Origin of the sequence: Paenibacillus sp. MY03 (assembly GCF_002165585.1) — a bacterium.
Taxonomy (GTDB): Bacteria; Bacillota; Bacilli; order Paenibacillales; family Paenibacillaceae; genus Pristimantibacillus; species Pristimantibacillus agaridevorans.
Map to the genome: position 1 here is coordinate 1 of NZ_MXQD01000054.1, position 57,671 is coordinate 57,671.

Annotated in this window: 58 protein-coding genes (1 of these 58 running past the window's edge); 41 read left to right on the forward strand and 17 right to left on the reverse strand. The window is 53.8% G+C overall.

Features of this window, described 5'->3' with window-relative positions; translation table 11 throughout:
- Positions 1-688 precede the first annotated feature (688 nt).
- The 3 genes from B1748_RS30035 to B1748_RS30045 form a co-directional block, all read right to left on the reverse strand.
- Positions 689-2,275 carry a DUF3502 domain-containing protein gene (locus B1748_RS30035; protein WP_087571655.1) on the reverse strand — a complete coding sequence of 529 codons (1,587 nt, stop codon included), beginning with the start codon at positions 2,273-2,275 and terminating at the stop codon, positions 689-691.
- Between the two features lie 87 nt (positions 2,276-2,362).
- Positions 2,363-3,259 carry a carbohydrate ABC transporter permease gene (locus tag B1748_RS30040; protein WP_087571656.1) on the reverse strand — a complete coding sequence of 299 codons (897 nt, stop codon included), beginning with the start codon at positions 3,257-3,259 and terminating at the stop codon, positions 2,363-2,365.
- A gap of 17 nt (positions 3,260-3,276) precedes the next feature.
- On the reverse strand, positions 3,277-4,221 hold the full coding sequence (locus B1748_RS30045) for an ABC transporter permease (RefSeq protein WP_218781670.1): 945 nt from the start codon (positions 4,219-4,221) through the stop codon (positions 3,277-3,279).
- Between the two features lie 515 nt (positions 4,222-4,736).
- On the opposite strand from B1748_RS30045, the gene B1748_RS30050 reads away from it, so the two are divergent.
- Entirely contained in the window at positions 4,737-5,705 is a 969-nt protein-coding gene (locus B1748_RS30050) for a LacI family DNA-binding transcriptional regulator (RefSeq protein ID WP_087571729.1), read from the forward strand.
- 804 nt (positions 5,706-6,509) lie between these two features.
- Here B1748_RS30050 and B1748_RS30055 read toward each other — a convergent pair.
- The 3 genes from B1748_RS30055 to B1748_RS30065 all read right to left on the reverse strand — a co-directional run bounded on the left by B1748_RS30055 (position 6,510) and on the right by B1748_RS30065 (position 8,148).
- Complete coding sequence (locus B1748_RS30055; RefSeq protein WP_087571657.1) at positions 6,510-6,908, reverse strand: hypothetical protein; 399 nt, start codon at positions 6,906-6,908, stop codon at positions 6,510-6,512.
- 135 nt (positions 6,909-7,043) lie between these two features.
- Positions 7,044-7,682, reverse strand: coding sequence for an ImmA/IrrE family metallo-endopeptidase (locus B1748_RS30060; RefSeq protein ID WP_087571658.1), 639 nt, complete (start codon positions 7,680-7,682; stop codon positions 7,044-7,046).
- An 88-nt stretch (positions 7,683-7,770) separates the two neighbouring features.
- Positions 7,771-8,148: a helix-turn-helix domain-containing protein gene (locus tag B1748_RS30065; RefSeq protein ID WP_179215898.1), complete on the reverse strand. Its 378-nt coding sequence runs from the start codon at positions 8,146-8,148 to the stop codon at positions 7,771-7,773.
- A gap of 215 nt (positions 8,149-8,363) precedes the next feature.
- Between B1748_RS30065 and B1748_RS30070 the strand changes: the two genes are divergently transcribed.
- From B1748_RS30070 to B1748_RS30190, 26 genes are all read left to right on the forward strand, one after another.
- A complete protein-coding gene (locus B1748_RS30070; RefSeq protein ID WP_087571660.1) occupies positions 8,364-8,849 on the forward strand; it encodes a hypothetical protein in 486 nt (161 codons plus the stop codon).
- Between the two features lie 61 nt (positions 8,850-8,910).
- Complete coding sequence (locus B1748_RS30075; RefSeq protein ID WP_087571661.1) at positions 8,911-9,900, forward strand: MraY family glycosyltransferase; 990 nt, start codon at positions 8,911-8,913, stop codon at positions 9,898-9,900.
- 251 nt (positions 9,901-10,151) lie between these two features.
- On the forward strand, positions 10,152-10,574 hold the full coding sequence (locus B1748_RS30080; RefSeq protein WP_087571662.1) for a phage tail terminator family protein: 423 nt from the start codon (positions 10,152-10,154) through the stop codon (positions 10,572-10,574).
- On the forward strand, positions 10,571-10,750 hold the full coding sequence (locus B1748_RS30085; protein ID WP_087571663.1) for a hypothetical protein: 180 nt from the start codon (positions 10,571-10,573) through the stop codon (positions 10,748-10,750). The genes B1748_RS30080 and B1748_RS30085 overlap by 4 nt, the downstream gene beginning before the upstream one ends.
- A gap of 1 nt (position 10,751) precedes the next feature.
- Positions 10,752-12,071, forward strand: coding sequence for a phage tail sheath family protein (locus B1748_RS30090; protein WP_087571664.1), 1,320 nt, complete (start codon positions 10,752-10,754; stop codon positions 12,069-12,071).
- 1 nt (position 12,072) lies between these two features.
- Entirely contained in the window at positions 12,073-12,531 is a 459-nt protein-coding gene (locus B1748_RS30095; RefSeq protein WP_087571665.1) for a phage tail tube protein, read from the forward strand.
- Positions 12,532-12,570: 39 nt separating this feature from the next.
- Positions 12,571-12,990, forward strand: a complete 420-nt coding sequence (locus B1748_RS30100) for a phage tail assembly chaperone (protein ID WP_087571666.1) — start codon at positions 12,571-12,573, stop codon at positions 12,988-12,990.
- A 44-nt stretch (positions 12,991-13,034) separates the two neighbouring features.
- Positions 13,035-13,157 (forward strand): hypothetical protein, encoded by a 123-nt coding sequence (locus B1748_RS37685; protein ID WP_256976036.1) that lies wholly within the window; start codon positions 13,035-13,037, stop codon positions 13,155-13,157.
- Positions 13,158-13,224: 67 nt separating this feature from the next.
- Positions 13,225-16,200: a hypothetical protein gene (locus B1748_RS30105; protein WP_087571667.1), complete on the forward strand. Its 2,976-nt coding sequence runs from the start codon at positions 13,225-13,227 to the stop codon at positions 16,198-16,200.
- A complete protein-coding gene (locus B1748_RS30110; RefSeq protein ID WP_087571668.1) occupies positions 16,197-16,895 on the forward strand; it encodes a LysM peptidoglycan-binding domain-containing protein in 699 nt (232 codons plus the stop codon). Before B1748_RS30105 ends, B1748_RS30110 begins: the two co-directional genes overlap by 4 nt.
- Complete coding sequence (locus tag B1748_RS30115) at positions 16,892-17,863, forward strand: XkdQ/YqbQ family protein (protein WP_087571669.1); 972 nt, start codon at positions 16,892-16,894, stop codon at positions 17,861-17,863. Before B1748_RS30110 ends, B1748_RS30115 begins: the two co-directional genes overlap by 4 nt.
- Positions 17,860-18,120 (forward strand): DUF2577 domain-containing protein, encoded by a 261-nt coding sequence (locus B1748_RS30120; RefSeq protein ID WP_179215899.1) that lies wholly within the window; start codon positions 17,860-17,862, stop codon positions 18,118-18,120. Before B1748_RS30115 ends, B1748_RS30120 begins: the two co-directional genes overlap by 4 nt.
- Positions 18,117-18,515, forward strand: a complete 399-nt coding sequence (locus B1748_RS30125; protein ID WP_087571670.1) for a DUF2634 domain-containing protein — start codon at positions 18,117-18,119, stop codon at positions 18,513-18,515. The genes B1748_RS30120 and B1748_RS30125 overlap by 4 nt, the downstream gene beginning before the upstream one ends.
- Positions 18,512-19,549 carry a baseplate J/gp47 family protein gene (locus tag B1748_RS30130; RefSeq protein ID WP_087571671.1) on the forward strand — a complete coding sequence of 346 codons (1,038 nt, stop codon included), beginning with the start codon at positions 18,512-18,514 and terminating at the stop codon, positions 19,547-19,549. The genes B1748_RS30125 and B1748_RS30130 overlap by 4 nt, the downstream gene beginning before the upstream one ends.
- A gap of 3 nt (positions 19,550-19,552) precedes the next feature.
- Positions 19,553-19,966, forward strand: a complete 414-nt coding sequence (locus tag B1748_RS30135) for a phosphoglucomutase (protein ID WP_087571672.1) — start codon at positions 19,553-19,555, stop codon at positions 19,964-19,966.
- Between the two features lie 3 nt (positions 19,967-19,969).
- A complete protein-coding gene (locus tag B1748_RS30140; RefSeq protein ID WP_087571673.1) occupies positions 19,970-20,992 on the forward strand; it encodes a DUF2793 domain-containing protein in 1,023 nt (340 codons plus the stop codon).
- Between the two features lie 12 nt (positions 20,993-21,004).
- The gene (locus tag B1748_RS30145) at positions 21,005-21,502 is read left to right on the forward strand and encodes a tail fiber protein (protein WP_087571674.1); all 498 of its coding nucleotides are present in this window, start codon (positions 21,005-21,007) and stop codon (positions 21,500-21,502) included.
- Positions 21,502-22,116, forward strand: coding sequence for a putative phage tail protein (locus tag B1748_RS30150; protein WP_087571675.1), 615 nt, complete (start codon positions 21,502-21,504; stop codon positions 22,114-22,116). The genes B1748_RS30145 and B1748_RS30150 overlap by 1 nt, the downstream gene beginning before the upstream one ends.
- A 6-nt stretch (positions 22,117-22,122) precedes the next feature.
- Positions 22,123-22,680, forward strand: coding sequence for a hypothetical protein (locus B1748_RS37690; protein WP_256976037.1), 558 nt, complete (start codon positions 22,123-22,125; stop codon positions 22,678-22,680).
- Positions 22,681-23,001 carry a hypothetical protein gene (locus B1748_RS30160; protein ID WP_087571676.1) on the forward strand — a complete coding sequence of 107 codons (321 nt, stop codon included), beginning with the start codon at positions 22,681-22,683 and terminating at the stop codon, positions 22,999-23,001.
- Between the two features lies 1 nt (position 23,002).
- Positions 23,003-24,739: a hypothetical protein gene (locus B1748_RS30165; RefSeq protein WP_087571677.1), complete on the forward strand. Its 1,737-nt coding sequence runs from the start codon at positions 23,003-23,005 to the stop codon at positions 24,737-24,739.
- Between the two features lie 42 nt (positions 24,740-24,781).
- Positions 24,782-25,069: a hypothetical protein gene (locus B1748_RS30170; protein ID WP_087571678.1), complete on the forward strand. Its 288-nt coding sequence runs from the start codon at positions 24,782-24,784 to the stop codon at positions 25,067-25,069.
- A 698-nt stretch (positions 25,070-25,767) separates the two neighbouring features.
- Complete coding sequence (locus B1748_RS30175; protein WP_087571679.1) at positions 25,768-26,076, forward strand: hypothetical protein; 309 nt, start codon at positions 25,768-25,770, stop codon at positions 26,074-26,076.
- A 114-nt stretch (positions 26,077-26,190) separates the two neighbouring features.
- A complete protein-coding gene (locus B1748_RS30180) occupies positions 26,191-26,994 on the forward strand; it encodes an N-acetylmuramoyl-L-alanine amidase (RefSeq protein WP_143810411.1) in 804 nt (267 codons plus the stop codon).
- The gene (locus B1748_RS30185; protein WP_218781671.1) at positions 26,991-27,245 is read left to right on the forward strand and encodes a phage holin family protein; all 255 of its coding nucleotides are present in this window, start codon (positions 26,991-26,993) and stop codon (positions 27,243-27,245) included. The genes B1748_RS30180 and B1748_RS30185 overlap by 4 nt, the downstream gene beginning before the upstream one ends.
- A 124-nt stretch (positions 27,246-27,369) precedes the next feature.
- Positions 27,370-28,068: a hypothetical protein gene (locus B1748_RS30190; protein ID WP_087571681.1), complete on the forward strand. Its 699-nt coding sequence runs from the start codon at positions 27,370-27,372 to the stop codon at positions 28,066-28,068.
- Positions 28,069-28,157: 89 nt separating this feature from the next.
- Here B1748_RS30190 and B1748_RS30195 read toward each other — a convergent pair whose 3' ends face one another.
- Positions 28,158-29,621, reverse strand: a complete 1,464-nt coding sequence (locus B1748_RS30195) for a protein adenylyltransferase SelO (RefSeq protein ID WP_373271313.1) — start codon at positions 29,619-29,621, stop codon at positions 28,158-28,160.
- 193 nt (positions 29,622-29,814) lie between these two features.
- Here B1748_RS30195 and B1748_RS30200 point away from each other — a divergent pair, with 193 nt between their 5' ends.
- Positions 29,815-30,369, forward strand: coding sequence for a GNAT family N-acetyltransferase (locus B1748_RS30200; RefSeq protein ID WP_087571683.1), 555 nt, complete (start codon positions 29,815-29,817; stop codon positions 30,367-30,369).
- A gap of 94 nt (positions 30,370-30,463) precedes the next feature.
- Here B1748_RS30200 and B1748_RS30205 read toward each other — a convergent pair whose 3' ends face one another.
- Complete coding sequence (locus B1748_RS30205; RefSeq protein WP_087571684.1) at positions 30,464-30,727, reverse strand: hypothetical protein; 264 nt, start codon at positions 30,725-30,727, stop codon at positions 30,464-30,466.
- 116 nt (positions 30,728-30,843) lie between these two features.
- Between B1748_RS30205 and B1748_RS30210 the strand changes: the two genes are divergently transcribed.
- Positions 30,844-31,074 carry a hypothetical protein gene (locus B1748_RS30210; RefSeq protein ID WP_087571685.1) on the forward strand — a complete coding sequence of 77 codons (231 nt, stop codon included), beginning with the start codon at positions 30,844-30,846 and terminating at the stop codon, positions 31,072-31,074.
- Positions 31,075-31,258: 184 nt separating this feature from the next.
- On the opposite strand, the gene B1748_RS37070 is transcribed toward B1748_RS30210, so the two are convergent.
- The 7 genes from B1748_RS37070 to B1748_RS30245 form a co-directional block, all read right to left on the reverse strand.
- On the reverse strand, positions 31,259-31,588 hold the full coding sequence (locus B1748_RS37070) for a hypothetical protein (RefSeq protein WP_087571686.1): 330 nt from the start codon (positions 31,586-31,588) through the stop codon (positions 31,259-31,261).
- A 221-nt stretch (positions 31,589-31,809) separates the two neighbouring features.
- Positions 31,810-32,157, reverse strand: coding sequence for a cytochrome o ubiquinol oxidase subunit IV (gene cyoD / locus B1748_RS30220; protein ID WP_087571687.1), 348 nt, complete (start codon positions 32,155-32,157; stop codon positions 31,810-31,812).
- A gap of 1 nt (position 32,158) precedes the next feature.
- A complete protein-coding gene (cyoC, locus tag B1748_RS30225; protein WP_087571688.1) occupies positions 32,159-32,836 on the reverse strand; it encodes a cytochrome o ubiquinol oxidase subunit III in 678 nt (225 codons plus the stop codon).
- Positions 32,836-34,824, reverse strand: coding sequence for a cbb3-type cytochrome c oxidase subunit I (locus tag B1748_RS30230; RefSeq protein ID WP_087571689.1), 1,989 nt, complete (start codon positions 34,822-34,824; stop codon positions 32,836-32,838). The genes cyoC and B1748_RS30230 overlap by 1 nt, the downstream gene beginning before the upstream one ends.
- Before the next feature lie 30 nt (positions 34,825-34,854).
- On the reverse strand, positions 34,855-35,757 hold the full coding sequence (gene cyoA, locus B1748_RS30235; RefSeq protein ID WP_087571690.1) for a ubiquinol oxidase subunit II: 903 nt from the start codon (positions 35,755-35,757) through the stop codon (positions 34,855-34,857).
- A 411-nt stretch (positions 35,758-36,168) separates the two neighbouring features.
- Entirely contained in the window at positions 36,169-36,456 is a 288-nt protein-coding gene (locus B1748_RS30240) for a hypothetical protein (RefSeq protein WP_087571691.1), read from the reverse strand.
- A gap of 342 nt (positions 36,457-36,798) precedes the next feature.
- Positions 36,799-38,940 (reverse strand): transglycosylase domain-containing protein, encoded by a 2,142-nt coding sequence (locus tag B1748_RS30245; protein ID WP_087571692.1) that lies wholly within the window; start codon positions 38,938-38,940, stop codon positions 36,799-36,801.
- 272 nt (positions 38,941-39,212) lie between these two features.
- Between B1748_RS30245 and speE the strand changes: the two genes are divergently transcribed.
- Positions 39,213-40,040: a polyamine aminopropyltransferase gene (gene speE / locus B1748_RS30250; RefSeq protein ID WP_087571693.1), complete on the forward strand. Its 828-nt coding sequence runs from the start codon at positions 39,213-39,215 to the stop codon at positions 40,038-40,040.
- Between the two features lie 794 nt (positions 40,041-40,834).
- Here the strand turns inward: speE and B1748_RS37695 are convergent.
- Entirely contained in the window at positions 40,835-40,963 is a 129-nt protein-coding gene (locus B1748_RS37695) for a hypothetical protein (RefSeq protein ID WP_256976039.1), read from the reverse strand.
- Between the two features lie 313 nt (positions 40,964-41,276).
- Here B1748_RS37695 and B1748_RS30255 point away from each other — a divergent pair, with 313 nt between their 5' ends.
- From B1748_RS30255 to B1748_RS30305, 11 genes are all read left to right on the forward strand, one after another.
- On the forward strand, positions 41,277-42,872 hold the full coding sequence (locus B1748_RS30255; RefSeq protein WP_087571694.1) for a response regulator transcription factor: 1,596 nt from the start codon (positions 41,277-41,279) through the stop codon (positions 42,870-42,872).
- Complete coding sequence (locus B1748_RS30260; protein ID WP_087571695.1) at positions 42,869-44,647, forward strand: sensor histidine kinase; 1,779 nt, start codon at positions 42,869-42,871, stop codon at positions 44,645-44,647. Before B1748_RS30255 ends, B1748_RS30260 begins: the two co-directional genes overlap by 4 nt.
- A 178-nt stretch (positions 44,648-44,825) precedes the next feature.
- The gene (locus B1748_RS30265) at positions 44,826-46,136 is read left to right on the forward strand and encodes an ABC transporter substrate-binding protein (protein WP_087571696.1); all 1,311 of its coding nucleotides are present in this window, start codon (positions 44,826-44,828) and stop codon (positions 46,134-46,136) included.
- Positions 46,137-46,244: 108 nt separating this feature from the next.
- The gene (locus tag B1748_RS30270; protein WP_087571697.1) at positions 46,245-47,120 is read left to right on the forward strand and encodes a carbohydrate ABC transporter permease; all 876 of its coding nucleotides are present in this window, start codon (positions 46,245-46,247) and stop codon (positions 47,118-47,120) included.
- A complete protein-coding gene (locus B1748_RS30275) occupies positions 47,113-47,937 on the forward strand; it encodes a carbohydrate ABC transporter permease (protein ID WP_087571698.1) in 825 nt (274 codons plus the stop codon). Before B1748_RS30270 ends, B1748_RS30275 begins: the two co-directional genes overlap by 8 nt.
- 24 nt (positions 47,938-47,961) lie before the next feature.
- Complete coding sequence (lacZ, locus tag B1748_RS30280; protein ID WP_087571699.1) at positions 47,962-51,261, forward strand: beta-galactosidase, LacZ type; 3,300 nt, start codon at positions 47,962-47,964, stop codon at positions 51,259-51,261.
- Between the two features lie 80 nt (positions 51,262-51,341).
- Positions 51,342-51,980 (forward strand): S-layer homology domain-containing protein, encoded by a 639-nt coding sequence (locus B1748_RS30285; protein WP_256976040.1) that lies wholly within the window; start codon positions 51,342-51,344, stop codon positions 51,978-51,980.
- A gap of 50 nt (positions 51,981-52,030) precedes the next feature.
- Entirely contained in the window at positions 52,031-52,621 is a 591-nt protein-coding gene (locus tag B1748_RS30290) for a DNA-deoxyinosine glycosylase (protein ID WP_087571700.1), read from the forward strand.
- A 66-nt stretch (positions 52,622-52,687) separates the two neighbouring features.
- Positions 52,688-53,128 carry a YwiB family protein gene (locus B1748_RS30295; protein ID WP_179215900.1) on the forward strand — a complete coding sequence of 147 codons (441 nt, stop codon included), beginning with the start codon at positions 52,688-52,690 and terminating at the stop codon, positions 53,126-53,128.
- Positions 53,128-54,813: an arginine--tRNA ligase gene (argS, locus tag B1748_RS30300; RefSeq protein ID WP_087571702.1), complete on the forward strand. Its 1,686-nt coding sequence runs from the start codon at positions 53,128-53,130 to the stop codon at positions 54,811-54,813. The genes B1748_RS30295 and argS overlap by 1 nt, the downstream gene beginning before the upstream one ends.
- A 380-nt stretch (positions 54,814-55,193) precedes the next feature.
- Complete coding sequence (locus tag B1748_RS30305; protein WP_087571703.1) at positions 55,194-56,414, forward strand: ROK family transcriptional regulator; 1,221 nt, start codon at positions 55,194-55,196, stop codon at positions 56,412-56,414.
- A gap of 53 nt (positions 56,415-56,467) precedes the next feature.
- Here B1748_RS30305 and B1748_RS30310 read toward each other — a convergent pair whose 3' ends face one another.
- Positions 56,468-57,671 carry the 3' portion of a hypothetical protein gene (locus B1748_RS30310; RefSeq protein ID WP_087571704.1) on the reverse strand. It continues 938 nt past the right edge of the window, so 1,204 of the gene's 2,142 nt are visible here — the last part of the coding sequence; its start codon lies beyond the right edge, outside the window — the gene reads right to left on this strand; the stop codon is at positions 56,468-56,470.

Here is a 57,671-nt window from a genome sequence, read left to right on the forward strand (position 1 = left end):
CGGTCTTGACAAGGTATTAGCTGGTTTTTTGAATTAAGGAGGAATATAAGTTTGCTATCGTGTCGGCTTGGTTATGGCGCTCTCAGATGCAGATTAGTTTGTGCTGTTTACGCAATAATTGAGCGAAAATACACAATGATGGTGAGGTAAGTGCCGTTCCTTCGTATATTTGTACATATATACATAAATATTGGTTCAGAGGGGGCCCGAACGACGATTTGAAGCGAGAATTTGTGTATTTTCGTACAAATCGCTGTACAGGGGCCCAATATGTTTCGGAAATTAGGGAGAAATGCACAAATGTGCAGAGATGCCGATGTTTGGGCCTTGCCATGTGCAAACGAATCCCTCTGAACGATATCCCATCGACTCAGACAAGATTGCATATTCATTTTCATGTATAGATTCATGTATAGATTCATGTATAGAGGGGCTAGAGGGGTTACTGATACACGCATGCAGGGATACTCCAAACGTATGCGAAAACCCCGTTATGTTCATGCTATTTGGCGACACATGAACGCAAAGCACCGTCAGGGATTTGTCCCTGACGGCTTTTCTTTCCACAATAGAATTTATAAGTTTCCGAGCATTCTGAAACCTAAATTCTATTTGGCGATAAAACCTGCCTCTAAACGCGGTCGCTCATCCTCGAAAGGCCTCGATAGAGGTTTTCTCATAGGAGTTATTATTGTATAGGATCGAAGTTCGCCAGCTGAGCCTCGACTTCGGCGATAACCTTGTCGATGCCGGCTTTCTTGAGGTCTGCTCTGTATTCTTCAACGGCAGTTTTCGGATCTTTGCTCGTTTTGCCGAGCATCAGCTGCATGCCGAGCTGCATGTTGACGTTCGAGATCGCCGCCAGCTCCGTCGTAACCTTGGACGGATCGAAGCTGAAGCCGACGTACGGATCGTTGATGGCCACTTTATCCCACTCTTCGTAGAGCGATTTGCGGACAGGGTTCTCGGAATCCATCGGCAGGTTGTACTCGTCTGTACGCAGCGACCAAGCCGCGAAGCCGCCGCCGTCTTTCTCTTGGTTGAAGCTCTCCGGCGTCTTTTTCACGCCGTCGACGATCTCGTATTGACGGCCTTCGATGCCGTATTGGATCAGGTTGTAGTAGCTCGGGTCGGTCATGAACTTCTCGATAGCCATGAGGGCGCGCTCCGGATTGCCGGAGTTCGTGCTGATGACCGTCGAGTTTTCGACGCCGATCTTTCTTTTGATCTTGCCATTCGCTTCCGCGAACGTGTAGAAGTACGGATCGGCTTCCGGTTGAGCCTTTTTGTCGGCGCCGTATTTGCCGATCCAGTCCTGCGCGTGCGTCAGATAACCTGCGGAGTTGGCCGCCTGGAAGTTCGTGTTCGCGCCGACTTGCGAGGACAAAATGTCCTTCGGCCAGTAGCCTTTGTCGGACCACTCGCGCATTTTGACTGCCCATGCCTCGAATTCCGGCGTAAAGGCCGGGTGGAACACTTTCTTGAAGCTTTCCGGGCTTTCCGTCACAAGGTTCAGCTCGGAGAACGAAATACCCGGCGCGTTCAGCCACTTGCCCGTCGTGTCGACCAGCATGCGGAACATGTTCTGTGCATCCGCCGCGTTGCCGTTGATCGGCGCATACGATTCGTTCGCCAGGACGTTGTCCATGTATTTCTCCATGTCCTCGATGGAAGCGATTTTCTCCATGCCGTATTTCTTGAGCAGGTCGGAACGGTATGCGTAACCGGAAGGCGTATATTCGCTGTACATGGAAGGCACGCCGTAGATGCGGCCGTCAACCATAGTGCCTTTCCACGCGGTTTCCGAAATCGCGGCTTTCAGCTTCGGAGCGACTTTGTCCAGCATGTCCGTGATATCGACCAGCGCGTCCTGCGACGCGAGCGTATAATAGGAAACCTGGGCGCCAGGGGACGCGTGGGACATGTCGAACTTCTCGCCGGAAGCGAAGAGCAGCGGATATTTCGTCGCAATATCGCCCCAGTCGATGTATTTCACTTCGATGGTTGCGTTAATGTCCGCCTTCAGCTTTTTGTTGATTTCGGCCAAAATATCCTTGTTGGCGACCCCTTCTCCGCCCCACAGGTAATAAACGAGCTTCGCTTCCTTGGAGGTGTCCACCCCGCTCGACTCCGTGCCTGCCGTACTGGTTGGCGTCTTCCCGTTATTGGATCCAGTATTCGTCGGTTCATTTCCATTCGAGGACGAGCACGCCCCCAGCAAGCTCATCGACATTGTGGCTGCAAGAGCCACTCCTAACAGCTTTTTCCCTTTCATCTTGAAAACCTCCCCTTGGTAAATGAACGAATCCGTGAAGCCCTATATAATAAACGGTCCTTGGGCCGTCTATTAACGAAAATGATCTTACCCTTTTACCGCGCCGATCGTCAGACCGGTGATGAAGTACCGCTGCAAGAACGGATAAAGCAGAATGATCGGGCCTGTGGCGAGCACGGCCGTCGCCATCTTGATGGACTGCGAAGGCAGATCCGCCGTGTCGATGACGGCGCCTTGGTTAATGAGCGCCTGGATGTTCGTCTGGTTAATCATTCGCTGCAGGAAGTATTGAAGCGGGAACTTATCGGGCGACTGAATGTACAACATGCCGTTATACCATTCGTTCCAAAAGCCCAGCGCAGTGAACAAACCGACTGTAGCCAGCGACGGGACGGCGAGCGGCAGGAACACCTGCCAATAGATTCGGAAGTCGCCGGCGCCGTCTATCGTAGCCGATTCGTAGAGCGAATCGGGTATAGCCTTCATAAAGTTCCGCATTAGGAAGATCGACCAAGCGCCGACGATGCCGGGCAAAATCATCGCGTACAAGCTGTCCTTGAGGTCCAGATATTTGACCATCAGAATATAGGTCGGGATCAGTCCGCCGCCGAACAACGTCGTGAAATAAATCATGAACGAGAAGAAGTTCCGGTATTTGAAGTCCTTCCGGTTGAGCACGAAGCCCGCCATCGACATCATGAACAGTCCGAACAGCGTGCCGACGACCGTGATGAAGATGGTGACGCCGTAGGCTTTGGTCAACGCCGTGGAATTGTTGAGCATCATATCGTAGGCCTTGAACGAAATCTCTTTCGGGAACAGCTTGTAGCCTTCCTGAAGAATTTCGCGTTCGTTCATGAACGAAGAAGAAATCATCAGAACGAACGGGAAGAGGCAAGCCAAGGCGAATGCGGTAATGCTGAAGTAGCTGATCGCCTTGATCGCGAGGGTGCCGCGGTCCTGCTTGATTTTGGCTGAAGTCATGAATTTCGCCTCCCTTGTTAGAATAATGCGCTGTCCGGCTCGACCTTCCGCACGATGTAGTTGACGAAAAGAACCAGGAGCAGGCCGAATGCCGATTGGTAGAAGCCGACCGCCGCGCCCATCGAGAAGTTGAATTGGCCGACCAAGCTGCGGAATACGAAAGTATCGATAATATCGGTCTGCGGATACAGCACCGAGTTGTTGCCGATCAGGTTGTAGAACAGGTCGAACGAGCCTTTCATGATGCCGCCGAGCCCGAAGAGCAGAAGCAGGATAAACGTCGGCTTGAGCATCGGAAGCGTCATGTAGCGGATGCGCTGCCAGTTGCTCGCTCCGTCCATGTACGCGGCTTCGTACAGATCGTTATTGATGCCGGTTATGGCGGCCAGGTAGACGATCATGCCGTAGCCGGTCATGCTCCAGATTTTAAAGGCGACGATGATGTACTTCCAGATTCCCGGATCCGAATAAAATTCGTAACGCTCAAGCCCCGCTTGAACGAGCAGCGTATTGACGAAACCGGAGTTGAAGTTCAGCATGTTGTAGGCAAACACTCCGACGATAACCATCGAGATGAAGTGCGGCAGCAGAATGATCGATTGGGAAATTTTTTTGAACCATTTCCCGGCCACCTCGGTGAGCATGATCGCGAATACGACCTGAATGACGTTGCCGAGCGCCAGGAATACGAAATTGTAGAGCAGCGTGTTTTTCGTGATGTTCCAAAGATCGCCGGTCTGAATCAGAAACTTGAAGTTATCCAGCCCGAGAAATCGGCTTCCGAAAATCCCTTTGCTGATGTTGAAGTCGACGAAGGCGACGTAAGCGCCCGGCATAACCAGATAATGAAAGATGATGAAGTACAGAATAACGGGCAGAAGCATGAGGAAAAGAATTTTATTCTTCATGACTTCGCGCGCGATACTGCCGCATTGAAGCTTTAGACTGGTTAGGACGCGCATGATTACCAACTCCTTGATCATGGATAGAAACCGTTCGGCCGACCGATTGGCAACGTTTTCAATAAGGATGGGGTTACTGTTGGAGACCCTTTCATAAAAAGGCTGACAATACGTTCGGACCTCCTTTTCGAAGCATGGCAGAATGGGGCGAAGCACGTTTGAGCATTTTTACAGCAAATCATCGAAACGTTTATATTTTGGGTAAAAAAAAGCTTGGAACAGAATATGAGCAATGGATTCGTTTTGGGTAATCGCTTTCATTGGAATGAAAACGCTTCTCCTAGAATATATCATCACTCTTTTTGATTGTAAACCCTAATTTTTTGTTGACAAGACCACGTTGAATGCGTTTACAATAAGAAATATAAATGAATTGAAACGTTTAACTTGGATTGGGTAAAGCAATCAACCGTATATCTTCCGAAGAAAAATACGGTTTTAAGTAGGAGAGTAAGAAATTGAAACGTTTCGCAATAATGTTTAACGACAACAAGAGAAGGGGGATGGGGAATGTTGTGGTAAGCATCAAGGATATTGCCAAACACGCAGGCGTTTCGATTTCCACCGTATCCTATGCATTAAACGGGAATTCGAAAGTAACGGAAGAAACAAGCAAAAAAATATTGGCTGTCGCCAAGGAATTAAATTATGTGCCGAACGCGGCTGCGCGTACGCTCAAGAAACGTGAAACCCGAATCATCGGCGCGTTTCTTACGACCTTTGAGGGAGCTTTTTACGGCGAGCTGCTGCAGGGCATGAAGGAGGAACTGAACAAACGCGGGTATGACCTTGTCATCTGCAGCGGCACGCAGTCGCATCGCATGCTGCCGGAGGGCATGCTCGACGGCGCGATCGTCCTCGACAGACGATTCTCCGATGAGGAATTGATCCTGCATGCGAACCGCGGACACAAGCTCGTTGTGCTCGACCGTGAGCTAAGCCACAATAACATCGTGCAGGTTTTGCTGGACAATAAGGCCGGGGCAACGTTCGCGATGGAATATTTGATCCGCCAGGGGCACAAGAAGCTGTATGCGTTGACGGGGCCCGAGGGCTCGTTTGATTCGGAACAGCGTCTCGCGGCCGCGCGCCAGACCGTGGAGCGCGGCGATCCGGAGCTGGATTACTGCGAGCTTCCGGGCAATTTCGACAAAGCGAGCGGCACCGCCGCGGCAAAGCGGATCGCGTCCGAATACGACGGACCGGTCGGCGTCTTTTGCCTGAACGACGAGATGGCGATCGGCATGTACCATGGATTAAAAGATACGCCGTACCACATAGGCGAGCATGTTCATGTGGTGGGCTTCGACCATATCGATATTGCCGACTTTTTGCAGCCCCGTCTGACGTCGATCGACTACTCCGAGCGCCGCTGGGGCTCCGTCGCTGCGGAGCAGCTCATTCGGCTGATCGAAGGCAGCGGCGCGGAGCACGAGCGCATCTACGTCTCGCTGGTGGAAGGCGAGTCGGTGGGGCAGGTTTAAGTAACGGCGATCAACTGTGCATAGGTGAAACTGCGGGCAACTGTCGGGAAATAAATACGATCAAAATAAGAGCTCTCATTTCCGTTTGCAGGCTGGCGATGATCCATTGCAGCTCCATTTACAGCTTTGCACACTATGAATCGCAGTCTCGTGTGAAACCCTATTGGGGCAAATCTGGTTACTTGGAGTGGTGCAGCACGCATAACGTCTGCGCCGTCCGTTAGATTTAAAATCGACGATAGCCTCGAAGTAATGTTATCTCAGTTCGTTAGAGTGGATAAATGTTGGGCCCAGTGTTTGGGGTGTCTCATGCTTTATATCACATGAGTCATTAGCAGGAAAGGGGACGTCGAGGTTGTTAGCAAAATGCGCGGGGACGAGGATTCCGTCAAGAAGTTTGTGTAAGCGTGTAGGTTGACGCTCTTAGGGACGAGCCAGTCGTACGTTACGGCCTGACCCAATTGCGGGAAAAGTTCCCCTTATTTCATCCCAAATCAGCGAAAAAGCAAAAATAAAGGGATTTCTGCCCTCTGATTTGCTATCAGCCTGGATTCCACAGCCTTTTGAGAAGAAATAGAGGGAGCTAATCCCTCTGTTTATTCTTCGCAACCACAATCCAACGAATTAGAGGGAGTTTTTCCCTTTGTTTTCCATAGTTCAGCCAATGCTCTGCTTTCGGACAAGCCCAACTAGGGCGATCCTTCTACGAGATGATCATCTCTCCGAACCGCTCGCCTCCCGCCGCACCGCTCGCCTCCCGCACTGTGCCATCGCGGCACGCGGTGTTCGGTCACACGTCGGCGGTCAAACCTCGTTCCATGGCAGCAGCACCCGAACATCATATTGCAGCATATCCTCAATATCGGATATGCGCAGCAGCAGTCGGTCCATTTCCGTATAGTGAACGGGATATTCCGCCAGGGCAGTATATCGTTCTACATAGGTTCTCAAAGAAGGCATATGAATGCCGATCACGTCAGGATCATCCTTATGCCGCACGTAGACATGATCCGGAACGGCAACGGTCAATGTGTCCGCATCCAGCTCATCGGAAGCATAAGCTTCGAACGGCGCATCCAGCCGAATATATAAGGTCTGCCCCCAATCCGTTCCTCTCATCTCCGTAAGCATAACCCATACTGGCAATTGATGCCCGGAGTCCCCGTCTCTCTCATATAATACATGCAACTTTCCAATCTCCATTCCAGAGGACCCTCCCTATACCGTCTATCCCTAATCACAAGACATCCCTGCTATACTTCTATCCCTATTCACAAGACTCCCTCTTATATCGTCACTTCCCTATTCACCAGACTTCCCTCCCTATATCTGCTCATCTTACCTCGCTGTATTCTTCAGCTTCTTCCGCGCGGTTTGTCTGGCTAGCTGAGCAAGAAGCCGCTCTGCCGCTTCCGGTTGATCATAGCCGCATACTTTCGCCGACAGCGAAGCCAGCTTGGCACGCAGATTGCGGTCCGAGCGTTCTTGACGCATACGTGCCGCCATTCGTTCCAGCCGGGTCTCCGCGAAGGAGAGCGGCACGCCGAACGCGCCTGCGATCAACCGGGGAAAGTGGGGCTGGTGCCTGAGATGCTCAAGCTCTTTCAGGATGTGGTAGGGTATTGCGCTATAAAGCTGGAAGTGCGCCGCTTGCGATTCTTGCAGATGGACAAAAGCCGGCGGCAGTTGGCGCTGATCCCCAGAATGAAGGGCCGGATGAGCAAGCTCGTGAAAAAACGCGAGTCTCTGCTCCGCCTGATCCAAGTGAATATTCAGGAAAATCATGAAAAACCCTTCTTCGTCGAAGATTACCTTGGTACTCCCCTGCGTGTAGGCGAGATGCGCCCCGAACAGCGTGGCGATATGATCCAGATCATCCAGATCCCCCGGGTAATGAATGCCGTTCTTCTCATAGACGGATCCGATCCAAAGCTCCAAATCCGTCGGGCGATACAGCTCGAAATCCAGCTCTTCCATAATGCTCCTCCTACTTATAAGAATGTATGTTCGTATGTATGGCCAAAAATAAAACCCGCATGGGGTTCTGATGCTAGTCTTGGTTGTTCTAAGGTTGCCCTTCCTTGCGGCGCTTCTCCTTGAATGCGCGAAACATCTCGAGCTCGCGCTTCAGGTGTTCCGCTTCCTCCTCGTCCATTTCCTCCGGTGGTCCGCCGAGAAAGGCGAGATAGACAGGAGCCAAACCCTCCTCCTGGGAGGACTGGATGGAAGTCTTCGCTTCAGGGTCATCCGTAAGTCCCAGCAAATAATCGGCATTTGTCTGCAGCGCGTCCACCAACGAAGATAATGTTTCTAGCGGCGGAACGCTTCGGCCTTGCTCGTAATTGCTGATCGCGGCCTTGGTCAGGTCAATTTGTCGCGCGAGCTGCTCTTGCGTTAGTTTATGAAGCTTTCTGCGTTCCGTTAACCGATCGGCTCTGAACAAGGGGATCTCTCCTTCTTAGGATGACAAAAATCTTGCGGAAGCAAAGTACAAGTATATTGTACATGATGCAGCTGAAAAAGCAATAAAAAACAAGACTCTTGTACTTTTGGATTGACTCAGCGATCATTTGTTCGTACCATAAAGCTATAAGTACAAGAAACTTGTACTTTTGATTTTCAAGTCTATATTGTTATTTTCCTTAAGGGGGGACCAACATGAACGGAAAAGCCGCGATGTCTTATTTGGCCAAGCCTACAACGGATGAGAAGAAGCAAGCGCAGCGTTTGCTTCGCAATTATATGGAATTAAAGAGGGTCGTGGAGGATTACAAGGAGCATGAAGAATTGATTAGGACAACGCTATATGAGAGCGAAAGGACGCGCAGACTGGACGGCGAGGATTTGTACGGCAATCGGACGGCCAACGCCGTCCAGGTCGCGCATAATCAGAAGCTGGCGGCGGAGGAATGCGAGCTGGTCAGCGGAGCGATCGAGCGGGCGGTTGGGATGATTCGGGACGATGAGGCCCGGCAGGCGGTCACGCTTCGTTATTTAAAGGGACACTCGTATTCGGAGACGCTCTACTATATGAGACGCGGCGAAAAAAGCTCAACGCTGGACCGCCGCTTAAACGACGGCGTTTCTTCCGTTGCAAGTACATTGAAGCTCTGGGGGCTGCTGGCGTGGGAAGGAAAGGCTTGAACGCGCTGGGCTGCGGCAAAAGTCGACAGCATTCACCGAAAAAAGGTATAATACGGATGGCATGAACAATTTATTATCGGTGGTGAGTGTTATTCTTTATTTAGCAGCGTTTCTGCTGTCTTTTCTTGTCGTGTATATTCTGATTCCGCCTTTCAGCAAGCTGGCCTTCAAGCTCGATTTTGTGGACAAGCCCCGTAAGGACGTCGAACGCAAGCTGCACCGGGAACCCATTCCGCTAACCGCGAGTTATGCGATATTTATAGGATTTTTTGCCGCGTATTTGGCTGTCTCCAGAGAAATTACATGGGAGACCGGCGCGCTGTTCGCAGGCGGTATTTTGCTGCTGGCCATCGGAACGTTGGACGATTGGTACAAGACCAAGGGCAAGGATTTCCCGGCTCTGCCGAAGTTGATCGTACAGGTGTCTGCGGCCGTGCTTGTCTACGTTTCCGGCAACGTGTTTACGGGTTTCTACAATCCGTTCTCCGGCGACTACATCGTATTGCCCGTCATCCTGCAGTTCGTCCTGACGATCCTCTGGATTTTCGGCGTGACGACGGTCATCAATTTCTCGGACGGGCTGGACGGACTGGCTGGCGGGCTTTCGGCCATCTCCGCCGCCACTCTTTTTATTGTAGCGTTGACGATGGGCCAGTCCAATTCGGCCATTATGGCGATTATATTGGTGGGGGTTACGCTAGCTTATCTCAAATATAACAAACCTCCCGCCAAAGTGTTTATGGGAGACGCCGGCGCGACGTTCCTGGGTTTCCTGCTGGCTGTGATCGCGCTCGACGGCGCGTTTAAGCAAGCAACGGTTTTGTCGTTATTTATCCCGATTCTGGCGCTTGGCGTGCCGATCTTCGACAACCTGTTCGTTGTCGTCAAGCGGTTTATGCAAGGCAAGCCGATGTACCAGGCGGACGCCAGCCAAGCCCACTACCGTCTGCTACGGGCGGGTCTTAATCACAAGCAGGCGCTGATGGTACTCATGCTGCTAAGCACTTGCTTAGGTTTATCTTCTATTATTTTGATGCTGGTGCAAGTTTAGAACGAACTTATATTTTCTTAAGTAAGCCCCTTCGCGGCCCCGTCCGTTTGAGGGGCTTTTTTTGTTGTGTCATAGTCCTACGGGGCAAAGTGGGGGTAACTTGGGGAGCACTCGGGGCGATTCCCGTGATAAGATTTAGTTGTCGAAATACGAACAAACGTTCTTGTTTCGAGGAGGGTAGAAAGGAGGTTGGGAATCGTTGCGCAATACGGAATCCCATTGGACGACAGGCATAAAGGAGGCGGTGCGCGGTGGCTGTAACGGCCAATAGCGTAAGGACGGGCATGATCGCGATGCTGGCGGCCAAGCTCCCCGCATACGACGTAATCGGCGACGGGCCGGCGAGCGGGAATGACATGCAATTGCTGGTCGAGCTGCCAGCCGTGTCGCAGACGGCGATGCTTGGCAACATGTGCAGCCGAACGTTCGGCTTTGCCATCCATTATTCGGATGGAGGAGGCGGCGCGGCCGAGCTGCATGGAGTGGCGGAGCAATTGTACGAAGCGCTGGATCAAGTGGACGTGGGCGGCGTGCGTTATCGAACGGCGAATATGCGTCACGAGGTCGCGGACGGGAAGCTGGCTTTCCGCTTCGAGATGGTGATGCGGCTGCGGCGATCCGAGCAGGAGCTTCCCAAGATGGGCGCGTTGGAACAGGAGGCGGGCGTCAAATGACAAAATCGACGTCTAAGGAGGAGCCCAGGTTCACGAAAGCGCAGTTGCTGCGCGGACGCGGTTGGAGCTCCAGAGAACGAGAACAGCTCGCTGCCTTGCTGAAGGACGAAGAGTCGTACACGGTTCAGCAGGCGAAGCGGCTAAACCAAACTTTTGCGAATAGGAGAGTGGAGTAACATGACCGGAGGAAATTGGACGGTAACGAACAAAACAAGACCAGGCGTATACGTAAACTTCAAAAATGCGCCGCAGCCGCTGGGAGCGGTTGGCGAAAGGGGCGTGGCTACCTTGCCGGCGATTTTGCCGTGGGGGGCATCCAAGCAACTGATCGCGATCGAAGCGGGCGAGAACACGATGGACAAGCTCGGCTACCCGGTGTCGGCGCCGGAGCTGCTGCTGGTGCGCGAGACGCTAAAGCGGGCGAAGACGCTCCTGCTGTATCGCGTAAATGAGGGCGTTAAGGCTGCGGCGACAGCCGGTGAGTTGGTTGCGACCGCGCGATATGGCGGCGTTCGAGGCAACGACATTACAATTGTTGTCGAGACGAATGTGGACAACGCAGCGTTGTTCGACGTCAGAACGTTAGTGGCTGGCGCGGAGTTGGATGCGCAGACGGTGGCCGACATTGCGGGGCTGCAGGATAACGCTTGGGTGACGTGGAATGCGACCGGCGAATTGGCTGCCAGCGCGGGCATTCCGCTTGCAGGCGGCTCGAACGGCACGGCTGCGGCCCAGGATTATTCGGATTACCTGGACGCGATCGAGACGCAGCAGTTCCAGACGATGGCTCTGCCGTCGACCGACACCGATCTGAAGGCCGTATTTGTTGCCTTCGTTAACGGGCTTCGGAACAATGAAGGACGCAAAGCGACGCTTGTTCTGGAGAACTATCCCGGTGCCGACAGCGAAGGCGTCATCAGCGTCAAAAACGGCGTTGTTCTGGAGAATGGCGCCGCGTTGACGGCGGCACAAGCGACGGCATGGGTAGCGGGCGCATCGGCAGCGGCCGGCGTGAACGAATCGCTCACTTACGCTTCGTACGACGGCGCGGTGGACGCGTCTCCGCGTTATACGCACACGCAGACATCGACGGCTTTGCAGAACGGGGAGCTCCTATTCACGCAGGATGGCGGAAGAGCGTTTGTCGAGCAGGATATTAATACATTTACTTCGTTCGCGCCAGACAAAGGACGCGCCTTCTCGAAGAACCGCGTCATTCGAGCGCTGGATGCCATCAATAACGATTTGTCCGGATTGTTCAGCAACTATTATATTGGCAAAATCTCCAACGATGCCAATGGCCGGGAGCTGTTCAAGAACGAATGCGTCAACTATTTGACGAATCTGGTCAATTTGAGCGCTCTTCAGAACTTCGACCCCGGAGCCGACGTAATCGTGCAGCCGATCGAAGGGCAGACTGACGGCGTATTGGTCGAGCTGCGCGTGCAGCCGGTGGATGCCGTCGAAAAAATCTATATTTCCGTGGAGGTAGTCTAATATGGCCTATATGAATGTAGAAGATACGATTAGCGGCAAGCAAGCGAAGGCGATTATAAAGATCGGCAAACAGCAGGAGGAATTGTTCTACGCCAAGACGGGCGAAGCGACGATCGAGAAGACGAAAGCGGACGTGCCGATGCTCGGCAAAACGTCTATCGGCAAAAAAACGATGGGCTGGACGGGAACCGGCACGCTGACGATTTATTATGTCACATCCAAATTCCGCCAGCTTATGGAGGAATACGCTGCGAAAGGCACGGACTTTTATTTCGAACTTATGATCGTGAACGAGGACCCTGCTTCCCGCACGGGCAAGCAGTCGGTCACGCTGAAGCGCTGCAACCTGGACAGCGTGCTTCTGGCGAAGTTCGACGCGGCCGGAGAGGACACGTTGGAGGAGGAACTTCCGTTCACCTTCGAGGACTTCACGATTAACACACCTTTCACGGCGCTGTAGACATCCCTAGCAACGACAAATTAAAGGAGGCTATTGTAGATGAGCACACTGCAACAATTTTTGAATCGGCATCCCGTGGACAATCTGACGGAGGAGGTCGTCATCTCCGACCGGTTCCGCGATGAAGAGGGCCAGTTGATGAAGTTCACGATCCGCGCCATGAGCGCAGACGATATGGCTTCCTACCAGAAGCGGGCGATGAAGATCAACCCCAAGAGCAAGGACCGCAAGGTGGAGATCGACTCCGGCGCTATTACGAAAGCGATCGTGGTGAACCACACGGTGAACCCGAGCTTCAAGGATGCGGAGAGCATTCGCGAGCTCGGCTGCTACGACGCGGACAGCTACCTGCAGAAGGTGCTGCTGGCCGGCGAGATCGAGGAGCTGGCGAAGGAGATTCAGCGCATCTCGGGTTATAACACGAACTTCGAGGAGCTCGTCGACGAAGCAAAAAACTAATTCGTGAGGGCGACAGCGACGCGAACTACGCGTACTACGCCCTCATGAAATTCCATATGACGCCGCGCGAATACATGGGTCAGACTCGAGAGGAGAAGGCGTTTATGATCGCCTGCATCCAGGAGCGGATCGCCGAGGAGAAGAAGCAGGCGGCGCGACGGAAGTAAGGAGAAAATTCAGAGCGGAGGCGCGTAGCGATACGTGCCTTTTTGCATTGGAGAGGTGGTGAGGGAATTGAGTACGGCGAAGGCGCTGGATACGCAGCAAAGAAAGCTTCTTGGCTCGGTGCGCGGCTTGTCGGGAATGATGCGGTTGGCTGCCAGGGCAGCTGAGGGTTTGAACCGGTCCATGTCGGCCTATGACGCTCAAGCGCCGGAACGATTGAACAAGAGCGTGGAGCGAATGGAGCGCGCCGTTCAACGGTTAGTCGACCCCATGACGGAAGCGGCATCCAGCCTGGCGGATATGAATGCCGCTATTCGGGAAGCGAGCGGGCGGCTGGCCGGCATGACCAAGCATATGAGCGCTATGCAGTTGACCGCACGGGCCTCAGCGACTGCAATCGGCTCGGGCCCAAGCCCGGCTTTGGCTGCAGCCGAAGGGTCGGACAAGCAAGATCAGAAGAAGCAGATCGAGGATAAGGTCAAGAAGGAAGTGCTCCCTGCGTTTGCAAGAGTTGGCGAAATGCTGACGAGCGCTATTCCTATATTCGAACTGAACCAAAAGGTAGAGCAAGCAAGCGGAGAGAAAAAACTTAGCGAGCAGCAGGAGAAGTCGGAAAAGCAGGCTGCAGGCGAAGAGACTGCCCGAATGCAAGCCTCCAAGACAGTCGAGACGGCCAGTAAGGCGATGGCGGAGGTAGAGAAATCGACGCAGGCGAAAGAGGAGAAGGAATCTGGAAGCCGTCTCGTTAAGGCGGCGGAGATGGTGGATAAAGCTTTAGAAGAGTTTAAGGCCAAGGAACAAGTGAAGCCTGGGGCAAACAACGATGTGGATCCAGGCGGACCGTTAGCAAAATTAGCGGCGGAAGCAAGCAAGTCGATAGCTTTGGCTGAGAAGGCGAAGCCAGTGGTAAACAGCGATCTAGATCCAGGCGGCCCGCTAGCAAAATTAGCGGCGGAAGCAAGCAAGTCGGCAGCCTTGGTTGAGAAGGCGAAGCCGGCGGTGACCAGCGATGTGGATCCAGGCGGCCCGCTAGCAAAATTAGCGGCGGAAGCAAGCAAGTCGGCAGCCTTGGTTGAGAAGGCGAAGCCGGCGGTGACCAGCGATGTGGATCCAGGCGGCCCGCTAGCAAAATTAGCGGCGGAAGCAAGCAAGTCGGCAGCCTTGGTTGAGAAGGCGAAGCCGGCGGTGACCAGCGATGTGGATCCAGGCGGCCCGCTAGCAAAATTAGCGGCGGAAGCAAGCAAGTCGGCAGCCTTGGTTGAGAAGGCGAAGCCGGCGGTGACCAGCGATGTGGATCCAGGCGGCCCGCTAGCAAAATTAGCGGCGGAAGCAAGCAAGTCGGCAGCCTTGGTTGAGAAGGCGAAGCCGGCGGTGACCAGCGATGTGGATCCAGGCGGCCCGCTAGCAAAATTAGCGGCGGAAGCAAGCAAGTCGGCAGCCTTGGTTGAGAAGGTGAAACCGGCGGTGACCAGCGATGTGGATCCAGGCGGCCCGCTAGCAAAATTAGCGGCGGAAGCAAGTAAGTCGGCAGCCTTGGTTGAGAAGGTGAAACCGGCGGTGACCAGCGAAACGGATTCAGGCGGACTGCTTGCAAGGGCTGTGGCCTCTCTCGAGAAAGCGGAACAGACCAAACAAGCGTCCAAAAGAGATTCGGATCCAGGCGGGCCGCTAGCAAAAGCGGTAGAAACGGCTAACAACGCGGTAGCCTTGGCTGAGAAAACCGAACAGATAAAGCAAACGTCGCAAAACAATGCGGATCCTGGAGGTCCGCTGGCGAGGGCGGTGGAGGTAGCTGCTAAGGCGATGTCCGAGCAGGAAAAAGCTCAGCAAAGAAAACAAACGGAAATGTCGGTGAAATCTACCGAGCAGCAAGCTTCACGGGAAGCGGTCGCAAACAACGCTCTTACCGCTAATAAGGCGGCAGGGAGCGCCGCTCCAACCCCAGGGATTATGAACAATAGTGGACAGGCTGTTCCTAATGTGGCACCCATGCCGAATCTTAAAGATCAGGTGGCGGGATTAAATCAAGCTTTCAGCGCATTCATGACGCAAAATACCGCTGTATCGGCATTTGTTGTTGATAATTGGGGAGCTTTCGAGAATGTCTACAAGGGTGTGAACGCGGCAATCTCGGCTTATAACACGCTTCAGCTCATTAGCAGAGCCTACACCGTCCTTGTGACTGTCGCGCAGCAAGGGCAGCAGTTAGCCACACTTGGACTCAAGAATGCTTGGTCGGCTATGAATGCTACGATGAAGGCGAACGTTATTATTTTAATCGCGTCCCTAATTGTTGGCCTCATCGCTGCGCTTGTATCCTTATGGAAAACAAATGATGCGTTCGCGCTAAACTTCCTCAAAGTATGGCACGGCATCCAGAATTTTTGGGAGCAGTTAGTTATTGTTTTCTGGACCGTGGTTGTAGCATTACGAGAGCCCTTTGTGTTTTGGGCTAAAATCGTAGGATTGATTTTTGATAACGTAATTAATGGCATTATAGATGGGTTTAACATGCTACTGAAGGCTGTTAATTTCATATCCGGCAAAGACTTTGAGATGGTCGGAAAATTCAGCGTAGAAAATTTCGCCAATAATTTGATGGACCTCGCGGAAGAAGAGAAGCAGGCAGCGATTAAAACTGCTGCAGAGAATAAGGTGGCTCGCAAAGCGGAAGAGGATACATTTCTGGAGAAAAGGGCTTTGGAGAGAGCGGAAAAGGAACTTGAGGAGCAGAAGAAGGCCCAGGCGGAGAAGCCTTCCCCAGCCGGAATTCCTTCCAGCAACGCCATGGTTCAAGTCGGCGGAGGCCGCCTCGACGAGGTTGGCCGCGTAAACGATACCGTCGAAATCAACAGCGAGGATCTGAAGACGATGCGTGAGCTTGCGGAGCTGAAGAACATCCAAAACTTTGTCACGCTAACGCCTTCGGTGAACGTCCAGACGGGCGATATTCGCAACGGCATGGATGTTAGCTCCATGGTTCAGGCCATTACCGTAGCGTTGCAGGAAGAGATCGCGGCATCGGCGGAAGGGGTGTACGCATGAGTTATTGGATGGAGCTGAGCTTTAACAACCGGCAAGAGTGGTTCTATATTCCCGTGCTGCCGTCTTCCATCGAAATGTCGGAGAGCGGAAGCGGCTCCACGTTCAACGTGGCCGCTCTGGGTGAAATCAACGTCATCAAGGACAGGAAGCTGTCGGAGTACAGCTTCGCGAGCTTTTTCCCGAAAGAAGGTTCGCCCTTCTGGCCACAGTTTGAGGAAACGACGGCCGAGTCCGAGAATACCGGGGCGCCGCGGGTGAAGGAGGATTACAAGCCGCCCCGGGAATGCGTCAGGCTGATTATGAAATGGATGGAGTCCAAGCGGCCCATTCGTCTCAAATATAACGGCTCAACCTTCGGCATCGACACACCGGTCAGCATCGAATCATTCCAATGGAAGGAAACGGCCGGCGGCGGAGGCGACATTGAGTACTCCATTAAGCTGAAACATTACGTGTTCTACTCGGCCCGGAAGATGACGGTACAGAACGGGCAAGCGACTGCTCCGTCATCGAAGCGCCCTGATGAACGGATACAGCCCAAGACATACACGCTCCGAGCCGGAGACTCGCTGTGGAAGGTGGCGCAGACCATGCTGGGCGACGGTTCACGTTGGGGAGAAATTCAGCGCCTTAATGGAATCAAGGACGCCGAAATCAGACGGCTGCCGGTCGGAAAGGTGCTGAAGCTGCCATGATCGAGGTGTGGGTGGACAACAAGAACGGCAACGTCTGGGATGTGTCGGAGCTGGCGGTCAGCATGAGCTGGCAGACCAGCCGAATCGGCAAGGCAGGCAGTCTGGATCTGACGCTGGTGAAAGGCGGACTCAATCAGTCGGCCGACTACCGCATTCAGAACGGCGATGTCATTTGGGCGAAAAAGGACGGGCAGCCGATCTTTTACGGCTATGTGTTTACGGTGGAAGACGGGCGCGGGGAGAGTATTCGAATCAAGGCGTTCGATCAGATCCGTTATTTGCTGACGGCGGATCACTACTCCTTCGAGAACAAACGGGCTTCCGACGTCATTCGTACCATTGCAGCCAAATATAAGCTGCGCACGGGGACGATCGCGGAGACGCCTTATGTCATTCCCGTGTTGATCGGCGACGGAGAGAAGCTGCTGGATCTATGCGGCAAGGCGCTAACGCTGACGTTAATCCATGGGGGCAAAAACTACGTCCTCTACGACGATTTCGGCTCGCTTGCCCTGCGGAACGTGGAAGACCTGCTGGTCGACTTCTACATTGGGGACGGCAGTTTGCTGACGGATTACAGCATGTCGACCTCTATCGACGGGGATACGTACAACCGGATCGTGCTGTACAAAAACAATCAAACGACGGGCAAGCGGGATGTGTACATGGCTCAGGATAGCGCCAATATCGCGAAGTGGGGCATTCTCCAGCTTTACCAGTCCGTCGACGAGAATAAGAACGATGCGCAGATCAACGAACTGCTCACGACGCTTACGACGCTGCACAACCGGGAGTCGAAGACGCTCAAGCTCGACGCGCTGGGCGATCTCCGGGTCCGGGCGGGCAGCTACGTCCGGGTTTTGCTGCAGGAGCAGGGGCTGAATGCGCCGTTCCTCGTCAACGAATGCACGCATAAATTCGAAGGCGCCGTCCATACGATGTCGCTGGATGTGAAGGTGATTTCATGAGCATGTTGGATGTGATCAAAAAAGCCGGGATCGGCGCGGTAGAAGCCGGCCAGCCCGTACAGGTGCAATTCGGCCAGGTCGTGTCGCTGCAGCCGCTTGCTGTTCGGCTAGACCAGAGACTGACGCTTCCGTCAGGCGCGCTTGTCGTGCCGGAAAGTCTGGCAGCTCGCGTGCTTGCCGTCGGAGACAGCCTGATTCTGCTTCGCATGCAGGGCGGCCAGAGCTACGTGGTGTTGGATCGGATGGTGACGCCATGATTCCGATGGGAGCATCGATCGATACGTCGACCGAGAGAGCGGAGCTGCCGTCCCGTACATGGCGGATCGACTTCGAGAAGGGCCGTGCCGGCGGGATGACGGATGGCTTGGAAGCGGTTCGGCAAGCTGTGTATAAAATTTTGCAGACCGAGCGCTTCAAACATCTCATATACAGCTCCGATTACGGGTGCGAATTGAGAAGCCTAGTCGGACGCAGTCCGTCAGCGATTCCGATGGAGGCCGAGCGGATGCTGAAAGAGGCGCTTGGCCAAGACGAAAGAATCGAAGGAATAGAGGGGATAGAGACTGTGGTAAGGGGCGACCAGGCAGTCATTACGTTTACGGTCGTCACCCGCCACGGCTCTTTCTCTTCTACTTGGGAGGTGATGACTTGAACGAAGGAACCACGATGGAGAGCATTATGGGGCGCATGCTGGACCGCATTCCGAACGATCTCGACAAGCGGGAGGGCAGCATCATCTATGATGCGCTTGCTCCTGCGGCAGCCGAGCTCGCGCAGCTGTATATCGAATTGGACTTGCAGCTGCGATTTGCATACGGCACGACGTCCAGCGGCGAGTATTTGGCGCTGCGCACTGCGGACTACGGCGTGGATCGACAGCTTGCCTCCCCATCGCGCCGCGAAGGATTGTTTTTTGGCAGAGGGGATGAACCGCTTGACGTCCCGATCGGCAGCAGATACAGCGCCGAGGATTTGATTTATGTCGTTCGGGAGAAAATGGGCAGCGGGGTGTTCGTGCTCGAATGCGAGACGCCTGGCGCGGCTGGCAATACGTATTATGGCCCCTTGCTTCCGGTTGATTACGTGAACGGTCTTGATCGGGCCGAACTGGGGGACGTGCTGGTGCCGGGCGAGGACGACGAGTCGGACGAAGCTCTGCGAGCGCGTTACTTGCACCGGGTACGCAATCCCTCCAGCGGAGGCAATGCGGCGGATTATCGGGACTGGGCGATGTCGGTCGCGGGAGTCGGCGGAGCGAAGGTGTATCCGTTATGGGACGGACCCGGCACGGTAAAGGTCGTCATCGTGGATAGCGACAAAAGACCCGCCAGTCCGACGCTGGTTGCGGAGACGACTGGACAAATCGAGACGAAACGCTCCATCGGCGCGGCGGTAACGGTGGTATCGGCTTCGGCGGCTCCAATCACGGTGGCCTCCACGGTCGTGTTGGCTGCTGGTTATACGCTGCAGGCCGTTACGGACGCTTTTGCTGCGGCGCTAGAGACTCACTTCCGATCCATCGCGTTCTCGGCTTCCTATGTCAGCATTGCCGGTATCGGGGTTCTACTGCTATCCGTGGCTGGCGTGCTGGATTATACGGGACTGACCTTGAACGGCGGAACGGGCAATGTCGCGCTGGATGACGAAGAAATTCCTACTCTGGCCGACGCCGAATTGGGGGTGTAGACCATGCCATATCCGGATGAGATAGAGGTATTCCCCGGGAAGTTGAACAAGCGGGCTGACGGTACGGCCTATACGGTTCAGGAAGAGCTGAGGATGACTGATGGGAAATTCGAGGGGCTGCTCGCTCATGACAATATAGCCAATAGTACTGTGCGTGTATATACCGGTCCGAATATGAGCGGTACCGAGATTACGGCCTTTACCGTATCTATTCCAGCGGATACACCTTGGCGAAGGTATATTCGCGTATTCGCTGGTGTCGAAGCGGTTTATGTCGCGTACCAGACGCCAGGCGACCAGGTGGACGCTGATGACATTAATCGTCTACAGACCGCTGTATCGGCTGTGCAAACGGAAGTCGTGCAGTATAAGGGTAATGGCATCATCGACGGCGGATATTTTGATGAGGAGATGTAGCGAATGGCACAAACCATATTGATTATGCGCGGCACGAAAGCGCAATTGCAGGCTCATGGCGCAATGCAAAGCGGCGAGATGGGTTTCTGCAGCGATACGAAAGAAGTTTTTATCGGAGACGGGACGTCTAACGTCTTTGTAGGCCGAGTGATGTCTGGGGCGTATGCAGCACGGCCATCGGCCGCCAGCTCTGGCCGTATGTATTACGTGACGACTGGTGAAAACATCGGTCGCTTGTATCTGGATACCGGCGCAGCCTGGGCGAATGTGAATGTACTCGACTTGGCTGACCTAACCGGCGATCTGGACGATATTGCGGATGGCGCGACCTTCGGCAAGGTGCGACTGACGGAGTTGACCGGAGGGCGTGTGAGTCGGATATCCGACGGAACGAACACGAAGACGGCAGCGGAGATCAAGACGCATATTGACGATGCCACACGGCACCGCATCATTAATGACTCCGGTACCTCCCCAACCGAGTTATGGTCTGCGCAGAAGGTCAAGAACGAGCTGGATCTGGCGCGTGCGGGACAAGAGTATCAGGATAGCGTCAAGGATAAGGACTTGGCCGCGCCTCCGGGATCGCCTGCTGCCAAGGATCGTTATATCATCGGCGAATCTCCAACGGGTGCCTGGGCAAGCCGCGCAAACCAGATAGCTGAATGGGCAGGCTCGGCTTGGAGCTTTATCGTACCGTCGGTCGGCATGACTTGTATCGTTGACGACGAGGCGAAGCAGTACACCTACAACGGAATAGCGTGGGTGCGCACTGGCGGGGCGTTGCAGACGATCGCAGCAGGTAACGGACTGACTGGAGGCGGCACTGCGGATACGGTGACGTTGACAGTAGGGGCTGGCAACGGCATTACTGTCGGATCGACAACGGTTGCGGCCAAGCCGGGTAAGGGTATTCTGGTCAACGGCACTGGCATTGAAGCTAATGTAGATGCGGCCAGCATCGTTTACGATGCCGCCAACGGCAACCGCTTGATGGTCGCGGTCGTCGATGGCGGGACGTTCTAAGGGGGCTAAAGGATGCCCAGAAATGTATTAATGCAGGTGCGTCGAGGTCTGGAAGCGGACATCGGCACCTTAGAAACAGGTGAGCTTGGATTCTGCACGGATACGAAAAAACTGTACATTGGCTCTGCAGGCGGAAATGTACTGCTCGTTGCCGCTCAGACCGCAGGCGACATGCTCAAGAGTATCTACGACACAAACAATAACGGCAAAGCGGACAGCGCAGATGTGGCGGATAGTGTGCCGTGGGCTGGAGTTAGCGGCAAGCCAGCAACGTTTGCACCGGCTGCCCATCAGCATAGCGGCGCGGACATCGTGTCTGGTACCGTGGCAGCAGCCCGACTACCTTTGGCGAGTACGAGCGCTGCGGGCATTGCGCAATTGAATAGTGCGACGAATAGCACTAGCACGACGCAAGCTGCTACGCCAAGCGCGGTCAAAGCTGCTTATGATCTGGCAGTGGGCAAGCTTTCTCCCGGAGTCACATGGGGCCAATTGCGAGGTGGTGTTTGATGTCGTACGGCGATGGTCTATACGGAACACTTTTGTTTGGAGATACGGCAGCGCCTCCGGAACCGCCTGATGTGATGCCGCCTGACTTGATGGCGTACCTGCCGATATATTGGCACGGCATACCCGACATGGTTGAGCTGCAGACGACGCTTGCTGAGGAACTGGGTATTTCCATCGCGTCTGCCGCTGATCTGGCAAATCAGTTTTACGTGTCAACGGCGACCTGGGGGTTGGCTCATTGGGAGCGGGAGTTTGGGTTGGCGACTGACCCGTCCATGTCGTACGAATGGCGTCGCGAGATCATTTTCGCCAAGCTTCGCGGTCATGGCACAGTAACCAAACAAATGCTGATCGGCGTTGCTGCTGCATTCAGTGGTGGCGAGGTCGACGTGTTGGAATATCCGGATGAGTACCGGTTCGTGATTCAATTTATCGGGGTGCTAGGTGTTCCGGCTAACTTGGCCGGATTCATGGCGATGCTGGATCAGATTAAGCCCGCCCATCTGTCCGTTTCGTTCCTCTACACCTACACCACATGGGACATGGTGTCTGATCTGACATGGCAGGAGGCCGGAACGCGGACATGGGGGCAATTACGAACATATGGAGGATGATAACGAATGCAGTTAACATCGAATTTAAATTTGAAGAAGCCGGAATCGACGGATAATGTCAATATTGACGATCTGAACGGCAATGCGGATATTCTAGATGCGGAAGTGACGAAGCTGGCAAGCACTACGGAAGCAGGACGAATGTCGGCGGCGGATAAAGTGAAGCTGAACGGCATCGCAGCGGGAGCTCAGGTGAACGCCGTTACCAGCGTTGCTGGAAAGACGGGTGCAGTCACCTTGGCGAAAGCTGACGTAGGGCTCGGTAACGTGGATAATGTGCAGCAAGCTCCACTAACTCATGTTGGCACTGGAGGTACCGCTCACGCTGCAGCTACGACAGCAGCAGCAGGTTTTATGTCCGCAGCGGACAAGTCTAAACTCGACGGGATCGCGTCTGGAGCAAATAACTATACGCATCCGGCGAATCATCCACCGTCCATTATTACTCAGGATTCGAGTAATCGATTTGTTTCGGATGTGGAAAAGGCGGCCTGGAACGCGAAGGCTGGAGCGATAGATTTGAACGAAATCAGGATGGCACTATCAATGGGAGGGATGGTATAGATGGCACGTACAGCAAAGAGGCTCGCGCAATCTGCGCTCTCTACAACGGTCACAAACAGGGTTATAGCATCCGGCGCGACGGTCGTACAGGTGACGGAGATTTACCTAGCAAACACCGGCACGACGGAGAGGAAAGTTGATTTACATCACGGAGGCACGGCTGATACCAACGCGATTATGCGCGGTATCACTGTACCGGCAGGTGGTTGCACGATCCTGCAAGAAATGAAAATCGTGGTCACATCGGCACAGGCTCTCGCAGCCAAACAGGACACAGGCACGGACGTCATCATGACGGCGTTCGGTGTAGAGGAGGTATAATATGGGGATTTTACAGTTTCCATCGTCTGGAGGAGAGGGTACTATAAAACGACCCGTCAATGTTCACCCTATTTATACCCCCGAAGTGGGGAAGGCAGCAAGTATGTTCAATGACGGCACTCTGGCTGCTGCCAGGCTCGGCAATGACTTTAGGAACAACACCTACCCGCCCACGACTGTTGCGCCAGCTGGTTGGACTGATACAGTATACTACGTATACGGTACAGTAGTATTGTCTGGATGGAGCGTTGTGGTGTGGGGCAGTCAATCTACAGGGGTAAGCGTAGTAAGCTTTACGCATAATACAGCGAACGGTCAAACCACGCTTGGGCATAATGCGATACTCAACGCAACTCATTATGTAAAGCCCACCCAAACAGACAACTCTTATGTTTTCAAAACGAGTGAGACTGATTGCTTGCTGGTACTTAGATCATATGCGGGCACTACTATAACTGCCTGGCAATTAAGGGTTAACGCAGCAACTGGGGCGATTACGACACAAGGACCATATACCGTTGGTTCCACCTCTACAGAATATGCAGTGACGCCACTTGAATCCAACAAATTTCTGCTTGCCTCTGTGACTGGGACAACGCTAACGGCAAGAGTATTGAATGCTGCTGGATGGGGGCTTGTATCCGCTACTCAATACACATTCACCATTCCAGTCGCTACGCATAAACTCGGTATGGCTATGTATACAGAAGGTACAACAAACAGGGTTGGTATCTTTACAGGAACATCCACTGCTGTCGGTTATTACTACTTTGTTGCCTCAGTTACTATGTCCACAAACGCTGTAGCCTTCTCAACTGCGTCTGCTGTTTTGACATCCCCAGGAAATGTCGCCTATGGGGTTATCGGAGCAATTCAAGTAGCTGATAACAGACTACTCGTTGTGTTTGGTTGCGCCTATGGCAGTTGGCAACTTGGGGGAATTATGTATTCTTTCAGTGGAACAACTGGGACTGCGGGCAATTCAGTATCGCTGGATTCAAATCCGAACTCTTATAGCTCATCAGGCTTCAAATCATATAAGGCAAGCAACGGAAAGGTGTATGCCGTAACTCGCCAACAGTTGTCCAATGATCCAAACTATACTGCAAGCTATCCAGCTATAGAGGCGAATCCCGACGGAACGCTTAGGCGTATAACTAGCCCCAACTACTCAAGCAGCAGTGGCGGCTCTTACAGTCGTACAGAACCGTATGGTTACATGTTGTTTGCGGAACATGGAGGCGATCTATATTTTATAGTTGGAGCTACCGCTGAGTCATCGTCTGGCCTCAGAGCGACAGGTAAACTGAGGCTAACACCAGGTGGTAACTTCACAGAGATAACAGAGACAACAAATCAGGGTATCATGAATCCGCTATATACTCTACTGGTTCCTAGCGGGAGCTTCCCTTCCACCGTAATACCAGTGGTTAATGAGGCAAAAGGTACTATAGCAGTTTTTAACAGCTACGGTGCCAGTACGCAGATAGGCAATCGCCAGACGCTTGTACAAAATATAGACCTTGTTGGCTACCTAACACAGACTTCACTTTCAAATAACGTTGCTATATACAGCGGCGACAACATGGCAACGTTTGCTGGTGTAGCCAAAGGAACATTTGTTCCTGGCGTTGAGTACAATTTGGGGCAGTTAGGAGGGAGCGGCACCACTCCTGCCGGAGTTGCTATTTCACCAACAGAATTTCTTTTATACAGGCCAGTCAAAGATTCCGAATAATAGGAGGTATTAGTATGTGGGTAATTACTAGAAACTCTACTGATGCTATTTATGCAATCTAACAGCGTTGAGATTCTTGAAGAAGGAATTAAGATAGGAGTCGCTATTTGCCTAGATTCAGACCTTGTGGCTTACGAAGTTTCAAGTATACCTGCCGGCGTAAAGTTAAGATCATATTGCTATGCCACTGCAGATGGGTTTTATGAAAATCCTGATTACAACAGAGAGTTGGATCCAACTGTCGAGGAGCTAAAGGCAGAGCTAGCCATGCAAAAAGCTTCTAATGAGGATTTAATCCTTATGGTAGCTGAAATTGTAGCAGCTCAATAATGATACGAGGTGATAATATGCTAACTCCTTTGAAAGTTAAAATCGTTGCTCAAGCGTGTATCTCATCCGATACGACAGAGGAGAGGGCGATATTCAAACTATCGTCGAGAGCTACGGCTTCACTCCTGCGAACAACTCTCTGATATTTGCTCAGATCGTTGCGTTCAGAAATTGAAATTCCAGCAGCATAAGAAATAACGATATGTAGTTGATATGACCCCCAGCCAAACGCGATCTATACTGTACAAGGTTCTCCGCACATTCTTATGGAGGGTAAGAGTTCTACCGCTGAGAGTGTTAGGCGGGACCAACTATCCGACAGCTCTTGGAAAGGGAAGAGTCACAGGGTTGCAAGCGGCGTAACAGCAGAAGGTAGGCTTGTACCGGCCCAGAGAACGCTCGACAAGGTCTATGTGGACACACGAGAGGGAATTATGCTCGCACCGGGCTGTCCGAATGCAATAAATGGCGATGGAGGCAGCAGCGCCGTGGCCACATGACAGATGGAGTCGCAAAATGGGTAGGGTACATTTACTTTGTATCAAGGAAGGTGCCGCGAAGAAAAGCACATGGTGGAAAGAGTGGGACAAGAAAATAATCGCTTAAATTCTAAATATCGTTCAATAAATTAACTTTTATATGCCACACAGAGGCTCCGCCCCAACCGGAGCCTTATCTTATGAAATCGAGGTGAACGGATGGTGAAAGACGTTGCAACGTTTATCGCGGTCGTCGGGGCCATGTCCGGGATCAGCGGTATCTTCTTAGGCTGGATTGGGCGGGCCCGGGCGGCAAAACAGGAGCTCAAGGACGACGTGCACCGGGATGCGCGCATAAGCGCCGATATGGAATACATCAAGCGGGGTATCGATGAAGTCCGGCTGGAGCAGAGAGCTCAAAGCAAACGATTCGACGAGTTGTCCGAACGAGTAACGAGATTGGAAGAGTATGCGAAATCGGCTCATCATCGAATCGACCGCATAGAGCAGGGGAAAAGCCGCGCCTGACGGAGACGATCGATCTTGTCAGGCACCGGCTACATCGGGCACTGCTCGCGTCGTACAACGGCGGCTAGAACAAACACTTCCACTAACTACAACAAGAAAGAAGGAGATCACATTTTGATTGGAGATTCGAAACCTCTCCTGATCATCGACCCCGGCCATGGGGGAGCGGATCCGGGAGCGGGAGGCAACGGCATCGTGGAAAAGGCGATGACGCTGGATATTTCGTTATACCAGTACAACCGGTTCCGGGAGCTGGGAGTTAAAGTCGCATTGACCAGGAACAGCGACACGACGCTTGAGCCAAAGGCTAGAGCAGAGATGGTGAAGCAAAGCGGTGCGCAATACGGCATCAGCAATCATATCAATGCGGCGCCATCCAGCACGGCGGCAGGGGCGGAGACGATCTACAGCGTGTACGCGAATGGCAAAATGGCAAACGCCTTGCTGGACTCTATTGTTGGCGCGGGCCAGCCGCGAAGACGTGCGTTTTCGCGCTCCAATGAGTCGGGTGGCGACTATTACTTTATGCACCGCAATACGGGCATGGTCGCGACGGTCATCGTCGAATACGGGTTTTGCAGTAACGTGCAGGATGCCGAACGGCTCAAGAACAAGTGGAAAACCTACGCGGAAGCGGTCGTTCATGGCTTCTGCGCCTACATCGCCCATCCCTATAAGCCTCCTGTTGCTGCAACCGCACCAAGCAAAACAACGCCTGTAGCGAAGCCTACCCCCGCCATAAGGGACATCCAAGGCCACTGGGCAGAGCAATCCATTCTCAAAGCGCTGCAAACCGGCCTGCTTGTCGGAACGGCGGCAGACCGATTTAGCCCAGACGAGCCCATCACGAGGGCACAGCTTGCTGTGCTGCTGGACCGACTGCAATTACTCGATAAGGAGGCGAAAGCCGCGACATGATGAACGAGATCATCCATTATATCAAAGAAGAAGCGCTGGCATTGATGCCGGCGCTTTTTGTTATCGGCTTGTTGCTTAAGAATTCCCCCAAGGTACCTGACTGGACTATACCGTGGACACTTCTGGCGTGCGGAATCGCAGGAGGCGTCTTTTTGCTGGAATCCCCGCTCGAGGGCGTGCTGCAGGGCATTCTCGTAACAGGAGCGACGGTGCTGACGCATCAATTGGCCAAGCAAACCTATGAGCGGTAATCGATCTTGGCTCTTGGTTGGAGTGCAACTTTTTGAATGAAAAAGCTGTCAATGAAGTAGAGTAATCGAAAGCGGAACGCGATATATTCGGAATCAGCGGATTTAAATAGAGGAGGAGATCGCAATGAAAAATTGGAGAACGATGAGCATCTGCCTGCTGACCCTGTTTTTGACGATTTTGATGGGATGTTCTTTCAGTCAAGAAGCGGGCGAAGCGACGGGCAGCAGCATAATCCTGGAGTTTTCGGAACCAGAGACGATTACCGATGCAGGCGTTCAGCTCTCGTACGATGACGTTCATGAGGTTAAGAAATTCGATAACTCGTTTATGGTTTATAAAAAAACGACGACCGATTCTCACTTATATCTCGGTTCTGTGCGCGACAAACAAATAACGGAATATGGCTTTGTTGGCGAGGAGACTTATATTCAAGATTTTACGAAAAACGAAGAGTCGTTATTCGGACGACCGATGACGCTTATAACCGGGATATGCGGGGCAAACTGCGTCGAAAACTATTTGTTTGAGCAGGTGGACGGGCAGCCTCAGCTCATTTTGAGACTTAGCGGACATGTATTGGTTGCTGATCTGAACGAGGATGGCGAGAACGAAGTCGTTATGATGCAAGGCTCTCCCCAAATCGAGATCCATGTCTACAAAAGGATTGGCGATCAAATCATGAAGGTTAATCTGAACGAGGAGATCGGCACCACGAATAGCGTCACGTACAACAGTCAAACAAACGTGTTGGAGATGATCATCCATAATGAAACGAAACAGTATCGGTATGATACTGACAGTGATAGCTTGATTTCGTTATAAAGGCGGGAACCGACAAAAAAAGAAGGCAGTGCTCTCCCTGATCATAAAGGGATACACGACCTTCTTAAAATGACATGCACACCAAAAACCTACGTCCCGCAAAACGTCCGATAAGGCCCGCAAGCCTCCGGCACAATCGCATACTCCGCCTGCTCTGGTCGATGATCATAAGGATCAGCCAGTGCGCGCAGCAGATCCTCCATGACGCTGAGATCGCCTTCTACAGCGGCGTCCAGCGCTTCCTCGACGCGATGGTTGCGAGGGATGACGGCAGGGTTGCTGGTTTTCATGAGCCGCAGCGACTCCTCTTCCGGCTTGCGATGCCTGCTCTGTCTACCCTGCCACCGATCGCGCCACGCGGCGAACGCTTCGTCACCGTACAGCGCTTCGCCTTCGGTCATGCCGAACGTCAGAGCAACGAACGTATTCGTATAGTCCGCTCCGTGCTGCTGCATCAGTCCCAGAAGCTCTTTCACGAGCGACTCATCCTCATCCTCTTCGCCGAACAGACCCAGCTTGCCTCTCATGCCAGCCATCCAGTGACCGTGATACAAGTTCGTAAACTCGCCCAAGGCCTCTTCGGCCAACTTCACCGCTTGCTCCTCATCCTCATGAAGCAGTGGAAGCAGCGATTCGGCAAACCGCGCCAAATTCCACACGCCGATATAAGGCTGATTGCCGTAGGCATAACGGCCGTTTGCATCAATGGAGCTGAATACCGTCTTCGGATCGAAAGCATCCAGGAACGCGCACGGTCCATAATCGATCGTCTCGCCGCTGATGGTCATGTTATCGGTGTTCATGACGCCATGGACGAAGCCGACCAGCATCCACTTGGCGATCAATTCCGCCTGGCGGGCGATAACCCCGCGCAGCAAGGCCAAATAACGCCCGTCATCCAGCGGGATGTCGGGATAATGACGCTGAAGCGCATAGTCCGCGAGCGCGTAAAGCTCCTCTGCGCCGCCCCAATTGGCGGCGTATTGAAACGTGCCGACGCGCAGATGGCTGGCAGCGACGCGGGTCAGGACGGCGCCGGGCAGAACAGTCTCGCGGTAGACGGGCTCGCCCGTCGCGACGACCGCCAGACTGCGCGTCGTCGGGATGCCCAGCGCATGCATGGCCTCGCTGATTATATATTCCCGCAGCATGGGGCCCAGCGCAGCCCGCCCGTCTCCGCGCCGCGAATAGGGCGTAGCGCCGGAGCCTTTAAACTGTATATCCATTCGCCGTCCGTCCGGCGTGATCTGTTCGCCAAGCAGGATGGCTCTGCCGTCTCCTAACATCGTGAAATTGCCGAATTGATGTCCCGCATAGGCTTGAGCGAGCGGCAAAGCTCCCTCGGGAATCCTATTTCCTGCCAACACAGCGACGCCTTCTTCGCCGGACAACTCTTCATGATTCAGTCCCAGCAAGGCTGCAAGCGATTCGTTTAATACAACCAGCCGGGGGTCGCTCGCAGGCGTAGGTTTTACAGCCGTGAACAGGGCAGCAGGCATTTCGGCATAGCTATTTTCCAAGTTCCAACCGGTCGTTCCGGCTTTGTTCTGCATATCGCTCATCGGTTCACCCGTTTCTTCTGACATTGGTTATCTGTATTATACCCTTTTCCGCAGCAACAATCGAAAGGTCTGGCTTTTCGCTCGTCCTTATGTGTTGTCTTTTGGAAGGGATTTGAAATTCACTTGTCGAATGGATAGGGAACTGGAACTTCTGCTATCATTACGCGATGAAAAGAGGATGCATATGCCTTTCCATTATTGGCGTTCGGACAGACTGACGTTAAGAGCGCTGCAATCATCGGATATTGTTTTATTTCAAGCGCTGGATGACGAGGTGAACCGAAAGGTGGACATGATCCACTTCCCGCAATCTCCTGAGAAGCAGATCCAATGGCTGGAGGCCGAGCAACGGAATCGAATGGGCGATGCGTTCCGATGGGTTGCGGAGACGAGTGACGGAGAACTCGTCGGAACGATCAATACGTTTTTGTGCAACAAAAGATATGGAACGTTCAAATATGGCATCGCCCTGCTGCCGGAGCATCGCTCTAAAGGATATGCGAGCGAAATGATTCGTACAGTGCTGCGTTTTTATTTCCACGAGATGAACTATCACAAGGCGACGCCGCATGTTTATTCATTTAACACGGCTTCCATACGTTTGCATGAGAAGCTGGGTTTCGTCCAAGAGGGACGACTGAGGGACATGATTTATACGAATGGAGAGTACCATGACGAACTTCACTTCGGCATGACCGCAAGCGAGTTCGGGCAACTGTATGGCAAGCAGGAATTGTAGTCGAGGATTTACTTTGAATCACTGCGGGATCAGACGCATATAAAAGGAGACGACAACCACAATGGCTGCCGCCTTTCAACTCATTAAAAATCTATCAAATGATAAACTGCCCGATGATCATCAGCACCAGGCCGAAGATCGCGGAACCGCGTTTGACGCTCCTGTTTTGACTAGGCCTCATAAACAAGCTAATGACAAAGCCGATGGGGAGAACGAGGCCGTTAAGTGAAAAAAAGAAGGTGCCGAGAAAGTAGTAACCCACCAACTTTAACGCGAGAAGCTCTTCCTCTTGCTCACGATTGTTATACAGAATGACAATGCCAATAACCAATACAATAAGCCAGAATACAAAAAACATGGACGTTCCTCCTTGTCGTCTGATGTCAAAGTCTTATCCAACTATACGCCGGCATGGAGTATTAGTTTCCAGAAGCAGGATAAAGATTGGCCGAAATATCAAAGGAGGCGAGGCAGATGTCATATCCTAATAATACCCACGAGACGCAGCCGGAAACGGAAAGAGCGGTCGATGAGACATACAGGGACATGAATATGGACGGCATCCAGCGTGTCGAAGGCGGCGGGCCGATTCGCAAGGTGAACATGAGCGAGATGCCAAAGCCGATTCGATATTTCGGCTATACGGTGGCGACGATCTTGGTGCTTGGCACCTTGATACTGCTGCTTTCGGATTGGCTATCCTAGCCATATTTCTGCGCTTAAACAACATCGTGTCGGCCTTTTATTAAAAAGATAGTATGTAGCCAAGGCTAATCCCTAGTCCGGCAAAAACCCGCATCAGACACTTATTCAAGTGTCAGTTGCGGGTTTTCGTTCAAATATAGGGAGGTATATGATTTTGCCATACTTTCTCTATATTTCTCTCAGATTAAAAACCTCGACGGTCACAACGATTTTCCAAGCGGCGCAAGAGTCTTTCGAGGCGTCTGATCAAACGTCTCAGTCTGCGGATTAAGTCACGGTTGCCTCCATTGCGAATCAAACGGCGCAAGCGTCTTTCCAAACGTCTGATCAAACGTCTGAGTCTGCGGATGCGTTCGCGGTCGCGTCTGCTGCAGCGGCGGTCGCGGTCACGGTCACGGTCACGGTCATCACGGTCGCGGTCACGGTCGCGGTCACGGTCACGGTCGCGGTCGCGGTCGCGATCACGGTCCCAATCGCGGTCGCGGTCACAACTAATTACGATGGTTTTGCTCATCCCAATCCCCCCTCTCCGTTCCGAATAATCTATACTATTCAGAGGAGAAGAAAGGGTATGGGTAGATTTATAGAGTCATTTGTTGATTTTACGTTTTTAAAGTGACATCCAAATCTTCAAACAAAAAGGGACCCACAAGTTGTGGGTCCACCGTTTAAATAACAGGAAAGTATAAGTTTACGACGGCGACAGCCGTTTCACCTTGTATTCGCCAACACGCCTTAGGTTGCTACCGCATTGTAAGTCATGATCCAGATGGAACCCGCGACGATCGTCAGCATGATGACGAGGCCGAAGATCAGGGCAATCAGGTTGAAGCGAGGTTTCTCTTCATCCCGGATATGCATGAAGAACAGAAGCTGTACGGCGAATTGCAGAATGGCCATCACCAGGATGATCAAGGTGTTGACTTGCTTGCTGAACATATCGTTCATGACGACGACGAGCGGAATGATCGTCAAGACGATCGAGAGGACGAAGCCGATAACGTAAGACTTCAGCGAGCCGCTGTGGCCGCCTCCATGGCTGTCATGACCGTGCTGGGCGCCGTGAGCGTTAGGATTGGCCATCTTACATCACCCCCATCAAGTATACGATCGTGAAGACGAAGATCCAGATAACGTCAAGAAAGTGCCAATACAAGCTGATGACGTTGACCTTGCGTTTCGTAACATCGGTAATGCCGCGTCTTGCGAGCTGAATGATCAGCGCTACCATCCAGACGAGGCCGACCGAGACGTGAAGTCCGTGCGTGCCGACCAGCGTGAAGAACGAAGACCAGTAAGCGCTCGTACCGATCGTGGCGCCTTCATGAACAAGGTGGATAAATTCCGTTACCTCGAGATAGATAAAGGATGCGCCAAGCAACGCGGTAATGATAAGCCAGGTGATCAGCCCTTTTTTGTTGCCCCGGTTCATCTCCAGCAGCGCGACGCCGCTGGTAAAGCTGCTCGTCAGCAAGATGAACGTAGAGATGATGATGCCGTTGATTTCGATCAGTTCGGCGCCCGTCGGACCGCCAGCCGTATTGAGACGAAGCACGACGAAGGTCGCGAACAAGGTGCCGAAAAGAATAACGTCGGTAATCAGGAACAGCCAGAAGCCGAATACCTTCATGCCTTCCTGATCGTGGTGATCATGCCCATGGGCGTCATGGCCGCCATGCGCGGCTTGACCGCCGCCTTGGCCATGCGCCGCGGCAAGAGGCTGACTCTTGCCGCCGGACAGAAATTTGTTCAGTAGTGCCATTAGTGAGCCCCCCTTGCCGCAGCTTCCGTACGCTGCACCTCATCGACCGGAATATAATAGTCTGTATCGTAGGTAAACGATCTTGCCAGCATGCATGCGATGACGCCGCCCATGCCGACGAAGATCATCCATTTCCAATCCCAGACGAAGCCGAAGCCGGCGACGAACCAGGACAATGACATGATAAACGGTATGCCGGAATTTTTTGGCATATGAATGGGCTCAAGCGGAGCCTGCTCCGCCGCGATGACTTCCGGAGCATCCTTCTCTCCGCGAAGCTTGCGTTGCTTCTTCTCCCAGAAGTCGTCCTGACTTGTTACGACTGGAATTCTGGCGAAGTTATAGTGCGGCGCCGGAGAAGGAATCGACCATTCCAACGTACGGCCATTCCACGAGTCGCCGGTTTTTTCCATCTTCAGGAACTTGATGCTGTGCGCGATCTGCCATACCTGGAAGAGAAACGCAATACCCATCAGGAACGCGCCCACTGTGGACACGACGTTAAGCGGCTGCCAGCCCATGTCGAAGTTGTATTCGTTGAAGCGGCGTGTCATGCCCATGAAGCCAAGCGCGTATTGCGGCATAAAGCAGACGTAGAAGCCGATGTTCCAGAACCAGAACGCCCATTTGCCAAGACCTTCGTGGAGCTTGAAACCGAACATCTTCGGCCACCAGTAGTACAGACCCGCGAAATAACCAAACACGACGCCGCCGATCAACACTTGGTGGAAGTGAGCGATCAGGAAGTAGCTGTTATGGAACTGGAAGTCCGCCGGTGCGACCGACAACATAACCCCGGTCATACCGCCCACGATGAAACATGGGATAAAGGCGACTGTCCAAAGCATTGGCGTCGGGAACGATAACTTTCCTCGATACATCGTAAACAACCAGTTGAACACCTTGACCCCGGTCGGAATCGCGATAATCATGGTCGTAACGGCGAAGAACGCGTTGACGTTCGCGCCGGAGCCCATCGTAAAGAAGTGATGCGCCCAGGTAAAGAACGAGAAGAAACTGATGGACATCAGTGCGAACACCATCGATTTGTAGCCGAACAATTTCTTCTTCGCGAAGGTAGCGACTATCTCCGAGAAGATACCGAATGCCGGCAAGATAACGATATATACCTCGGGATGTCCCCACATCCAGATCAGGTTGAGGTACATCATCGGGTTGCCGCCCCCGTCGAGCGTAAAGAAATGCGCGCCGAGATAGCGGTCCAAGAAGAGCAGGAACAGCGTAACAGTCAGAATCGGGAACGCTAGCATGATGGTTACGCAAGAAGACAGAACGGACCAGCTGAACATCGGCATCTTCATCAGCTTCATGCCGGGAGCACGCATCTTGAGAATGGTGACGACGAAGTTAATGCCCGTCGCGAGCGAGCCGATGCCGGATATCTGTATGCCCCATATATAGAAGTCCTGCCCGACGCCCGGACTGCCTGACAGCTCCGAGAGCGGCGGATATGCGAGCCAGCCCGCATCGGGAGAGCCGCCGATAACGAACGAAACGTTGAACAGCATCGCCCCGAAGAAGAACATCCAGAAGCTCAGGGAGTTCAGGAACGGGAACGCGACGTCGCGCGCGCCGATCTGGAGCGGCACGACGATATTAAACAGACCGAACATGAGCGGCATCGCCATGAACAGGATCATGATAACGCCATGCGTCGTAAATATCGCGTTATAGTGTTCGGCGTTCAGGAATTCCAGCTCAGGCGCTGCCAACTGCACACGCATGAGCAGGGCATCGACGCCGCCGCGGAACAGCATCAGAATGGATGCGATGATATACATAATGCCGATTTTCTTGTGATCGACGGAAGTAAGCCACTCCGTCCAGAGCCAGCGCCACTTCTTGAAATAAGACAGCGTGAAGATGATCGCTACGAGCGTCAGCGCGATGGAGACTTGTGCGCCGAGAATGAGCGGGTCACCCGTCACGAAAAACTCGGATGAAAATTCCTTGATTTTATCCCACATGAAGCTTTCTCCTTTCGTATGCGCGGGTCGTTATTGTCCGCTGTCCCCGCTTTGACCGTGATGGGCATGCGCGCCGCCGCTGCCGTCCTCAACATACTGCGTCACGATGTATTGGAACAGTCCTTCCGGGAAGCTCGAGAACAGCTGCACGTCGGAGCGTCCCGGCTTCTTGAGCTGCTCGTAACCATCCAGGGTCAGTGCAGGAGAATCGCCTTTCACTTCTTGTATCCAAGCCTGATACTCTTCATCCGAGACCGCTTCTGCGTCAAACGTCATCTGAGCGAAGTCCTCGCCGTTGAAGTTAGCGCCCGAGCCGTAGTAGATGCCCGGCTCATCCGCTTGCAGAAACAGCGTCATGGCCATGCCCGACATCGTGTAGAGCTGTCCGCCGAGCTGCGGAATCCAGAAGGAATTCATCGCCTTGTCGGACGTCAACTGGAAACGGACCGGCGTATCTTCGGGAAACTTGATATAGTTGACGGTCGCAATGTCCTCGTCCGGATAAGTGAACAGCCACTTCCAGTCGAGAGACGTTACTTCGATCGTAATCGGTTCTTTCGCCGATTCAAGCGGCTTGGAAGGTTCGAGCTTATACGTATAGATAGCGGTAATGACAGCAAGAGTGATGATGATGACAATCGGAATCGTCCACCATGTCACTTCAAGCTTCGTGCTATGCTCCCAATCCGGCGTATAGCGCGCTTTGCGGCCGGGGCGATCACGGTAACGCATAACGATGACCGCGGTTAAAATAAGGACGGGCACGATGATAACCGCGCACAGAAGGGTAGTAATAATGATAAGATCCTTCTGCTGTTGTCCGATTGGTCCCTTCGGGTCAAGCACGATGTACTGCTCGCTGCTGCAGCCCGAGATCACGGCAACCATCGCCAGGAAGAGCGCTGTTGCCAGCATTCGATAATAACGTCTCATTGCGGTTCCACTCCTCGATTTCATTAGCTTGTGAATAATGTAACAAAATCACACCGGAATAACACTATCGCGAAGACGATGTAAACAATTCGACTTAGTTCTGACAAAGTTCCGTCACTTGTCAGTCACCAGTTAGACAAAAGAGGTGAAGCCCTCCCGTAAAATGGCATTCCTCTATTTGTAACGCGATTACAGGCGGCTTGAAACAGGCTTGTCCGTGGACGTCGAAACGAGTTTCAGGCATCCGCGGATATGGGAAAGTTGTCACAAGGAGGGATGTGATATTTTTGCAAAACAAAAAGAAGCGAAACAGTTGCCCTGTCGCTTCCTTTCTGTCTTTGCTATAAGTTGGCGCAAATGGACCTCGAAAAGCTAACGCCTCGACTCAAGGCCGATATCCGCCGTTTGCGGCTACTCTTGCGATTGATTGTTCGAGTGCGACTTCGCCATCTCGGACTTCCACGCATGAACGAGACCGATAGCCGTACCGATGACGTAGATATGAACGCTGCCGATTAAAAAGCCGATCCCGACCATAAGGCCGATGTTTTTGTCGCTGAAATGGCTAAGATTAATGAGGCAGAGCAGGACGCCGATGCTGAGGACTCCCCATGCAATCAGGGTCATTACGTTTACTAGACGTTTCACGTCGGATTTGGTTGGCCGCAGTTGGCTTATAGTTGCAGTCTTCGTCGTCATAGGGGAAACACTCCTTACGTATTGATGTAAGTGCTTTCTTTCATTCTTATACCCACTATAACACATCTTATGTCGATTGTTCAAAGAAAATTCACGATTTGCACATATTTTTGACACGGAATCTTATTTTGGCTGTCACAAATAGCGCTTGCTTCCTCCGGAGACAAGGTTTATATGCCTAAATCGCCAAAGAAAAAGCAGGACCGCCGTCGCAAAAACGGGCGATCCTGCCTGCTGCATATGCGATCAAAAGCATGCGAAACTTGACGAACTTACCTCGGCCGCGGGATGGCACAAATGGATGGAAGCATGAACGTGGGAACGATCTCGGCGTGCGAAACGTCAGTTCGTCCACCAACGCTTTAGATCTTGCCACCAAGAGCGCTGTTTCTCCGAACCGGCACGGCCTTTGCCTGCGCCTCCACTGTCATCGGCGCCTGAATCTCCGGCTCCTCCGACAGCCGCGTTGCCGCATACCTCAGTCGGCTCCGTGCCGGCGAGGAAAGACTCCAGCCGCGTAGTGCCGGCGCAGCCGGCCGCCGCCAGCTTGCCGCTCTCTTGCTCGATGTAGACGTTAACGACGCCTTCGGGCACCGTAAACATCTTTGGAGGCACCGCATCCAAGGCATCCTCCATAAAGTTCGCGAAGATCGGCGCGGCGCGATGGGCTTCCGCGACGGTGAGCATGCGGTCCTTGTCGTAGCCGACCCAGACCGCCGTAGCAAGCTCCGGCGTATAGCCCACGAGCCAGGCGTCGGTCGACGTCGTTCCCGTCTTGCCGGCGACGGGGCGCTTAATGGTTGCCTCCACGCGATGGGCGGTCCCGCCTTCGTCGAACACGCTCTCCAGCAGGCTCGTCATGACATAGGCTTCGGCCGGCGTAATGGCTTCCTGCGCCTTTGGCTTCGCTTCATATAATACGTTGCCCTTCCGGTCTTCAATCCGGAGGATGGCAACGGGCTCTATGCGTGTTCCCCCGTTCGCGAAGGTGCCATATGCGGAGGCCATCTCGTACGGACTGACCGGAGAGGTGCCGAGCGCAAGCGACGGCACGGGAGTCAGCTTGCTGTCAATGCCCAACGTACGGGCCGTCTCGATCACTTTTTCGGCCCCTACAGTCATAATCGTGTTTACCGCATAGATATTGTCGGACCCGCTGATGGCTTTCCGCATATCGATATAATCGCCGGTATATTTGTCTCCGTAGTTGCTCGGTTTGTAAGTTTTGCGCCCTTCGTCGTAGGTAAAGACGGTAGGTTCGCTTTTGAAACGGGTGATGGGAGACATAAATCCGCTGCGGATGGCGGCCAGATATAAAAAGGGCTTAAACGACGAACCAGGCTGACGAGTGCTTGCGAATACGCGATTATATTGATTTTTCGAATAATCGCGTCCTCCCACCATCGCTTTGATATAGCCGGTACGGGGATCGATGGAGACAAGCGCGGCCTGCTGCTCCGAGCTCTCCGGCATGCCGTTTTTGATGGCTTCCTCGGCCGCGGCCTGCACTTCCTGATCCAGCGTCGTATAGATCGTAATGCCCCCTTCGTTAAGCAGCTTTTCGTCGAAGCCGAGCTTATCTACGGCAACGCTTCTAATATAGTCCCGGAAGTACGGGGCGAAACCTTCTTGCTCCGTTCCGCCGAACGGCTGGAATTCCAGCACTTCGGCATAAGCAGCCGCCGCTTGTTCCTCCGTAATAGAGCCGCCCTCCAGCATGGATTCCAGAATGATGTACTGACGGTCCTTGGCGTTCTTCATATTCATGTATGGCGAATAATATTTTGGTCCTTTTGGTATGCCGGCGAGCATGGCGCTTTCGGCCAGCGACAGCTCCGAGGCGTGTTTGCCGAAATACATCATGGCCGCAGCTTCGACGCCGTACGAGCCATGACCGTAATAGATCTGATTCAAGTACATGGCGAGAATCTCGTCCTTGGAGTAGCTCATCTCGAGCTGTGCTGTGTACGCGGCTTCCTTAAGCTTGCGTTCCCAAGTCCGCTCATGGCTCAAGTAGAGATTGCGAGCGAGCTGTTGGGTGAGCGTGCTGGCCCCTTGAAGCTTGGACATGCCTTGCACGTTAACGACGACGGCTCGCGCCATCCCCCTCAGATCGAATCCGGAATGGTCGTAGAAGCGGCGATCCTCGATGGCAAGCGTCGCGTCGATCAGTTCGTGCGCGATGTCCGCCAGAGCGACGGACCGTCGGTTCTCGCCGGCATGGAAGGTGTCGATGACGTTTCCATGGATATCCAGCATTTGAGAGGTTTGGCTCACCGATGACGCTGGCAGGGTCTGCGACCTTATATAGAGATAAAGCCCGACAAGCAGGATCAGACAGGCCAGAGCAGCCAGACCTGCCCTAATCGACCACTTGCGGAGAGCGAGAGCGGGTCCCAGGAGCCGCTCCGACAGGCGAGGGAATTTGACGGCGCGGCGCAGCTTGCCCTGCCGCTTGACGGGCTGATTGGAAGACTTGGTCATAGCTGCCGACTCCCTTTCGCAGAGGTTGTTCTGTTCTTCATTGTTGATAAGTTCTACCTCTAGTATGGAAAATTGCGGCATCGGCTATTCATTTGCCGATATTGTTGTCATACGAAATGGGCGAGTTTGAAACACTATAAAACAGGCTGAACCGCGCGCAAACGTGCCGCTTCTAAATATGCGAGCTAAAAAGTTTGGTTTTTAGCACATGAGTGTATGAATCTCAAAAGCGGAGTTTTTGAACAACCTTTAAAGGAAAGAAGGGATCAACGATGGAAATGTGGTATACCGAGAAACAGACCGAAAGCTTCGGCATAACGGCTAAAATTACGAAAACGTATGTCCATGAGCAAACCGACTTTCAACAGTTGGATATGATCGAAACGGAAGAGTTCGGTACGATGCTGGTCCTGGACGGCATGGTTATGACAACCGTTAGAGATGAGTTCGTTTATCACGAGATGGTCGCGCATCCGGTATTGTCCACGCATCCCGATCCGGAGCATGTTCTCGTAGTAGGGGGCGGCGACGGCGGCGTGATTCGCGAAGTGATGAAGCATCCCAAGGTAAAAAAAGCGGTCCTTGTCGACATCGACGGCAAGGTCATCGAATACTCCAAAACGTATTTGCCGAGCATTGCCGGCGAACTGGACAATCCCCGCGTCGAAGTGCTCGTAGGCGATGGATTTATGCATATTCACGATCGCAAAAATGCGTACGACGTCATCATGGTGGATTCCACGGAGCCGGTCGGCCCTGCGGCGAACCTGTTCACGCGCGGTTTCTACCAAGGCATCTACGAAGCGCTGAAGGAGGACGGCATCTTTGTCGCGCAGACGGACAATCCTTGGTTCAAGGCGGAACTAATAAAAAGCGTGAACCGCGACGTGAAGGAAGTGTTCCCGATCGTGCGCGTTTACGGCGCCAACATCCCGACGTATCCAAGCGGCCTGTGGACATTTACGATGGGCAGCAAGACTTACGATCCGCTTGAAGTCGAGGAATCGTCCATTCCGGAGCTTGAGACCAAGTATTACACGCCCCGCCTTCACAAAGCGGCATTCGTGCTGCCGAAATTTGTAGAGGATTTGGTCAAATAGAGGGGTGTATCTGCCGACCGATGATCGGGCTGTCGAAGTTGATCGGCTCGATTCGGATGGGCTCAATATAGTGGAAAAGTCCGCTATATTGAGCCGAACTTGGCCATAACTGTCTGATATAGTGGAAAAGTCCGCTATATCGAACCGAACTTAGCGGTATTCGTCTGATATAGTGGGAAAGTCCGCTATATCGAACCGAACTTAGCGGTATCCGTCTGTTATAGTGGATAAGTCCGCTATATCGAACCGAACTTAGCGGTATCCATCTGTTATAGCGGAAAAGTCCGCTATAATTCGCCCAAGTTAGCCAAATCCGCTAATTATAGGGGATAAGTCCACTATAATGGGTCGATCTTGGCTACAGCCGATTAATATTGAGGAAAAGTCCGCGATAAGTTAAAGTTGTCCCACTATGCCTCCAAATTTCTGGGCAATAGCAGGTACAGTCGCAATAGCTCAAAATAGGCATACATGCCGTACCATTCCTATTCAGGGGGGTACGAAAACACGGGAAATCGCGACCTGTTTCCTGTTGGTGAATCCTCTAACGGACATTAGCGACGCTGTCGATTCATTGTGAGTAACGGAGCTGAAACGTTCTGCTTTCGCTAACGGACCTCAGAGCCTCTGTTTGCAGCATTTTCGCGATATTGAAAATCTAACGGACTCAGGTGACGCTATCTGGTGTATTTCCGCCCATTCTATGCGGTTTTGACGGAAGTAAGGTCGTCTGTGTCCGTTACAATTTGACAAGCCCCATTTTTGCGAAATAGCGACTGTGGTATCCGTTACGATCAGCCTTTACTTAACTGCGCTGCCGTCCATAATAAATCGGCAGCCTCAACCATGTCCGTTAGACTTCCGCCGCATTCCTTCCACGCATGTTCCCCATCCGTTCCGCGCTCGAGCCAAGTTACTTCCATGTTCGTTCCCCATCCGTTCCGCGTTCATGCCGCATTCTTTCCGCGCTCGTTCTCCATCCGTCCAGCGTTCGAGCCGCGTTCCTTCCATGTTCTTCACTCATACATTCCTCATCTGCCACCCCTACCTACTCCCCGTCTGCTTAGCACCGCAAGTACTTTTTGGATGTTCCGCCGCGCCAAATAGGGATTTTAGAGTTTGGAAAAAACGCAGCATCGGAAGGTTACGCCCATGTGCTCTTAAGGGGCATTACAGTTGTCGCGAAGAACGGCTATACTAGAAGCACATTCATTACGCGCGGGAGGTGCGGCCCATATGGCAGCGTCCGAATACTGCAGGGTGCTCATCGTCGACGACGAGGTGCTCATTAGACAAGGAATCAAACATTTTATGGCGTGGGAGCAGGAAGGCTTCCATATTGTCGGAGAGGCGTCAAACGGACAAGAGGCGTTGGAGCGGATCGCCGAGCTGAGGCCGCATATTGTCATTACGGATATCGTGATGCCGGTCATGGATGGAGAAGAGCTGACCAGGCAGATCAAGCAGCATTACCCCGAGATAGAAGTGATCGTATTAAGCAGCTTCGGCGAATTCGATTATGTCCGTTCGACGTTTCAGAGCGGCGTCGCGGATTATATTTTAAAGCCGAAGCTCGATCTCCAGCATCTGCTGACGGTGCTTAAGATGACGGCGCAGCGTATTCCCTCGCTCGGCGCCAAGGAGTCGTCGGGGGGCGGCTACGCTCCTTCCCTGGAGCAGAAGCTGGAGCGTCTTTTATCCGGATACGATGCCGACTTCTCGGCGGACGAGCTTCGGGAGACGTTTCCGCATCCGCTCTTCTTGCTAGCCGGCTTTGACCCGCGAGTACTGGAGGAAGGCGTTCAGCCTTCTGCGGTTCAGCTGCAGGAGAAGTTAACGGGCTTGCTGGCGTCGAGCTCCAGCTCTGAAAGGAACCTGCCCGTTATACGGGCACTTCCAATAGAAGGGCAGCTGAGAGCCGTATTGATCAACGCCGACCAGAGCGCGATGGACGAAGCGGTCCGCATAGCAGGCATGGCGGCGGTCAGCTTGTCCGCAGCTGGCCAGCGTATTCCGATCGCGGTCACGAATCCGTTCCCGGATGTGAAGGAGCTCCGCGACGTGTACAACGGCTCTTTGACCAGGCTGCTGGGTTATGCTTTCTATCTGCCGGATATGGGCGTTCTGCAGGAGGGCAAGCTGCCTCCGCCGGTGCTGCAAACGGAGAGCTTCCATTTGAACCGTTTTACGGAGGACTTCAAGCGAGGCCAGTTCCATCAGGCTTTCCATTATTTGCGCGATCACGCCAAGGCGATGGCCGGCGATTATACGACGGATGTGTTCGCCTTCAAGTCGTTCCTGGGCAATCTCGTCTTCAATATAACGGTGCTGCTGGGCAATATGGAGTATGACGCCCGAGAGCTTGAGAAGGATAAGTATCGCCACTTCAAGGCGATCGAGGATGCCAAGTCCGCCTCCGAGGCGCTGAATTGTCTGGATGCCTTCATCGCCGAGGCGGAGGCATGTATCTCGGACAAGGCCGCTTTGCCGGGCAACGCCAACATGAAGAAGCTGCTTGATTACATTCACCAGCATTATGCGGAGCCGCTGAACCTGACGGATATGGCGAAACACTTCCACTTTAATGCCTCTTATCTGTCCAGCTACTTCTCCGCGCATAACAGCGAGGGGTTCGTCGATTATTTGCACAAGGTCAGAATCGAGAAGGCAGAGGAGCTGCTGCGCAAGGGCGACGCGATGATCTCCGAGATTAGCGGCATGGTGGGCTACTCCGACCACAGCTACTTCTGCAAGGTGTTCAAGAAGTCGACGGGGCTGTCGCCGAGCCGCTACAGGAGGCAATTCGTCGGAGAAGAGAAGGGGCGGGTATGAGAAACGTATTCGATCGATTCAAGTACAACGGCTTGTTTATTAAAATGTTCATTATTATGGTCGTCTCGATTATTGCCGTATCCGTGACGTCTACCTGGACGACGATCAATACATCGGAACGGGTGTTTATGCAGACGTTCAGTATTACGAACGCCAAAGTCATCGCTCAGATTACGAGCAATATGGACGCGTTCAGCTATGCCGTCGTTATGGCGGCCAACAACGCCCAGCAGAGCGGCACGATCAGAGGCGCCCTGTCCGAGGGAGACGGCAGCTCCCTGGAGCAATATCGATCCTATTACAATTTGGTGGAACAGGTTAAACGAATTCAATCTCTGGTGGACGCTTATGAGGTAGGCATAACGGTCATCGGCATGAACGGAAGGAGCTATACGACGGATCCCGCTCTTTGGCCGGTATACGGGGCCAAGCTTCGCGAGCATCCCTTAACCGATCGCACGCTTGCGGAGCCGCGCAAGATCCATTATCAATACGACGATTCGAGCCGCTCGGGCGTAGCGGCAACGGAGCCGACGATCGTCGCATCCAAGGCACTCATCGACCGTACGACGGACGAAGTGTACGGCGCGATTTATTTTGCGATCCGGGAAAGAGACTTCAAGAAGTTTTTCGAAAGCTTTACCAGCTTCGGCAACGACGTCGCGATCATGGACGAAGCGGGCTCTATCGTATCGAGCAACCGTACGGCCTGGCTGGGACAGCCGTTTCCCGATCTGCTCCAATACGCGAAGGATATTGAGGAGAAGAAGCTGACCTCCGTAAATGCGGAGATTATGGGCAAGGAAGGTATCGTGTTATCCCGGATGCTGGCGCCGTTCGGGCTCTATCTTATCAATCTGGTCGACAAGGAAGCGGCGATCGGCCAGCTCACCGATACGAGGACCATTGCGCTCAGCGTTATTGCCATCGTCGCGGCGGCGCTGATTATCGTCTTTCTTATTTCCAGGAGACTGACGAAGTCGCTGACCCGGCTCGTCAAACAAATCTCCACGATCTCCAAGTATGAATTCGACCATCATGTCAATGTAGGCGGGAGCTACGAGACGAGGCAGCTGGGTCAAGCATTTAACGCTATGATGGACGAACTGCAAGAATACGTAAAGGAGCTGGTGCATACCCAGAAGCAGCAGCGCAATGCGGAGCTGGAGGCATTGCAACAGCAGATTAATCCGCACTTCCTTTACAACACGCTTGCCTCGGTAAAATTTATGGTGCAGCAGGGCAGCAAGGAGAAGGCGGCGGATACAATCAATTCCCTGATCTCGCTGCTGCAGAACGCGATCGGCAACGTCAGCGAGACGATTACGCTCAGCCAGGAGCTCGTCAATATGCGCAACTACGTATTCATCAATCATGTCCGGTACGGCGATCGGATCAAGATGAACTATTTTGTCGCGCCGGATTGCATGGGGTACCATGTGCCGAAGCTGATGATCCAACCCTTTATCGAAAATGCCTTCTTTCATGGCTTCAACCGCAAGGCGACGGGCAGTATTTACTTTATGGCGGCGAAGGAGCCGGACGCGCTTGTCTGCGAGGTCGTCGACGATGGCGACGGCTTCGATCCGGCGGCAATCGAGGATGACAGGCTGGCGAAGCGGGAGGGACGGCGGCAGCTGTTTACCGGCATCGGGGTGAAAAATGTGCACGAGCGCATCAAGCTTCTCTACGGCGAGAGTTATGGCGTGACGGTGACGAGCCAGCCTGGGCAAGGAACAAAGGTGAAGATCCGCATTCCTTTGATTGAGGAATAAAAATCGTCCAATAATCCAAAGATACTCCAAATGACAGAAAGTGACTAATGCGCAACTGATAACAATCCGACAATTGAAGGCAAAGATCCTCATAACGCACGCTTTTGTCCCGATGCTAAGATGTTATCAGAAGGCGGGAAACGCTTTCGCCACATATATAAAATGGAGGTCTGGACAAATGAAAAAAATGATGGCTCTTCTGCTTGCCGGCATGATGGTCGTTACGGCAGCGTGCTCATCGAACGCCAACAATAAGGCGGGCGAAGGCGGCGCGAACGGCGGCAACAACGCAGCGGAAACAACCAACCTTACGGTTTGGGCATGGGATCCGAACTTCAATATTAAAGCGATGAATCTGGCTAAGGAAGCTTACGCTGACGACAACGCTAACGTAAACATCGAAATCATCGAGAACGCTCAAAATGATATCGTTCAGAAGCTGAATACCGGCATGAGCTCCGGCACGACAAAAGGTCTTCCCAACATCGTTCTGATCGAGGACTACCGGGCACAAAGCTTCCTGCAGGCTTATCCGGACATGTTCCATCCTCTGACGGACAGCTTCACGGCTTCCGACTTCGCGGAATACAAGCTGGGACCGACTAGCGTGGACGGCGTAAACTACGGTCTTCCATTCGACTCGGGCGTTACCGGCGTATATGTAAGAACGGACTATCTGGAGCAAGCCGGATACACGGTAGAAGATATGCAAAACATCACCTGGGATCAGTACATCGAGATCGGCAAGGCCGTTAAGGAAAAAACAGGAAAAGAAATGTTGTCTCTTGATCCGAACGACCTCGGCATCCTGCGCGTCATGATTCAATCCGCGGGCTCCTGGTATCTGAAGGAAGACGGCAAGACGGCAGATCTGGCCGATAACGTCGCTCTGAAAGAAGCATTTGAAACGTACAAAAAAATGATGGACGCCAACATCGTGAAAATCCACTCCGACTGGAGCCAATTCGTGGCAAATTACAACAACGGCGCGGCGGCATCCGTACCGACTGGCAACTGGTTCACGCCATCCATCACGGCGGCAGCCGACCAATCCGGCAAATGGGCGATCGTTCCTCTGCCTAAGCTTACGAACTACGCCAATTCCGTACACGCATCCAGCCTCGGCGGCAGCTCGTGGTACGTCCTGAACGTGCCGGGCAAAGAGGCGGCAGCCGAATTCCTCGGCGCTACGCTTGGCAAAGACGTGGATCTGTACCAGAAGCTCGTCACGGAGATCGGCGCGATCGGCACTTACAAGCCTGCATCCGAAGGCGAAGCGTACAAAGCGAAAAACGATTTCTTCGGCGGTCAAGAGATCGTACAGGACTTCGCGAAATGGACTGCGGAAATCCCTAACGTCAACTACGGCATGCACACGTACGCGATCGAAGACATCCTCGTCGTGGAAATGCAGAACTACCTGAACGGCAAAGCCGTTGACGCTGTTCTTGCAGACGCTCAAAAGCAAGCCGATTCCCAAATCAAATAAGCAATAACACAGAGAACGAGAACCTTGGACAGCCGCTTGCTGCCTATACGAGAAGTGGCAGGCGGGCGGCTTCCGAGGTTTCTTTTTGGAATAGAGGAGGCCCTGGCCATGAATCTGAAGGCGAAGACGAACACCATCAGCTGGTCCTTTGTAGCCATCGCGATCGTCATGATCTGCTTGTTTTATTTTTACCCGATGATCCAGGCGCTTATCATGTCCTTCCAGTCGGGTACGGGGACGAACCTGGACTTCGTCGGGATCGACAACTATAAGCGGCTGCTGTCGGATTCTACATTTATCACGGCGCTAAAGAATACGTTTCTTTACTTGATTATTCAGGTTCCGATTATGATCCTGCTTGCCATGTTCATCTCGGTGCTTCTGAACGACAAAAACTTGAAGCTCAAAGGTTTCTTCCGTACGGCGATTTTCCTTCCGGCGGTTACGTCGCTGGTTGCTTATTCGGTTATCTTTAAATACCTGTTCGGGCCTGACGGCCTTATCAACACGATGCTGCTCAAGCTGCATATCGTGAATGCTCCTATCGAATGGATCACGGATCCCTTCTGGGCCAAAATTACGATCATAATCGCCATTACCTGGCGTTGGACAGGGTACAACATGATCTTCTATCTGTCGGCCCTGCAAAATATCGATAGCTCCATCTACGAAGCCGCGCGCATTGACGGCGCATCGGCATTCAGGCAGTTCCGCAGCATTACGGTTCCGCTGCTCAAGCCGATCATTCTGTTCACGTCCATTACGTCGACGATAGGCACGCTGCAATTGTTCGACGAGGTCATGAACATTACGAAGGGCGGACCGGGCAATGCGACGATGACGCTGTCCCAGTATATCTATAACCTGTCCTTCAAATATACGCCGGACTTCGGCTACGCGGCGACCGTTTCGTACGCGATCGTTATACTTATCGTGATCTTCTCGGTTCTACAGTTCAAATTGGCAGGTGATAAGAATGCATAAAGTGAAAAGAGCACTGATGTACGTCTTTCTCAGCCTGGCAGCGGTTATCTCGATTTTCCCGTTCTTGTGGATGATCGTCAGCGCCACCAACAAATCCATCGACGTCACGCAAGGCAGACTCCTTCCCGGCGCGGAGCTGTTCGAGAACCTTCGCAAAGTGTTCGACACGGTCGACTTGGTGCCGGCGCTGCTTAATTCCGCCCAAATTTCCATCACGACGACGATTCTCGCCATGTTGATCGCCTCCCTGGCGGGTTACGGCTTCGAAATTTACCGGAGCAAAGCGAAGGATATCGTGTTCAGCATTCTGCTGCTGTCCATGATGATTCCGTTCGCCGCGTTGATGGTGCCTCTGTACCGGATGTTCGGCAGCATCTCGCGGACGATGCCTTTTATCGGGATCGACACGATCTCTTCGGTTATTCTGCCGACGGTGACAACGGCGTTCCTGATCTTCTTCTTTCGCCAGAGCACGAAGATGTTTCCGAGGGATATGCTGGAAGCGGGCCGCATCGACGGACTTAGCGAGCTTGGCGTCTTCTTCCGCATCTACGTGCCGACGATGAAGACGACTTATGCCGCAGCGGCAATTATCACGTTTATGTCGAGCTGGAACAATTACTTGTGGCCGCTCGTTGTGTTACAATCGCCAGAGAAACGTACCGTTCCGCTGCTTATCTCGAATCTGGGCTCGAGCTATTCGCCGGATTACGGAGTTATTATGACGGTCATTCTGATCGCGACATTGCCTACCGCCATCGTGTTCTTTCTGATGCAGAAGCATTTCGTGGCGGGCATGACGGGTTCGGTGAAGTAACAGAAGGGTGAAGGGGGAAACCACATGACTACAACTTCGCAATTTAATGATAAAAATGTAACGTTAACAGCCAATCCAACTCTGGATTGGCTGGAGGACGTTGGCGTATTCGCGGTAAATCGACTGCCCGCGCATTCCGACCATGCCTATTACGGCTCGGTGGCTGAGGCTCGCAGCCGGGTGCCGATGGAGATGCGCCATTCTTTGAACGGCTCCTGGAAGTTCCATTATTCGCCGAACCCGGCGAGCCGGCCTGCGGGCTTTTTCAGCGAGGAGTTTGGCACGTCAAGCTGGGGCGATATCCAGGTGCCGGGTCACATTCAGACGCAGGGTTACGGCCAAATGCAATATGTGAATACGATGTATCCGTGGGACGGACATGAGGTGCTTAGACCTCCGTTTATCTCCAAGGAAGACAATCCCGTCGGCAGCTACGTAAAGCTGTTCGATCTTCCTGCCGATATGGCCGGCAAGCCGGTTTGCATCTCGTTCCAGGGCGTAGAGACCGCATTCTACGTCTGGCTGAACGGCAAGTTCGTCGGCTATTCGGAGGACAGCTTTACGCCGTCCGAGTTCGACCTGACGCCTTACGTTCGCGAAGGGGAGAACAAGCTGGCGGTGGAAGTGTTCCAGCGCAGCACGGGAAGCTGGCTGGAGGATCAGGACTTCTGGAGGTTCTCCGGCATTTTCCGCGACGTATATCTCTACACGGTGCCTTCCATCCATGTCTACGATCTCGACGTGCGAGCGGAGCTGGACGAAAGCCTGACGCAAGGTTCGCTGCGCGCGGCGCTGGCGTTTCGCGAGACGCCGCCAGCGGGCTCGAAGGCGGTCGTCAAACTGTATGACGCCGAGGGCAATGAGGTTGCTTACGCAGCGACGGCACTGGGCGAAGGTTTGAACGCCGTACTGGAGACGAAGGTTGGCAATCCGGAGTTGTGGAGCGCCGAGAAGCCCTACCTGTATGAGCTTATCGTGGAGGTTTTGGACGCAAACGGCGCTTTGGTCGAAGCGATTCCGAACCGCGTCGGCTTCCGCCGCTTCGAGATGAAGAACAAGATCATGACGCTTAACGGCCAGCGGATCGTCTTTAAGGGCGTAAACCGCCACGAGTTCAACCCGCGTACCGGGCGCGCTATTTCCAAGGAAGATATGTTATGGGATATTCGGACGATCAAACGGAACAACATGAACGCCGTCCGGACCTCGCATTACCCTAACCAGAGCTACTGGTACGAGCTATGCGACGAATACGGCGTATACGTCATCGACGAGATGAACCTGGAGACGCACGGCTCCTGGCAGAAGATGGGCGCCGTCGAGCCGTCCTGGAACATTCCGGGCAGCCGGCCGGAGTGGCAGGATATCGTCATGGACCGCGCCATCTCGATGTACGAGCGGGACAAAAACCATCCGTCCATCCTGATCTGGTCGCTGGGCAACGAGTCGTACGTTGGCGATGTGCTGGTAAACGTGTCGCGTTACTTCCGCTCGGTAGACAGCGGACGTCTCGTCCACTACGAAGGCGTGTTCTACGACCGTGCCTTTACGGAAGCGAGCGACATGGAGAGCCGAATGTATGCGAAACCGGCCGACATCCAAGAGTATCTCGATCAAAATCCCGACAAACCGTACATCAGCTGCGAATATATGCACGCCATGGGCAACTCGCTGGGCGGCATGAGCCTGTACACCGATCTGGAGCGGAAGTACGCGATGTACCAGGGCGGCTTCATCTGGGATTACATCGACCAATCCGTCTATAAGAAGGACCGTTACGGCAAGGAATTTCTGGCTTACGGCGGCGACTTCGGCGATCGTCCGACGGACTACGGCTTCTGCACGAACGGTATTGTGTACGCGGACCGCAAGGAATCGCCGAAGATGCAAGAGGTCAAATTCCTTTATCAGAACATCAAGCTGATGCCGGACCGCGAAGGCGTTGCGATCCGCAACGAAAATCTGTTCGCGGATACGTCGGAGCTTGATCTGGTCTTTGTCTTGTCGGCCGACGGCAGAGAGCTGGCCAGCCGCGTCGAGCAGATTAACGTGGCTGCCGGCGGCGAAGCTTACGTACCGTTCGAATTCGCCGAAGGCGCGCTGACGCTTGTACCTGGCGAATACGCGGTGGACGTTTCCTTCCGCCTGAAGGAAGACACGTTGTGGGCAGAGGCCGGCCATGAGGTCGCTTTCGGTCAGCATGTGTTTCGCGTGGAGAGCGCGGCGGTCAGCGGAGTCGGCGCGATGGACATCTCCGGGGGCAGTGCCGGCGATGCTTGGGGCCTCGGCGGCGGCATGGACGACTTACCCGGGACTTCCGCTGAGGCTGGCGCCGGAGCTTCCGGCGGCCTGATCTTCGTCGGCGGAGCGGCAGACATATGCGGCCCGGACGGCTGCGCGCTTCCAGGTGGAACGACTGGCATCGGCGCAATCCCAGGGACAGCGGCAGACGTTCGAGCGAAGCTTGCGATCGTGCATGGCGATGTCAACATCGGCGTGAAGGGACGAGACTTCAGCGCGATTTTCTCGAAGCAGGCGATGAGCCTGATCTCGCTCAATTATGCGGGACGCGAGATGATAGCGACTCCTCCGGCTCCGCTCTTTTGGAGGGCGACGACGGACAATGACAGAGGATTCTCCCAAGGCTTCGACGCGGGCGTCTGGTACGCCGCCAGTCTGGCTCGCAAGTGCGTCGGAATCGACGTAGAAGAGGATGGCGAGGACGGTTCGATCACGATCGCTTACCGGTTCCGCTTCTCTGTCAGCGCCGAGCTCGAGACGCGTATGGCCTATACGGTTCGGCCGGATGGCAGCATCCGGGTACAGGCTGATTACAGCGGCGCGGCGGGTCTGCCGAAGCTGCCGATCTTCGCGGTATCCTTCAAGGTGTCGGCGGATTACGATCAGCTGAAGTGGCTGGCGCTGGGACCGGAGGAGAACTATGCCGATCGGGCCCAAGGCGCGCGCCTATGCTCTTTCGAAGGCACGGCAGCCGGCAACGTGTCCGGCTATGTGATGCCGCAGGAATCCGGCAACCGGACCGGCGTGCGCCGTCTGGACGTCACGGACGTCCTGGGACGCGGCATTCGGATCGCCGCGGACGGAGCGCCCGTGGAATGCGGCGTATCGCCTTACACGGCGTTCGAGTTGGAGAACGCGCAGCATGTCTACGAGCTGCCGCAGGCGCATTACACCGTCATCACCGTCGCGGGGCGGCAAATGGGCGTCGGAGGCGACGACAGCTGGGGCGCTCCGGTACACGAGCCGTATACGATTCCGTCTGACGCGCCGATGTCCTTCTCGTTCGTGATCGAGCGGGTATAGTCGCGCAGAAGCGGCGGGTTTGCAATAGCAAGACGCGAAGAAGACTTCAACACCACACTTTGTGGGTTGGAGTCTTTACGGTGAAGCTGATCGACAATAGGATCGTCTTCCAGGATGTGCCCGACAACTATTGGGCAGCCGAGGCGATTGCTTTTACTGCCAGCCGCGAACTGTTCCTTGGAACGGAGGTAGGGATGTTTGCCCCCGGCGTATCCATGAGCCGCGCCATGCTGTTTACCGTGCTGGCCCGACTGGACGGAGTAGAAACCGAGGGCGGCGGATCTTGGTACAGCAAGGCGCGGGATTGGGCTATGGCTGCGGGAATCAGCGACGGCAGCGCCCCGGAGGCGGCCATTACCCGGGAGCAGTTGATTGCTTTGCTGTACCGGTATGCCGGACAGCCTGCAGCGAACGGCGGCAGCAAGAGCTTTGCGGATAGCGGCGAAGTTTCCGTTTGGGCAAGGGGAGCTATGGATTGGGCGGTGGAGACGGGCATCCTGAACGGCAAGCCGGGGAATCTTCTGGCGCCTGTTGGTGTGCCTCCCGGGCAGAAGTGTCCGCCATGCTTGCGCGTTTTATCGCGTGGCGCAGCAACTGAGCGAGTCATTGATTGGATAGAAAGTGCAAAACCAAGGAGTCAGGCGGCTTGCCGCTTGGCTCCTTGGTTTTTTCGAACGGTCGGAGCAGCTTCCAGCTGCTTGCGATTCATCCCCCAATAGCGGTATTGTATATCTACTTATAGAAAAAGCCATTCGGAGGAGGACGTCGCATGAGCGAGCGCATCTATTCGTTTCCGCCCCTGATCGACGATCGGGCACGGGTATTGATATCCGGCACGGCGCCAAGCGTGAAGTCGTTGGAGCACGGACAATTTTACGGACATCCGCAAAATTTTTTCTGGCGCGTCGTGTACGCGTTATTCGGCGAACCGCAAACAGAGCAGTCTGCCGCAACGCCGGCTTCTGAGCTTCTTTATCCTTCGCCTGACGCCGACTATGGCAAACGATTGGATTTCCTGCAGGCGAATAGGCTGGCCCTATGGGACGTAATTAATTCCTGCGAACGGGAAGGGAGCCTGGACGTGAACATTAAGGGCGAGCTGCCCAATGATTTCCCAGGTTTGCTGGAGCATTATCCGGGTATCGTCTGCATCGCGTTTAATGGAAGCAAGGCTTTCGACACGTTCCGCAAATATTACGGCAAGGACGGCGGCGCTCTTCCGCGCAAGGTGGCGCTCCTCAAGATGCCGTCCACAAGTCCCATTCCGACCAAGCATATGAGGAATCTCCATGACCGGGTCGAAGCATGGAAGACGATTTTGCCCTATGCGCAAGGGCATCTCCCAGCAGGAGAACGTTGAAATTACGGCACTTCCTGTATATAGTAGTAACATGACATTTCAATGAACGCGGGAGTTAGAGAATCTATGGAAGCAAGCGGCAAGGCCCTGCTGACGCTGGAGAGCGTACAGGATGGGGAACGGGTGCAGGAGATTTACCACGGAGAGTGGTTCCGCAAGGCGAGATCGCTATATATTCGATATACCGAAGCGGACGGGGAAATCCGCACGCTGATTCGTTATTCGCGGGGGGAGCTTGCGCTGACCCGCAGCGGGGCCGTTAAGATGGAGCAGACCTTCGTGGACGGTCAGCGACGACGAGGGAGCTATCGGTCCGCGATGACGGCATTCGAGCTGGAGACGGATACGACGAAGCTGTCGATTCAGGGCGGCGGTGCAGAGCACGATGGGCAGGGACTTCCTGCCTTGCTGCCGTTCACGCTGGAGTGGAAGTACCGCTTGCTGGTGGAAGAGCGATTATCGGGACGGTTCCATATCCGTCTTTGTATACAGGAGGAGCATGAATAATGAGCAACAGTGTCAATGTACTTGAAGTTATGTATGAGCAGGTCAGAACGGCGATCGCCGATGCGGCCGTAGCGGCGGGACTGGCGGAGCGGGAGCAATTGCCGGCTTTCGTGCTGGAGGTACCGAAGGACAAGACCCATGGGGATTTGGCGACGAATGCGGCCATGCAGCTGACGAAGCTCGCGAAGCGCAATCCGCGTCAGATCGCGGAAGCGATTATCGAGCATTTGGATGCAAAAAGCGCTTCGATCCAGTCGGCGGAGATTGCAGGTCCGGGCTTCATTAACTTCCGTATGGACAAAAGTTATCTATACCCCGTTGTTCGGAGCGCGCTGGAAGCGGGCGAGCGTTACGGCCGCGTAAACGAAGGCGCGGGTCAGCGCGTGCAAGTCGAATTCGTGAGCGCGAACCCGACAGGCAGCCTGCATCTGGGCCATGCCCGCGGAGCGGCCGTCGGCGATGCGCTGTGCAACGTGCTGGATTTCGCCGGCTACGACGTCACGCGCGAATATTACATTAACGATGCCGGCAAACAAGTCGAGAACCTGGCCGTATCGCTAGAGGCAAGATACCGTCAGGCGCTCGGACAAGAAGCGGAGATGCCGGAAGACGGCTATTACGGCGAAGACATTATCGGCTTCGCCAAGGGGCTTGCGGAGCTAGAGGGAGACCGTCTGTTGGGACTATCCGACAAGGAGCGTTTCTCGTACTTCCGCAACTTCGGGCTTGAGAAGGAGCTCGACAAGATCAAGCGCGACCTCGGCCGGTTCCGGGTCGGCTTCGACGTCTGGTACAGCGAGACCTCGCTGTATGAGAACGGGCTTGTCGAACAAGGGCTGGAGGCGCTAAAGGCATCCGGACACGTCTATGAGGAAGAAGGAGCAACCTGGCTAAACACGGTGCCGTTCGGCGACGACAAGAACCGCGTGCTCGTGAAGAACGACGGCTCTTACACCTACCTTACGCCAGACATCGCGTACCACCGCGACAAGTACGGCCGCGGCTTCGATCGCATGATCAATATTTGGGGCGCGGACCATCATGGCTACATTCCTCGCGTGAAGGCGGCGATGGAAGCGTTGGGCAACGACCCGGCGAAGCTGACCGTGCTGATCGCGCAGATGGTCAGCCTGTTCCAGAACGGCGAGAAGATGAAGATGTCCAAGCGTACCGGCAAAGCCGTCACCATGGAAGATCTGATGGACGAAGTAGGCGTAGACGCGATCCGTTACTTCTTTACGATGAGAAGCATGGATTCCCATCTGGACTTCGATATGGATCTGGCGATTTCGACATCCAACGAGAATCCGGTATTTTATGTGCAATATGCCCATGCGCGCATCTGCAGCATCTTCCGCCAAGCCGAGGAGCAGGGCATCGATATCGCGGGTATAGCGGGCGTCGCGCTGGATAAGCTGAACAGCGAAGCGGAATTCGATTTGATCCGCAAGATCGGCGAGCTGCCGCAAGAGATTGCGGAAGCGGCCGCAGGTTACGCGCCGCATCGCTTGATCCGCTATGTGTACGAACTGGCAGCCGAATTCCATAGCTACTATCGCGCTGAACGCGTCATTACGGACGACGCGGAGCAAACGCAGGCGCGTCTGGCCTTGTTAGGCGCTGTCCGCATCGCGATCGCCAATGTGCTTCGCCTGGTCGGCGTATCGGCGCCTGAGCGGATGTAGGCCTGGCAACTGCCGTTTTGAATCCAAAAGGGGCTGTCCGAGAAGTGAACTTTTAAGGGAGCCCCCGTTGTCTTTATGGCTCGAAAACTGGCCTGCACCTGGCCAAATGGCTATCCAATAAATCAGCGAAAGCGGAATGTCGGATGCCCCGTTTTGGTTAAATGGTAAAAGTGGCAGGCATCCACCTCGCCGCTTTCCCGAAAAAGCAGGTTCGCAAAAAAAGTTGGCCGGAAGACAGTTTCCGCTCAACTTTTTATTTTGAGGACTTATTGGACAACTCCCCTTTTTTATTAATTAGCTTAATTAATAAATCATGGACAGTAACTTTATTTTATGATATATTTTGACCAATTTCATAACTTGAAAGTGGGAACGCCAATATGAGAGCCAAAGGAGTAAACCAGAAGCAGATCAAGACGACCAACCAAAGCTTGATCATTAACGAAATCCGGGCCGCAGGCAGCTTGTCCAGATCGGACCTGGCGAAGAAGCTGATGCTGAGCGCGCCGAGCATATCCGCCAACATCGACGATCTGATTTCGCGCAACGTCATTTTGGAGAAAGGAGCGGGCACGTCGGCGCGGGGACGGAAGCCGATTAACCTGGTCTTTAATTATAATTACAGCTACGTCGTTGCGGTGGATATGGTGAGCAGCAGCTCGCGCATTGCTTTATCCGATCTGAGCGGGACGAACGTTCTTGACTATGCGCACGTCGAGGATACGTGGCAAATCACGCCGGAAGCGGCCGACCGCATTATGGATGCGATCGGCGAATTGCTGAGCAAGCATGATATCCCCGAGGAGAAGCTGCATTGCATCTGCCTCGGCTCGCCGGGCATCATCGACCCGGATACGGGCGCCATCGTTTTTGCCCCGCGGATCATCGACCTGCCGGGCACGGCGCTGCGGGATCGGTTCGCCGGCCGCTTCCGCTCCGACGTCATCGTCAAGAACGATTTGAACTGCTCGGCCGTTGGTGAGCAGTTGTTTGGCGCAGGCGTCGATTACAGCAATTTTATCAATATTCAGCTGGATCTCGGTTCAGGGGCCGGACTTATTCTCAATAATCAATTATATGAGGGCAGTCGCGGGTCCGCGGGAGAAATCGGCTTGTGGATCATGGACAACAAACCTGTGGTGGAGGGGCAAGGGGTTTCCCTCGTCAATGTCGCGGATTATCATATCTCCGTATTCGGCTTGCTCTGCAAGGTCAAGGAGCGGTATCCCGATGTGCTCGCTTCGATGGGAGAAGGAGACATCGATTTGCATCGGATCGCGGATTACGCGAAGCTGATGTTTGCCGCGGCGCGGGCGGGCGACGAACGCGTGCTGGCCATTATTCGCGAGGGCGTTGCCAAGCTGGGCTGCGTACTCCGCAATATCTGCTTGCTGCTCGATCTGGAAGCCGTCATCATCGGCGGCCTGATGCTGGAGCTGGACAAGCTGTATCTGGAGCCGCTTGAGGAAATCATGTCCGCGCATATCTCGACCCAGGTACGCATCGTCCCTTCGACGCTTGGCGACAAGACGGTATTGTTCGGGGCGATCGGCGAAGCCATCAACAAGATATTGGACAATATCGTCAATAACGGGGATTGATGCAAAGCAAAGCAGAGGCACGCATGATGCGCCCTCTGCTTTTGCCAACCCATCTAGAAGCCTGCCGGCAGCGCGTACAACTTGCCTTCTCCAGGCGCGAAAGAAGCGGATATAACTCCTGTCGCGGCATTGTAGGAGGTGCCTATCTCCAGACCGGTCGACTTGGATACCTCGGTTACGGAGGCCGGCTTTCCTGGCAAGGTAAAGGAAAGCGTGCGGCTGTTCGCTTCGTCGCGGTTGACGACCATGACATATTTGCGGCCCGAGCCGTTCGTGAAATAGCCGATGACCGACGGCAGCGCGGTGGACGGCTGCCAGAAGAAGCCGGATGGCACGGCGCTGGTCGTCGCGGGCAAGGCTCCCGAATGATAGACAGCCTGCGATTGCAGACCTAACAAGGTAGGACCTAGCTTCAGCACTTCCGCATTCAGCGTCGTCGCGTATCCATACGTGTCATTCGTTGTGCCGTCGGGCAGAATCAGCCCGTTATGGAACGGTTCTCCGCTGGATTCGATGCCCGGCGTCCGGTACGTGAAATAAATGTATCCTTTGGCTCCATAGGCAAGGTTCGTATAGATTTGATATCGCATGTCGTTCTGCGACGGCTTGCGCAGGTGCCCTGTAATGCCGACCGACTGGATATAGCTCCAGAAATCCAGGTCGGCCAGCAGCGATTGCCTGCGAATCGTTTCCAGATTGTCGTAATAGTTGGCGGTCATTGTTCCATCGGCTTTGAACGGATAATGGTCGAAGGCCATGACGTCGGGCTGCTGAAGCGTCCAGCGATAAACGTAATCCTCGTAGGTGCCGCCCTGAATGTTCTGATTGACGACAAACCAGAAGTCGGAATCGATCGACGTCCCGTTGACATAACCGGTCCCGGTGCCGTCCTTGACCAGCTTGAGCCCGTCCTCGGTACGGATGACCCAGCCGATGGATCCGTCGCCCCCGCCGTTATGGGTCAACTCCCAGTAGTAGGAGGCGTTCGGGCTTACCGTTGCGTTCAGCGTAAATACCGGCCAGTTGTTGGTCGCTCCGGTCAATGTCGACTGGGCGACGAGGGAGGTTTTGGACGGCGAATTCCAAAGCCGAAGTGTAAGCGCTTCACCGCTTCCCCATTGCAGGCGATCCACCCAAAGCTGTATCGTATCGATGGCGGTTTGGCCGGCGGAGGTCGTAAAGGATTGTCCCAGCACGCTTGTCGGGCGCGAGAACTCTCCAGAGATGGCATTGACTTTGAGCAGCGCGTCCGTCGCC

Excerpts from the sequence above, each read along its gene's own strand:
- B1748_RS30070 (WP_087571660.1), top strand. The coding sequence starts at position 8,364 with ATGAACGGAAAAGCCGCGATGTCTTATTTGGCCAAGCCTACAACGGAT.
- B1748_RS30120 (WP_179215899.1), top strand. The coding sequence starts at position 17,860 with ATGAGCATGTTGGATGTGATCAAAAAAGCCGGGATCGGCGCGGTAGAA.
- B1748_RS30265 (WP_087571696.1), top strand. The coding sequence starts at position 44,826 with ATGAAAAAAATGATGGCTCTTCTGCTTGCCGGCATGATGGTCGTTACG.
- B1748_RS30125 (WP_087571670.1), top strand. The coding sequence starts at position 18,117 with ATGATTCCGATGGGAGCATCGATCGATACGTCGACCGAGAGAGCGGAG.
- B1748_RS30200 (WP_087571683.1), top strand. The coding sequence starts at position 29,815 with ATGCCTTTCCATTATTGGCGTTCGGACAGACTGACGTTAAGAGCGCTG.
- B1748_RS30060 (WP_087571658.1), bottom strand. The coding sequence starts at position 7,682 with ATGGAAGAGCTGGATTTCGAGCTGTATCGCCCGACGGATTTGGAGCTT.
- B1748_RS30085 (WP_087571663.1), top strand. The coding sequence starts at position 10,571 with ATGACAAAATCGACGTCTAAGGAGGAGCCCAGGTTCACGAAAGCGCAG.
- B1748_RS30040 (WP_087571656.1), bottom strand. The coding sequence starts at position 3,259 with ATGACTTCAGCCAAAATCAAGCAGGACCGCGGCACCCTCGCGATCAAG.
- speE (WP_087571693.1), top strand. The coding sequence starts at position 39,213 with ATGGAAATGTGGTATACCGAGAAACAGACCGAAAGCTTCGGCATAACG.
- B1748_RS30135 (WP_087571672.1), top strand. The coding sequence starts at position 19,553 with ATGCCATATCCGGATGAGATAGAGGTATTCCCCGGGAAGTTGAACAAG.
- B1748_RS30115 (WP_087571669.1), top strand. The coding sequence starts at position 16,892 with ATGATCGAGGTGTGGGTGGACAACAAGAACGGCAACGTCTGGGATGTG.
- cyoA (WP_087571690.1), bottom strand. The coding sequence starts at position 35,757 with ATGAGACGTTATTATCGAATGCTGGCAACAGCGCTCTTCCTGGCGATG.
- B1748_RS37695 (WP_256976039.1), bottom strand. The coding sequence starts at position 40,963 with ATGGAAGTAACTTGGCTCGAGCGCGGAACGGATGGGGAACATGCGTGG.
- B1748_RS30150 (WP_087571675.1), top strand. The coding sequence starts at position 21,502 with ATGTCGTACGGCGATGGTCTATACGGAACACTTTTGTTTGGAGATACG.
- B1748_RS37690 (WP_256976037.1), top strand. The coding sequence starts at position 22,123 with ATGCAGTTAACATCGAATTTAAATTTGAAGAAGCCGGAATCGACGGAT.
- B1748_RS30290 (WP_087571700.1), top strand. The coding sequence starts at position 52,031 with ATGAGCGAGCGCATCTATTCGTTTCCGCCCCTGATCGACGATCGGGCA.
- B1748_RS30305 (WP_087571703.1), top strand. The coding sequence starts at position 55,194 with ATGAGAGCCAAAGGAGTAAACCAGAAGCAGATCAAGACGACCAACCAA.
- B1748_RS30170 (WP_087571678.1), top strand. The coding sequence starts at position 24,782 with ATGCTATTTATGCAATCTAACAGCGTTGAGATTCTTGAAGAAGGAATT.
- B1748_RS30095 (WP_087571665.1), top strand. The coding sequence starts at position 12,073 with ATGGCCTATATGAATGTAGAAGATACGATTAGCGGCAAGCAAGCGAAG.
- lacZ (WP_087571699.1), top strand. The coding sequence starts at position 47,962 with ATGACTACAACTTCGCAATTTAATGATAAAAATGTAACGTTAACAGCC.
- B1748_RS30075 (WP_087571661.1), top strand. The coding sequence starts at position 8,911 with ATGAACAATTTATTATCGGTGGTGAGTGTTATTCTTTATTTAGCAGCG.
- B1748_RS30145 (WP_087571674.1), top strand. The coding sequence starts at position 21,005 with ATGCCCAGAAATGTATTAATGCAGGTGCGTCGAGGTCTGGAAGCGGAC.
- B1748_RS30210 (WP_087571685.1), top strand. The coding sequence starts at position 30,844 with ATGTCATATCCTAATAATACCCACGAGACGCAGCCGGAAACGGAAAGA.
- B1748_RS37070 (WP_087571686.1), bottom strand. The coding sequence starts at position 31,588 with ATGAGCAAAACCATCGTAATTAGTTGTGACCGCGACCGCGATTGGGAC.
- B1748_RS30185 (WP_218781671.1), top strand. The coding sequence starts at position 26,991 with ATGATGAACGAGATCATCCATTATATCAAAGAAGAAGCGCTGGCATTG.
- B1748_RS30160 (WP_087571676.1), top strand. The coding sequence starts at position 22,681 with ATGGCACGTACAGCAAAGAGGCTCGCGCAATCTGCGCTCTCTACAACG.
- B1748_RS30045 (WP_218781670.1), bottom strand. The coding sequence starts at position 4,221 with ATGCGCGTCCTAACCAGTCTAAAGCTTCAATGCGGCAGTATCGCGCGC.
- B1748_RS37685 (WP_256976036.1), top strand. The coding sequence starts at position 13,035 with ATGAAATTCCATATGACGCCGCGCGAATACATGGGTCAGACTCGAGAG.
- B1748_RS30110 (WP_087571668.1), top strand. The coding sequence starts at position 16,197 with ATGAGTTATTGGATGGAGCTGAGCTTTAACAACCGGCAAGAGTGGTTC.
- B1748_RS30100 (WP_087571666.1), top strand. The coding sequence starts at position 12,571 with ATGAGCACACTGCAACAATTTTTGAATCGGCATCCCGTGGACAATCTG.
- B1748_RS30255 (WP_087571694.1), top strand. The coding sequence starts at position 41,277 with ATGGCAGCGTCCGAATACTGCAGGGTGCTCATCGTCGACGACGAGGTG.
- B1748_RS30175 (WP_087571679.1), top strand. The coding sequence starts at position 25,768 with ATGGTGAAAGACGTTGCAACGTTTATCGCGGTCGTCGGGGCCATGTCC.
- B1748_RS30275 (WP_087571698.1), top strand. The coding sequence starts at position 47,113 with ATGCATAAAGTGAAAAGAGCACTGATGTACGTCTTTCTCAGCCTGGCA.
- argS (WP_087571702.1), top strand. The coding sequence starts at position 53,128 with ATGAGCAACAGTGTCAATGTACTTGAAGTTATGTATGAGCAGGTCAGA.
- B1748_RS30090 (WP_087571664.1), top strand. The coding sequence starts at position 10,752 with ATGACCGGAGGAAATTGGACGGTAACGAACAAAACAAGACCAGGCGTA.
- B1748_RS30205 (WP_087571684.1), bottom strand. The coding sequence starts at position 30,727 with ATGTTTTTTGTATTCTGGCTTATTGTATTGGTTATTGGCATTGTCATT.
- B1748_RS30035 (WP_087571655.1), bottom strand. The coding sequence starts at position 2,275 with ATGAAAGGGAAAAAGCTGTTAGGAGTGGCTCTTGCAGCCACAATGTCG.
- B1748_RS30245 (WP_087571692.1), bottom strand. The coding sequence starts at position 38,940 with ATGACCAAGTCTTCCAATCAGCCCGTCAAGCGGCAGGGCAAGCTGCGC.
- B1748_RS30295 (WP_179215900.1), top strand. The coding sequence starts at position 52,688 with ATGGAAGCAAGCGGCAAGGCCCTGCTGACGCTGGAGAGCGTACAGGAT.
- B1748_RS30240 (WP_087571691.1), bottom strand. The coding sequence starts at position 36,456 with ATGACGACGAAGACTGCAACTATAAGCCAACTGCGGCCAACCAAATCC.
- B1748_RS30270 (WP_087571697.1), top strand. The coding sequence starts at position 46,245 with ATGAATCTGAAGGCGAAGACGAACACCATCAGCTGGTCCTTTGTAGCC.
- cyoC (WP_087571688.1), bottom strand. The coding sequence starts at position 32,836 with ATGGCACTACTGAACAAATTTCTGTCCGGCGGCAAGAGTCAGCCTCTT.
- B1748_RS30195 (WP_373271313.1), bottom strand. The coding sequence starts at position 29,621 with ATGCAGAACAAAGCCGGAACGACCGGTTGGAACTTGGAAAATAGCTAT.
- B1748_RS30055 (WP_087571657.1), bottom strand. The coding sequence starts at position 6,908 with ATGGAGATTGGAAAGTTGCATGTATTATATGAGAGAGACGGGGACTCC.
- B1748_RS30190 (WP_087571681.1), top strand. The coding sequence starts at position 27,370 with ATGAAAAATTGGAGAACGATGAGCATCTGCCTGCTGACCCTGTTTTTG.
- cyoD (WP_087571687.1), bottom strand. The coding sequence starts at position 32,157 with ATGGCCAATCCTAACGCTCACGGCGCCCAGCACGGTCATGACAGCCAT.
- B1748_RS30230 (WP_087571689.1), bottom strand. The coding sequence starts at position 34,824 with ATGTGGGATAAAATCAAGGAATTTTCATCCGAGTTTTTCGTGACGGGT.
- B1748_RS30260 (WP_087571695.1), top strand. The coding sequence starts at position 42,869 with ATGAGAAACGTATTCGATCGATTCAAGTACAACGGCTTGTTTATTAAA.
- B1748_RS30140 (WP_087571673.1), top strand. The coding sequence starts at position 19,970 with ATGGCACAAACCATATTGATTATGCGCGGCACGAAAGCGCAATTGCAG.
- B1748_RS30165 (WP_087571677.1), top strand. The coding sequence starts at position 23,003 with ATGGGGATTTTACAGTTTCCATCGTCTGGAGGAGAGGGTACTATAAAA.